Source organism: Proteiniclasticum sediminis, assembly GCF_018128025.1.
Taxonomy (GTDB): domain Bacteria; phylum Bacillota; class Clostridia; order Clostridiales; family Clostridiaceae; genus Proteiniclasticum; species Proteiniclasticum sediminis.
Genome location: NZ_JAGSCS010000016.1, coordinates 1 through 56,497, shown reverse-complemented (window position 1 = coordinate 56,497; position 56,497 = coordinate 1). Strand labels below are relative to the sequence as shown.

General features: G+C 53.5%; 53 protein-coding genes, 14 tRNA genes and 1 rRNA gene (1 of these 68 cut by a window edge). 53 read left to right on the top strand and 15 right to left on the bottom strand.

The features are described 5' to 3' along the window. The 10 genes from KCG48_RS11420 to KCG48_RS11375 all read right to left on the bottom strand — a co-directional run. A protein-coding gene (locus tag KCG48_RS11420) for a DUF7768 domain-containing protein (protein WP_211802330.1) crosses the window boundary here: on the bottom strand, positions 1-50 show its 5' end (the start). Its footprint begins 301 nt before the window's first position; only the first 50 of its 351 coding nucleotides appear in the window; it begins with the start codon at positions 48-50; its stop codon lies off the left edge, out of view. Positions 51-173: 123 nt separating this feature from the next. Next, positions 174-1,109 carry a DUF6017 domain-containing protein gene (locus tag KCG48_RS11415; protein WP_211802329.1) on the bottom strand — a complete coding sequence of 312 codons (936 nt, stop codon included), beginning with the start codon at positions 1,107-1,109 and terminating at the stop codon, positions 174-176. A 66-nt stretch (positions 1,110-1,175) separates the two neighbouring features. Next, complete coding sequence (locus KCG48_RS11410; RefSeq protein WP_211802328.1) at positions 1,176-2,114, bottom strand: ParB/RepB/Spo0J family partition protein; 939 nt, start codon at positions 2,112-2,114, stop codon at positions 1,176-1,178. Further along, positions 2,071-2,892, bottom strand: coding sequence for a ParA family protein (locus KCG48_RS11405; protein WP_211802327.1), 822 nt, complete (start codon positions 2,890-2,892; stop codon positions 2,071-2,073). The genes KCG48_RS11410 and KCG48_RS11405 overlap by 44 nt, the downstream gene beginning before the upstream one ends. Beyond that, entirely contained in the window at positions 2,877-3,221 is a 345-nt protein-coding gene (locus KCG48_RS11400) for a hypothetical protein (protein ID WP_211802326.1), read from the bottom strand. Before KCG48_RS11400 ends, KCG48_RS11405 begins: the two co-directional genes overlap by 16 nt. A 408-nt stretch (positions 3,222-3,629) precedes the next feature. Beyond that, a complete protein-coding gene (locus KCG48_RS11395) occupies positions 3,630-4,529 on the bottom strand; it encodes a nucleotidyl transferase AbiEii/AbiGii toxin family protein (RefSeq protein WP_211802325.1) in 900 nt (299 codons plus the stop codon). Continuing rightward, the gene (locus KCG48_RS11390; protein WP_211802324.1) at positions 4,522-5,127 is read right to left on the bottom strand and encodes a type IV toxin-antitoxin system AbiEi family antitoxin domain-containing protein; all 606 of its coding nucleotides are present in this window, start codon (positions 5,125-5,127) and stop codon (positions 4,522-4,524) included. Before KCG48_RS11390 ends, KCG48_RS11395 begins: the two co-directional genes overlap by 8 nt. A gap of 606 nt (positions 5,128-5,733) precedes the next feature. Continuing rightward, a complete protein-coding gene (locus KCG48_RS11385) occupies positions 5,734-7,158 on the bottom strand; it encodes a D-alanyl-D-alanine carboxypeptidase family protein (RefSeq protein ID WP_211802323.1) in 1,425 nt (474 codons plus the stop codon). A 328-nt stretch (positions 7,159-7,486) separates the two neighbouring features. Continuing rightward, positions 7,487-8,509 (bottom strand): polyamine aminopropyltransferase, encoded by a 1,023-nt coding sequence (locus tag KCG48_RS11380; RefSeq protein ID WP_211802322.1) that lies wholly within the window; start codon positions 8,507-8,509, stop codon positions 7,487-7,489. A gap of 130 nt (positions 8,510-8,639) precedes the next feature. After that, positions 8,640-9,494, bottom strand: coding sequence for an AraC family transcriptional regulator (locus KCG48_RS11375; protein ID WP_211802321.1), 855 nt, complete (start codon positions 9,492-9,494; stop codon positions 8,640-8,642). 334 nt (positions 9,495-9,828) lie between these two features. Here KCG48_RS11375 and KCG48_RS11370 point away from each other — a divergent pair, with 334 nt between their 5' ends. The 9 genes from KCG48_RS11370 to KCG48_RS11330 all read left to right on the top strand — a co-directional run bounded on the left by KCG48_RS11370 (position 9,829) and on the right by KCG48_RS11330 (position 18,973). Next, a complete protein-coding gene (locus KCG48_RS11370) occupies positions 9,829-11,034 on the top strand; it encodes an ABC transporter substrate-binding protein (RefSeq protein ID WP_211802320.1) in 1,206 nt (401 codons plus the stop codon). Between the two features lie 61 nt (positions 11,035-11,095). After that, positions 11,096-11,974 (top strand): branched-chain amino acid ABC transporter permease, encoded by an 879-nt coding sequence (locus KCG48_RS11365; protein WP_211802319.1) that lies wholly within the window; start codon positions 11,096-11,098, stop codon positions 11,972-11,974. 9 nt (positions 11,975-11,983) lie between these two features. Further along, positions 11,984-12,880: a branched-chain amino acid ABC transporter permease gene (locus KCG48_RS11360; RefSeq protein ID WP_211802318.1), complete on the top strand. Its 897-nt coding sequence runs from the start codon at positions 11,984-11,986 to the stop codon at positions 12,878-12,880. Then, complete coding sequence (locus KCG48_RS11355) at positions 12,870-13,637, top strand: ABC transporter ATP-binding protein (RefSeq protein ID WP_211802317.1); 768 nt, start codon at positions 12,870-12,872, stop codon at positions 13,635-13,637. The genes KCG48_RS11360 and KCG48_RS11355 overlap by 11 nt, the downstream gene beginning before the upstream one ends. 1 nt (position 13,638) lies before the next feature. After that, positions 13,639-14,346: an ABC transporter ATP-binding protein gene (locus tag KCG48_RS11350; protein WP_211802316.1), complete on the top strand. Its 708-nt coding sequence runs from the start codon at positions 13,639-13,641 to the stop codon at positions 14,344-14,346. A gap of 18 nt (positions 14,347-14,364) precedes the next feature. Continuing rightward, positions 14,365-15,741, top strand: coding sequence for an oxidoreductase (locus tag KCG48_RS11345; RefSeq protein WP_211802315.1), 1,377 nt, complete (start codon positions 14,365-14,367; stop codon positions 15,739-15,741). Further along, positions 15,738-16,505 (top strand): 3-ketoacyl-ACP reductase, encoded by a 768-nt coding sequence (locus KCG48_RS11340; protein WP_211802314.1) that lies wholly within the window; start codon positions 15,738-15,740, stop codon positions 16,503-16,505. Before KCG48_RS11345 ends, KCG48_RS11340 begins: the two co-directional genes overlap by 4 nt. Before the next feature lie 11 nt (positions 16,506-16,516). Then, a complete protein-coding gene (locus KCG48_RS11335) occupies positions 16,517-18,481 on the top strand; it encodes an FAD-dependent oxidoreductase (protein ID WP_211802313.1) in 1,965 nt (654 codons plus the stop codon). Between the two features lie 12 nt (positions 18,482-18,493). Then, the gene (locus KCG48_RS11330; RefSeq protein ID WP_211802312.1) at positions 18,494-18,973 is read left to right on the top strand and encodes a ferritin family protein; all 480 of its coding nucleotides are present in this window, start codon (positions 18,494-18,496) and stop codon (positions 18,971-18,973) included. An 89-nt stretch (positions 18,974-19,062) separates the two neighbouring features. On the opposite strand, the gene KCG48_RS11325 is transcribed toward KCG48_RS11330, so the two are convergent. Further along, positions 19,063-19,839 (bottom strand): HAD-IIB family hydrolase, encoded by a 777-nt coding sequence (locus KCG48_RS11325; RefSeq protein WP_211802311.1) that lies wholly within the window; start codon positions 19,837-19,839, stop codon positions 19,063-19,065. A 180-nt stretch (positions 19,840-20,019) separates the two neighbouring features. Between KCG48_RS11325 and KCG48_RS11320 the strand changes: the two genes are divergently transcribed. The 35 genes from KCG48_RS11320 to KCG48_RS11150 all read left to right on the top strand — a co-directional run bounded on the left by KCG48_RS11320 (position 20,020) and on the right by KCG48_RS11150 (position 40,989). Then, complete coding sequence (locus KCG48_RS11320) at positions 20,020-20,238, top strand: hypothetical protein (protein ID WP_211802310.1); 219 nt, start codon at positions 20,020-20,022, stop codon at positions 20,236-20,238. Positions 20,239-20,524: 286 nt separating this feature from the next. Next, the gene (aspS, locus tag KCG48_RS11315) at positions 20,525-21,937 is read left to right on the top strand and encodes an aspartate--tRNA(Asn) ligase (RefSeq protein WP_408004722.1); all 1,413 of its coding nucleotides are present in this window, start codon (positions 20,525-20,527) and stop codon (positions 21,935-21,937) included. 125 nt (positions 21,938-22,062) lie between these two features. Beyond that, positions 22,063-22,620: a GNAT family N-acetyltransferase gene (locus KCG48_RS11310; RefSeq protein WP_211802309.1), complete on the top strand. Its 558-nt coding sequence runs from the start codon at positions 22,063-22,065 to the stop codon at positions 22,618-22,620. 138 nt (positions 22,621-22,758) lie between these two features. Then, on the top strand, positions 22,759-23,052 hold the full coding sequence (locus KCG48_RS11305; protein ID WP_230977110.1) for a rhodanese-like domain-containing protein: 294 nt from the start codon (positions 22,759-22,761) through the stop codon (positions 23,050-23,052). Next, complete coding sequence (locus tag KCG48_RS11300) at positions 23,053-24,708, top strand: FAD-dependent oxidoreductase (protein ID WP_211802308.1); 1,656 nt, start codon at positions 23,053-23,055, stop codon at positions 24,706-24,708. After that, entirely contained in the window at positions 24,701-25,006 is a 306-nt protein-coding gene (locus KCG48_RS11295; protein ID WP_211802307.1) for a rhodanese-like domain-containing protein, read from the top strand. Before KCG48_RS11300 ends, KCG48_RS11295 begins: the two co-directional genes overlap by 8 nt. Then, a complete protein-coding gene (locus tag KCG48_RS11290) occupies positions 24,996-25,253 on the top strand; it encodes a metal-sensitive transcriptional regulator (RefSeq protein ID WP_211802306.1) in 258 nt (85 codons plus the stop codon). The genes KCG48_RS11295 and KCG48_RS11290 overlap by 11 nt, the downstream gene beginning before the upstream one ends. A 92-nt stretch (positions 25,254-25,345) precedes the next feature. Beyond that, a complete protein-coding gene (locus KCG48_RS11285; RefSeq protein WP_211802305.1) occupies positions 25,346-25,597 on the top strand; it encodes a metal-sensing transcriptional repressor in 252 nt (83 codons plus the stop codon). Positions 25,598-25,609: 12 nt separating this feature from the next. Next, positions 25,610-26,122 (top strand): SprT-like domain-containing protein, encoded by a 513-nt coding sequence (locus tag KCG48_RS11280; protein ID WP_211802304.1) that lies wholly within the window; start codon positions 25,610-25,612, stop codon positions 26,120-26,122. A 55-nt stretch (positions 26,123-26,177) separates the two neighbouring features. Beyond that, positions 26,178-27,518 carry a glucose-6-phosphate isomerase gene (locus KCG48_RS11275; protein WP_408004721.1) on the top strand — a complete coding sequence of 447 codons (1,341 nt, stop codon included), beginning with the start codon at positions 26,178-26,180 and terminating at the stop codon, positions 27,516-27,518. Between the two features lie 80 nt (positions 27,519-27,598). Further along, a complete protein-coding gene (locus KCG48_RS11270) occupies positions 27,599-28,321 on the top strand; it encodes a 16S rRNA pseudouridine(516) synthase (RefSeq protein WP_211802303.1) in 723 nt (240 codons plus the stop codon). Between the two features lie 361 nt (positions 28,322-28,682). Next, positions 28,683-30,917, top strand: a complete 2,235-nt coding sequence (gene pcrA, locus KCG48_RS11265; protein WP_211802302.1) for a DNA helicase PcrA — start codon at positions 28,683-28,685, stop codon at positions 30,915-30,917. A gap of 57 nt (positions 30,918-30,974) precedes the next feature. Next, positions 30,975-32,981: an NAD-dependent DNA ligase LigA gene (ligA, locus tag KCG48_RS11260; protein ID WP_211802301.1), complete on the top strand. Its 2,007-nt coding sequence runs from the start codon at positions 30,975-30,977 to the stop codon at positions 32,979-32,981. Then, positions 32,974-33,261 carry a hypothetical protein gene (locus tag KCG48_RS11255; protein WP_211802300.1) on the top strand — a complete coding sequence of 96 codons (288 nt, stop codon included), beginning with the start codon at positions 32,974-32,976 and terminating at the stop codon, positions 33,259-33,261. The genes ligA and KCG48_RS11255 overlap by 8 nt, the downstream gene beginning before the upstream one ends. A 99-nt stretch (positions 33,262-33,360) precedes the next feature. Next, positions 33,361-33,660 (top strand): Asp-tRNA(Asn)/Glu-tRNA(Gln) amidotransferase subunit GatC, encoded by a 300-nt coding sequence (gene gatC, locus KCG48_RS11250; RefSeq protein ID WP_211802299.1) that lies wholly within the window; start codon positions 33,361-33,363, stop codon positions 33,658-33,660. Further along, on the top strand, positions 33,661-35,106 hold the full coding sequence (gatA, locus tag KCG48_RS11245; RefSeq protein ID WP_211802298.1) for an Asp-tRNA(Asn)/Glu-tRNA(Gln) amidotransferase subunit GatA: 1,446 nt from the start codon (positions 33,661-33,663) through the stop codon (positions 35,104-35,106). It begins immediately after the preceding gene. Between the two features lie 13 nt (positions 35,107-35,119). Next, on the top strand, positions 35,120-36,553 hold the full coding sequence (gatB, locus tag KCG48_RS11240) for an Asp-tRNA(Asn)/Glu-tRNA(Gln) amidotransferase subunit GatB (RefSeq protein ID WP_211802297.1): 1,434 nt from the start codon (positions 35,120-35,122) through the stop codon (positions 36,551-36,553). A 65-nt stretch (positions 36,554-36,618) separates the two neighbouring features. Next, positions 36,619-37,653 (top strand): AIR synthase family protein, encoded by a 1,035-nt coding sequence (locus KCG48_RS11235; RefSeq protein WP_211802296.1) that lies wholly within the window; start codon positions 36,619-36,621, stop codon positions 37,651-37,653. Beyond that, positions 37,644-38,390, top strand: coding sequence for a ribonuclease PH (gene rph / locus KCG48_RS11230; protein ID WP_211802295.1), 747 nt, complete (start codon positions 37,644-37,646; stop codon positions 38,388-38,390). The genes KCG48_RS11235 and rph overlap by 10 nt, the downstream gene beginning before the upstream one ends. Further along, positions 38,381-39,001, top strand: a complete 621-nt coding sequence (gene rdgB, locus KCG48_RS11225) for an RdgB/HAM1 family non-canonical purine NTP pyrophosphatase (RefSeq protein ID WP_211802294.1) — start codon at positions 38,381-38,383, stop codon at positions 38,999-39,001. Before rph ends, rdgB begins: the two co-directional genes overlap by 10 nt. Beyond that, positions 38,979-39,461, top strand: coding sequence for a metallophosphoesterase family protein (locus KCG48_RS11220; protein WP_211802293.1), 483 nt, complete (start codon positions 38,979-38,981; stop codon positions 39,459-39,461). Before rdgB ends, KCG48_RS11220 begins: the two co-directional genes overlap by 23 nt. Before the next feature lie 303 nt (positions 39,462-39,764). Next, positions 39,765-39,840 (top strand) — tRNA-Pro (locus KCG48_RS11215). 29 nt (positions 39,841-39,869) lie between these two features. After that, positions 39,870-39,946, top strand: a tRNA-Arg gene (locus KCG48_RS11210). A gap of 6 nt (positions 39,947-39,952) precedes the next feature. Next, positions 39,953-40,026 (top strand) — tRNA-Gln (locus tag KCG48_RS11205). Positions 40,027-40,036: 10 nt separating this feature from the next. Further along, a tRNA-Lys gene (locus tag KCG48_RS11200) sits at positions 40,037-40,112 on the top strand. Positions 40,113-40,115: 3 nt separating this feature from the next. Further along, a tRNA-Gly gene (locus KCG48_RS11195) sits at positions 40,116-40,189 on the top strand. Positions 40,190-40,193: 4 nt separating this feature from the next. Then, positions 40,194-40,269, top strand: a tRNA-Pro gene (locus KCG48_RS11190). Positions 40,270-40,301: 32 nt separating this feature from the next. After that, positions 40,302-40,376 (top strand) — tRNA-Gly (locus tag KCG48_RS11185). A gap of 6 nt (positions 40,377-40,382) precedes the next feature. Then, positions 40,383-40,459, top strand: a tRNA-Arg gene (locus KCG48_RS11180). Positions 40,460-40,465: 6 nt separating this feature from the next. Next, positions 40,466-40,541: transfer RNA gene (locus tag KCG48_RS11175), tRNA-His, on the top strand. Between the two features lie 11 nt (positions 40,542-40,552). Beyond that, positions 40,553-40,627, top strand: a tRNA-Gln gene (locus KCG48_RS11170). A gap of 12 nt (positions 40,628-40,639) precedes the next feature. Next, positions 40,640-40,724, top strand: a tRNA-Leu gene (locus KCG48_RS11165). An 8-nt stretch (positions 40,725-40,732) separates the two neighbouring features. Continuing rightward, a tRNA-Gly gene (locus tag KCG48_RS11160) sits at positions 40,733-40,807 on the top strand. 1 nt (position 40,808) lies between these two features. Further along, positions 40,809-40,882, top strand: a tRNA-Gly gene (locus KCG48_RS11155). Positions 40,883-40,912: 30 nt separating this feature from the next. Continuing rightward, positions 40,913-40,989 (top strand) — tRNA-Arg (locus KCG48_RS11150). Positions 40,990-41,061: 72 nt separating this feature from the next. Here KCG48_RS11150 and KCG48_RS11145 read toward each other — a convergent pair. Continuing rightward, positions 41,062-43,542 (bottom strand): immunoglobulin-like domain-containing protein, encoded by a 2,481-nt coding sequence (locus KCG48_RS11145; RefSeq protein WP_211802292.1) that lies wholly within the window; start codon positions 43,540-43,542, stop codon positions 41,062-41,064. A 381-nt stretch (positions 43,543-43,923) separates the two neighbouring features. Between KCG48_RS11145 and KCG48_RS11140 the strand changes: the two genes are divergently transcribed. After that, positions 43,924-45,315 carry a sodium/glutamate symporter family protein gene (locus KCG48_RS11140; RefSeq protein WP_211802291.1) on the top strand — a complete coding sequence of 464 codons (1,392 nt, stop codon included), beginning with the start codon at positions 43,924-43,926 and terminating at the stop codon, positions 45,313-45,315. Positions 45,316-45,373: 58 nt separating this feature from the next. Here the strand turns inward: KCG48_RS11140 and KCG48_RS11135 are convergent, their stop codons facing one another. Further along, on the bottom strand, positions 45,374-46,255 hold the full coding sequence (locus KCG48_RS11135) for a DUF4846 domain-containing protein (RefSeq protein ID WP_211802290.1): 882 nt from the start codon (positions 46,253-46,255) through the stop codon (positions 45,374-45,376). Positions 46,256-46,405: 150 nt separating this feature from the next. Here KCG48_RS11135 and proB point away from each other — a divergent pair, with 150 nt between their 5' ends. The 6 genes from proB (at position 46,406) to KCG48_RS11105 (ending at position 51,600) form a co-directional block, all read left to right on the top strand. Next, entirely contained in the window at positions 46,406-47,212 is an 807-nt protein-coding gene (proB, locus tag KCG48_RS11130) for a glutamate 5-kinase (RefSeq protein WP_211802289.1), read from the top strand. Then, on the top strand, positions 47,209-48,450 hold the full coding sequence (locus KCG48_RS11125) for a glutamate-5-semialdehyde dehydrogenase (RefSeq protein WP_211802288.1): 1,242 nt from the start codon (positions 47,209-47,211) through the stop codon (positions 48,448-48,450). The genes proB and KCG48_RS11125 overlap by 4 nt, the downstream gene beginning before the upstream one ends. A gap of 206 nt (positions 48,451-48,656) precedes the next feature. Further along, positions 48,657-48,875, top strand: a complete 219-nt coding sequence (locus tag KCG48_RS11120; protein WP_211802287.1) for a DUF1858 domain-containing protein — start codon at positions 48,657-48,659, stop codon at positions 48,873-48,875. Positions 48,876-48,905: 30 nt separating this feature from the next. Further along, a complete protein-coding gene (locus KCG48_RS11115) occupies positions 48,906-50,147 on the top strand; it encodes a DUF438 domain-containing protein (RefSeq protein ID WP_211802286.1) in 1,242 nt (413 codons plus the stop codon). A gap of 176 nt (positions 50,148-50,323) precedes the next feature. After that, positions 50,324-51,112 (top strand): thymidylate synthase, encoded by a 789-nt coding sequence (locus KCG48_RS11110; protein ID WP_211802336.1) that lies wholly within the window; start codon positions 50,324-50,326, stop codon positions 51,110-51,112. Continuing rightward, on the top strand, positions 51,112-51,600 hold the full coding sequence (locus KCG48_RS11105; protein WP_211802285.1) for a dihydrofolate reductase: 489 nt from the start codon (positions 51,112-51,114) through the stop codon (positions 51,598-51,600). The genes KCG48_RS11110 and KCG48_RS11105 overlap by 1 nt, the downstream gene beginning before the upstream one ends. Positions 51,601-51,710: 110 nt before the next feature. On the opposite strand, the gene KCG48_RS11100 is transcribed toward KCG48_RS11105, so the two are convergent. Together KCG48_RS11100 and KCG48_RS11095 are read right to left on the bottom strand one after the other, a co-directional pair. Next, positions 51,711-52,943: an SLC45 family MFS transporter gene (locus KCG48_RS11100; protein ID WP_211802284.1), complete on the bottom strand. Its 1,233-nt coding sequence runs from the start codon at positions 52,941-52,943 to the stop codon at positions 51,711-51,713. Between the two features lie 4 nt (positions 52,944-52,947). Then, positions 52,948-53,667, bottom strand: a complete 720-nt coding sequence (locus KCG48_RS11095; protein ID WP_211802283.1) for a glycerophosphodiester phosphodiesterase — start codon at positions 53,665-53,667, stop codon at positions 52,948-52,950. Positions 53,668-53,930: 263 nt separating this feature from the next. Here KCG48_RS11095 and KCG48_RS11090 point away from each other — a divergent pair, with 263 nt between their 5' ends. Together KCG48_RS11090 and KCG48_RS11085 are read left to right on the top strand one after the other, a co-directional pair. After that, on the top strand, positions 53,931-55,655 hold the full coding sequence (locus tag KCG48_RS11090) for an ABC transporter ATP-binding protein (protein ID WP_211802282.1): 1,725 nt from the start codon (positions 53,931-53,933) through the stop codon (positions 55,653-55,655). Positions 55,656-56,326: 671 nt separating this feature from the next. After that, positions 56,327-56,497 (top strand): 16S ribosomal RNA (locus KCG48_RS11085); the annotation flags it as partial.

Here is a 56,497-nt window from a genome sequence, read left to right as displayed (position 1 = left end):
GTTGGATCAACGCCCCATGAAGCGGTGATATAGGCGAGAGGTCTTTTCATTTTGAGTAACTCCTTTCAGAAAAGATGAACATTTGAATCAGTTTCTTTTGGCCGGATGTAACTTTGAAATTTGATTATCGTGCTACTTTGATTTGCGAAACTTGCATGAAAATAAAACTCATCTTATTTGCCGGGCTTAATAAGGCTCCCTAGATCCTCGTAAAAGTGGGAACCTGCTCCGTAAAGATCATGTTTCACCAGCGCTGTGTAATAGCTATCGATGGTGGATGGGGCATTGAATAACGTTGTCAGCAGATATTTCTTGATATTCCGGATGAAGGTGGTGTTTTTATCCAGGCATTCAAAGACATATTCGATGTGGGTGCTGTCGATGCGCTGTAGCCGTTCCTTGACCAATGATGCAGGGTAATCATCCCCGGCAACGGTGATATAGTCTCGCTTGGAACAGAGGGTCTCCACCATCAGGTCCACGATTTCATCAAGACGATCTTTGTCATAACGCTGAACAATAAACTTGTATTCGATTTTCTCCTGGATGGACTCCTTGATGGAATGAGCATCCAATCCAATCCCATCCTTCTCGATCGTGGCTTCTCTTGATGGATCAGGGATTGATGGATGTTTACTTAATCCCTTAGTCATTAATGGATCTTTATTTGTTTTCTTAGTATTTAATTGCGTTGGATTTCCCAACGTAGGTTTCTCCAACACTGGATTATCCAAGATTGGATTTTCCAACATTGGTCTTTCCAATACTGGCTTCTCCGATATAGGCTCTATGCTTTCTGTAGAATTTGTCGCCAGGTGAGGCTTTTCATAAATCGTGTAGTCTGTACCCTTAAGGTGACCAAACTCATTTCTTTCCCTTGTCCTGACAATGTATCCTGCCCGTTCCAGTTCACGGACCGCTTCACGAATGGCATCGATGCTTTCCCGGTTGATCATGGAAAGTCCCTTGAGGGTGTAGTCCCAGTCTTCAGGGAGTGACAGCATTTGAGATAGAAGCCCTTTGGATTTCAGTGACAGATCCTTGTTCTTCAAATGATGATTCGCTATAACGGTGTAATCCCTCGTTTTCTCAACTCGAAATACAGCCATCTGCATCCCTCCTTTCGACCATTTGAATAAAAAAAGCGCTTCTCATCGAAGCACCACGGAGGGGAATTACCGTTCCTGTGATTGCTGGCGCTTCCGCGACCAGCCCTCCAGCAGCTTAAGTATGGTTTCCTCCATCTGCTGTGGGGTGTAGGATTTAGGAAAATACTTTTTGAGCTTCTCGCCGGTGAGCGTCACCTTATCCAATTCACCTTTTTTGTCCTCAGACATGATGGCGGTCATAACATCAAAGGTCAGCTTGCCATCCTGACTGTACTTCTTCAAGCGCTGAGCCTGAGACAAGGAAGGTGTAGCCTGCTCCATGTCCATGGCTTCCATCAGCTGGACCTGTTCATGAGGCATGAGGTAGGAAAGCTCAACTGCCGGATTGAAAGCGATCTTCTTGGTATCGACCATATCGAGTAGCTCAGGAACAAGCTCTGTCAGGCGGATAAAACGCTGAACTTGTTTCACACTTTCGCCAGCTTGCTCGGCTAAAATCACATTGGATCTTCGGCTATCAAAATTCGGGTCAACTTGGCCCGCATTTTCTTTCGATGGCCTCCCAGCCTGTCGCTTCAACGCTTCCAGCTTGAGTTTATAAGCAAATGCGCGCTCGCTGGGCAGGATGTTCTCACGTTGAATATTGCTGTCAACCATGATAATGGTGGCAGCGTCATCGTCGAGATTACGGACGATGCAAGGAAGAGTCTTCTTACCGGCCAGCTCACTGGCACGTTTGCGCCGATGGCCGGAGATCAGCTCATATCCGCCTTCGTCACGTGGGCGGGCAATAACTGGTACTAGAACACCATGCTTGGTGATGCTCTCGGCGGTCTCCAGCATCGATTCGTCATCTGTTACCTTGAAGGGATGATTCTTGAACGGATGCAAATCTGTCAAAGGAATATCGATGACCTTCTCTTGGGTTGCTTCGATTCTGGTTTCTTCGGTCTGAAAGATCTCATCGTAGGAGGTCAGATTTAGATTTCTGCCGCTGGGTTTCAAGTTTCAGCACCTCCTTCGTCAGATTTTTGTAGGCTTCTGCCACTTTACCCTTGGGATCATGGGCAAAGATACTTTTCCCATAGGAAGCAGTTTCTGCCGCCCGGACGGAGTGGGGGATGGACGAGTCGAACACCTTCAGCTTGGTTCCATAGGTTTCCCGCAAAAGAGTACTTATTTCCCTGGCGTCATTGGTCCGGTTATCCACCATAGTCAGCAGGATGCCATCGATCTTCAGCTTGGGATTGATTTGCTTGCGGACTTTATTGATGGTTTGAAGCAGCTGTTCCAGGCCTTTTGCAGAAAGGTACTGAGCCTGCACAGGAATGAGAACGCTATCTGCAGCGGCCAGGGTGTTGACTGTCAGCATGCCAAGAGATGGCATACAGTCTATGAGGATGTAGTCGTAGCCAGATTTGATTCCATCAAGATACTCCTTCAGAATCTTTTCCCGGCTCATCACATTGACCAGCGAGACCTCAAGTCCGGACAACTCAATGTTGGCGGGCACTAGATCCACACCTTCAGAATGATGAAGGATGCCTTCCTGGGGAGAAAGTGCCGTGTCATTCATAGTCTTTCCTAAGACAGAGGAAAGTGTCACTGGCAGTTGATCCGGCTGAGTATGACCCAAGCTGATCGTCAAGCTGCCTTGGGGATCGCAGTCCACCAGCAAAACCTTTCGACCTTCCTGGGCTAAACCAATTCCCAGATTGGCACAGGTTGTGGTTTTTCCAACACCGCCTTTCTGATTGGCGATGGCAACTACATGGCAGGGCAAGGGTGATCACCTCCAGCCTGATTAAGAATGGTTCTCAGCAATGTCGTAAGAAAGTAGCTGAAAAAGATATTGGACTCTTGATCCATGACAATATAGCAGTCCATATCATCCGGCATTTCCTGCCCGATGAATTCATACATCAGGCCAAGATAAACGGCGAACTGATCACTCTCCATAATGGAATGGTTGTAAAACAGCGAGTTTAAAAACATTTGTAGACTTTCTCGATCGGCAAAGGATTCTAATGCAGTACGAGCGAAGGCTCTTCCTTCTATATCTGCAATAGAGCAGAGTTTCAGATACTGTTGATCGTAAAATTGATTTTCCATTGTGACCCTCCTGGATTCTTACTTGATAGTTTACTTTGGAGATTTCTTTCAATAAAAAACCGCCCCAAGAGAGGCGGTGGCAGAGAGGTGAGATATTAACATAATAAAATTGATTTAGAAGTCTATGCGGGATATAATAGTTCAAAACTTAGAATAGTGAAGACAAAATTAACGCCTGAGATGCGTGAAAAAACCGTACTAAAAGCGTACTATCGACCTTAATAGACGAGAAAAAGCATCAATAAAGCTGAAAATAATGCCTTAGAACCGCGTGAAACAGCCCGCTGGAGCGCGTGAAAAAGTCAAAACAGAGAGTGGGAATAAGCATAAATAAGAAATGCAACGGAAAATTTTCCGTTGCATTTTTCGTTGCAAACTGCAACGAAAGGCCAAGATCTCTCAACTCTTTCATTCTAGCCAATTATTGTTTCTGGCCGACCATTGGTCAGCAAACTCTTTTCCTTCAACTGCCGCCGCAAAGGGTTTTGATAGAAATGCCTTTAGTGTTTTGAGTACAGTGCTAAAATCATCCGATGGAGTATCTATTTTACGGGTAAAGGCTTTCCATTTCTTTTGCATAGCTGAATCATCGGCATAACCCATGATTTGCTCAAATTGTTCAACGGTAAAGCGATGTCCACGGTTTTCAAAAGTCTTTTTGAGCGCTTCCGTAAGCACCCTACCTTCAAAATCAAACTTATTGGCAATATAGTAAATATCGAAGTAATCCTTCATCCGGCTTGAAAATTCCATAAGGATCAGAATAGCGTCAATTTTTTCTGCGATAGTAGTTTCAATAGAGTATGTATTAACCGTCGGAGCATCAAAATCGGAAAGCTGTGTAGGGATTTTTCGTTTTTCCTGTTTTGGCACGATGACATCGCCTACACCGAAGTCTATACTGAACGGTGTTTTGGTGTTTTTAATGTAAGCAACCAATGATGCGCCGATACCAGCATATTTTTTGGCAACAGCAATGGGGTAAATATCTTTACACTCAAATGTAACAAAGTCACTTCCGGTAGGTGTAGCGATAATATCTTCCAAGACAGCTTTCAATTGCTCCGGTGTGTTTGGCAGTTGGCGAAGTAGAAAATCAATATCCACGGTTACGCGGCTGTCAAAGTCGGTAAGGGAATAAATAAACAAGCCGCCTTTCAGCACAAGATTTTCTGCATATTTAGATTTCTCCAAACGGCGTAAAAATTCTTCTTGGCAAAAGAGCTGCAAACAAAGCTGATAGCTTCGGCCGCTTTCGGTGGCCTTGTTTTTCAGTCGTGCAAGCAAAGACGCAGCCATATCAGCCATTAAGAAGCACCTCCATCAACTCGGTAACCTTTTTATACACACGAAGTTTTTTTGCATAAACAGAAAGGTTCTTTAGATTTTTCTTTGAATCGTTAACATAAGCATTGAGGGCTTTATTAAAAATTTCCCTGTCAAGTTTTGAACGGTATTTGAAACAATCGCAAATGGTACGTTCGCGATCATATACGGGCAGGGTAACGCCGCCAAACTCATCTGTGGTTTTACCCAACTCATACAGTTCCGACTGGATATAGTAAGGCTTTAGAGCAAGAATATTCACATTCAGTTTTGTCCTTGACATAGAGCGTGGAATTGCGATTGACCACTTGCGTGGGGCAAAATCACTGTAGCCATAATGAAAAAGTGCGGATTCAACACACACAACTCCTTTTGGAATGAGTGTGGCGAGAAGCTGTTCCTCAGAAACGGAGCTTTTGTCTGCAAGTTCGTAATAACCATGACGCACACGGGCTAGAAATCCGGCATTACATAGTTTAACAACATCAACTGCTCTGATTCCAGAAGCGACAAAATCAGCAGATTTTGCAATGCCGCCTTTACGAATAATGACTTCTTTTACTTGTTTTCGGATGTCCATTCGTTCACCTTCGCTTGTAAAATATACACACAGATAATGCATATCTGTGTTTGAATTTTATTATACCGCCAAAAGGACCGGATCTCAATAAAAATTACACACGGATTTTGCAACCTGTGTGTAATATTAAATGTGAGTTTAAGCAATATCATCGGTAGGATTTGATCTGGAGGGCATCCAGAAAACTAAATCTAAGGAGAAACACAAATCGATGAAAATTCGATGGATATCGCCGATTACTAAAAGGTTTTGAATGGATGCCTCTGTGGATACCAGTATATTCTTTCTCATGTTGTCTCTTTTGTGAAGGAGAACTTATGATGTGGGGATACCTACGCAATGTAGAATGCAACGGTAAATTTTTCGTTGCAGTTTTCGTTGCAAACTGCAACGAAAGGCAAAGAACCCTTGGAGCAAGTGAAATCAGGGTTCTTCGCTTTTTGCAGTCCTAATATTTTCTATTTGCGTTACAAACTTTAGTAATTTTGAGTGATGGATCTTGCAACGAAATATCGTTCAGAAGCAAAATGAAAAACGCTGAGAGACCAGAAGGCTTCCTCAGCGTTAAATATTCTTAACTACTATTACTGCAAAGTTTGTAGAAGGTTATCGGTAATTGGGAGCTACAGTACCTAGATACTCATCCAGGGTTAAGCCGCTGCTCTTGACCTTAGTGGCCAGATCTACACCCACATATCGGAAGTGCCAGGGCTCATAGGAGTAGCCGGTGATGGATTCCTTTCCCTCGGGATAGGAGCGGACAAAACCATACTGATGGGCATTTTCGGCCAGCCAGATTCCACCAGGATGAGTGCCGAGGCTCTTGGAGACTGTGATTCCATCGATCCCGATGTCGAAGGCGAGACCGGTATGGTGTTCGCTGAATCCCGGTCGAGCAGAATAGGTGTCGGCCACAGCTTTACCGTCCTTTGCCACGTAACGGTTGTAGAGACCTTTCTGATAAGCGTACGTCCGAAAACCCGAGAAAACATTGGCCTTGAACCCGGCCTGTTTTGCCCCTGCGACAAAAGCGTTGAGGGAAGCCCGCGCTATGGGATTTTCCCCGGGGGCGAAGCTTGCACTCATGCCATGGCCTTTATTGGCGATAATCACCCCCTGCACCATCCAGACAGTTCCACTTCCCAGGAGGCTACCCTTGACCCATCCGGTGTTTCCCTGATAGGTGACCTTGTGCCAGGTGCCTGAAGTCTCTTCGGAACGAAGATGGATTCCTTTGGGTACCGTTCCCAAGGACTCATATCGCGCGTCTGGCCCTTTATGCAGAGTGAGTTTGGCAGTGCTGTAGTAGAGGGTGAGCTGCTGATAGGCATCGGAAAGGGGAGTGGGTACCGGATTCTCGATGGGAGGCAGCGGGGGCTCCGGCTCTGGTGCCGGGGGAGGAGTGGGAGCCGGAGTCGGCTTTGGGGCAGGTGCGGGGGTTGGTGTCGGTGCAGGAGCCGGCTTCGGGGTGGGCGCGGGTGGAGCTACAGCTATAGTAACCGGATCCGGAACAGGAAGAGGATCTGGGGTTAGGGGCAGACTGCCAGGCTGGAGGATCACGGCATAACGATTGCTGACAAATCCCGTTTGTCCATTGTACGTGACCTGATACCATCCATTGGCCTCGGTGCTCACCCATTCCGCCTGTTCTCCCTGGGGAATGGTGAGGATCAGCTCCGCAGATACCGAGGAGCCTTTACGAAGGTTGACCCGTTGGGAGACTTGAACTTTAAGGGAAGGATTGCTTTCTGCAGAAGCCGGGAAGTTGGCTAAGTCTGAAAGCTTTTTTAGGTCTCTGCCATGGACATAGCCGGGGCGATTCATGTAGGACACTAGGGACCAGCCGCTGGCTTCCATGGCCAGGGATTCCACATGGGCCCCTCGGGGAATCTCCAGAATCGGGGAAGCGGAGGAAGAGTTGGTGGTTTGAAGCTTCAGCGAGGTGGTGGTGCAGTGGGTGGCGGCCTCAGCCACGGTTCCGGAGAAAAGAAAGGCAAGAAAAAGAGAGACCAAGAACGTTTTGACTTTCATTGTTGTCCTCCTGAGGATGTATTGATCGGAAGTCATCGTCTTGCCACGTCATTTTCAACGATCACTTCAAAATCTACGGCGTCTGGTTATGTTTTTCTCTTTTTACATAGTGATATCAGAATTATTAAATATAATAACAAAATCATGTATAGATTGATAATATGATTTTTAGATACATGAAGATTATAACGAAAGTGTTGAATGCCTACAATAGGGATAATTAAAATAAATTTTGACTTTTGATGAATAAAATTGGAAAAGAAGAATAAGCCTAAGAAATCCCTGGACACCGGTGGCGGTATCCAGGGATTTCTGGGGAATTAATGCATTATCGGGTGAGGGAGAGCAGTGCTCTCAGGGTTTCCTTATCGTGGAGGAGAAAGAGGAGCTCCTCTTCTGTGGATAGGACATCCTGCCGGCTCTTGAAGAACCGGTTGGCTTTCTTGGCCACTGTCTGCATGAGACCCTCCTGACCGGCGATGAAGTCCGCGATGCGGCCGCCCCGGTAGTGGTTAAGAAGATAAAGCGCCACCACGTGCTTTACATCCTGAAGGATGGCGTCTTCAATCCAAAAGTCCACACGGGGAGCTAAGACCTTCTTTTCCTGAAGCTTGATGTAGGCCGCAAGACCGTCCTCCGTGGACTCCCAGAAGTCCACATAACTGTAGTCGAACTGGGAAAGAAAGGGTTCATTATAATAGTCCAAAGCATCGCCGCAGAGGATGGTCAGTTCCTTTTCCGGGGGAAACTGGGGCCGGATATAGGTGTTGAAAAGCTCGATGACATGGGGGTTTCGTTCCACCACGGTGACGCTTTTCACCTCATCCTTCAGGAGCCAGAGATAGGGAAGGAATCCGAGGCCCAGCCCCATGGTCATGCAGCGGCCCCAGCCTTTTTTCACCCCGTCGTCCATGCTTTGAATTTCGCTCACCACGGGGGACATCCAGACTTTGCCCTTTTCTTTTAGAACAGGAATCTCCAGGTCCTCATCAAAATAGCCCAGGGGATGCTCATGGAGGAGATAAGTCCCCACAGGACGCAAAAAATCCGTGTTCAGTACGGTGCGTTTCTTGATCACCGCTTTTTCATACCAAACAGAAGGGCTGCGCACCTGATCCAGCCGGATGTCTCGAAAATAAGGATTGTCCTTCAATATTGACGGATCCTGCCGGATGGCTGAAGGGAGCCCATGGGAAAGCAGGATACCTTTCAGCTGCTTTTCCCGGGCAGGGGTCAGGATTTCTCCGTTGAACGGCGTGATTTCTTCGAGATACTCCCGGACCTCCAGGAGAGACTCCAGGAGCTTTTTCATGGCCTCATCCAAGGCTTCACTTTTCTTCCATTCGATCATCGGTATTCTCCTTTGTCCCTGGGGTTTCCAGGCAAAAATTATTGTACCATAATTTCTTTGGGGGAGCATGGGGCTAGAAGGGTTCTGCCGGCGTGTTTTCCCTGTTTTTTAAATTCACGAAATCCCAGGTTTACCAGTCCGCTTCAGCCCCCGCGGGATCCTGATGGAACTCCTGGCGATAGGCGGAAGGTGCCTTAGATTCATATTGGGTGAAGATTCTGGTAAACTGATTCAGGGTGCTGTACCCGCATTCCTCCGCAATCTGGGAGATGCTCTTTCCGGAATAGCGAAGCTGCTCCTTGGCATAGGACAGCCGGTTGAGGATAATGTAGTGCTTTAGATTGTAGCCGGTGATGGATTTGAACTTCCGGCTGATGTAGGACGTACTGAAGAAGAACTTCTCCGCCAGGTATTCCAGGCTGATTTCCTCCTGGAAATGCTCGCTGATGTACTTCTGAATCTCCAGGATCACCGGGGTCCCCTGCTTTCTCGCCACCTCATCAAAGTAGTGGGGATTGTAGCGGTAGATGTCGATGAGCATGCCGGAGACGATGGCAGCGGATCGGGATAGCCAGAAATAGTCCTTCAGCTCGTATTCATTGATGAGGTCCGTCATAAGCCTCTTGATTTTCTTCGAGAGTTCATCGGAAAGCGAAAACACGTAAGGAAAATCCGCCGGACGGTGGGAGAGGATCGCCACCAGAGCAGGCTCTTTGATGTTAAAGAGCGCAAAGCCGGAGGTCATGGTGATGACGGTCCGCTTGTAGGGGTACTGGAGAATCCGGAGGGAGTGCCGCTCCAGGCTGCTGATAAAGATGATCTGGTTGCGGCGTACGTGGACCACCTTGTCCCCGATTTCGAATTCCGCCACCCCTTCCTCCACGAAGATCATTTCATAGAGGTGGTGGATATGGGCCCCCATGCCATCGGAAAAATGGCTGGCCTTATAGTAGATGTGGATGGGATCCTGCTGGTGAACGTTCATGGTTCCTCCTAAGTTTTGCCTCTCTGCTGTGCGTGAAAGCCTACTCAGAGCAAAAAAAGCCTAATGTCACGATGTAAATCACGAGTCGAGTGCACTTCCAAGGGAGGATGATTTAGGCTAATCCTCCGGGAAGGTGGCGTTGAGCACGTTTTCAAGATAACACGAAAAGAGCTCAAAATCAACGGGTTACAGACAAACACACCATGATATCGTTAGATTTCTATCATGAGTGCGCAAAAAAAGCATAATTCATAACAAGAAAGAAGATTAAACCGAAAACGAATGCATGGTAGGATAAGTGTTGTAAAGGATAACAAAAAAAGGGGCGTGTAAAATGAAAAAAATTTGGATGACCGTTCTGTCAGCCACACTGGTATTATCCATGGTCGGCTGTGGAAAGAAAGCTGATCCCCAGACTCCAGGAACCACCGGAGGAGAAGAGATCATCATCGGAGCCATTCAGGACTTAAGCGGCGGATCCTCCGTATCCGGCGTAGCCATGGACCGGGGGGCCAAACTGGCTGTGGATGAAATCAATGCAGCCGGCGGAATCAACGGCAAGAAGATCAAGTACATCAGCTACGACACCCAGGGGAAACCCCAGGAAGCGCTGAATGCTTACACCCGTCTCACGGACCAGGATAAGGCGGTTGCCGTGGTGGGACCCCCCATCAGCAACATCGGTCTTGCCCTCATCGACACCGCCAAGGAGAAGAAAGTGCCGGTGGTCGGCGCCTTCATCGACAGCCGTGTTACCCAGAAGGAAGACAAGACGCCCAATGACTATATGTTCCTCGTACAGCCCACCAATGAGCAGTCCGGAATCATCCAGGCTTCCTACCTCATCGATGAGCTGAAGCTGACCAAGGTAGCCCTCTTCTACGATAAGACCAATGCCTTCGGCGTATCCCAGGTGGGCGCATTCAAAGCCTATGTGGAAGCCAACGGCGGTGAAATCGTCACAGAGCAGGTCTTCAAGTCTGGCGACGTGGACTTCAAGGTCCAGCTGAACAAGATCAAGGAATCCGGAGCTCAGGCCATCTTCGCCCCCAACTACCCCAAGGACAACACCCTGTACTGCACCCAGATGAATCAGCTGGGCATGGATCAGGACATCGTCACCATGGGTGGCCTGGAATTTGCACCACCTTTCCTCACCACCCTGCCCAATCCTGAGATTGTCAACAACGTATACTTTGCGCTGAATGTAGCCTTTGATGATCCCAAGCTTCAGAAGCTGAACCAGCTCTACATTGACACTTACGAAGATGCCAAGACGGTGGACGATATCTCTGTCAAGGTATACCTGGGCTATGATGCTATCCGTCTCATCGCAGAAGCCATCAAGAATGCCGATGCCATCACCGGTGAAGGCATCAAGAACGGCCTGGAAAAGATCGAGTCCTTCGACGCTCTGCCCGGCAAGATCGGCTTCTCCACAAAGAGCCATCAGCCCATCGGCCTCTCCATGGTCATGTACAAGATCAACAAGGGCACCAATGAAAAAATCGGACCCTATGTCCCCGAAGTATTGAAATAACAAATGAGTCGGATGGTACGGTGGTGACATCGTACCATTCATTCTATAAGGAGAAATGACTATGAGTGTTCAAATGATAATCAACGGGCTTTCCCTGGGTGGAGTTTATGCCATCATCGCGGTGGGTTATGCTCTGATCTTTAACATCCTGAAGTTTTCCAACTTCTCCCACGGCGGAATCCTGGTGACTACGGCGTATATTGGATACTTCGTCGCCTCCAAGCTGGGAACGAACTTCTGGACGACCCTGCTTCTCACGGCCCTCATCGGCGGATGCCTGGCCATGCTGGTGGAATTCATCGCCTTTCGCCGGCTGAGAAAGAACAACGTCAACCCCATGCTCTACTTCGTCTCCTCCATCACCATGTCCATCCTGCTGGAGAACCTCATCACGGTGCTCTTCTCCACCTCCTATTATTCTTACCCCACCTTCTTTAAAACTACGTCCTTCAAGGTGGGGGGCTTCATGTTTGTCACCACGGACCTGCTCATGTTGGCCATTTCCGTTGTGGTGCTCGCCCTGCTCCAGTATGTGCTGAAGAAGACCCGCATCGGCGTCGCCATCCGGGCCCTGTCCACGGATTCGCGAACCACCAGCCTCATGGGAATCAATGTCACTCGTATCGTGCTGGCCACATTCTTTGTTTCGGGCTTCATGGGCGGTATCAGCGGCATGTTCCTGGGCATCAACTACACCCTCTATCCCCAGCTGGGCGGCATGATCACCAAGGGGTTCATCTCCTCCATCATCGGGGGCCTGGGCAATATCTCCGGCGCGGTCATGGGAGCCTTTATCCTGGGCATGCTGGAAGTCATCCTCATCAACATTGATTTCATCGGGTCCAGCTTTTCCCCGGTGGTCACCTTCCTCATCATGATCATCTTCCTGCTGATTCGCCCCCAGGGCATTGCAGGAACCATTACGAAAGAAAAGGTATAGGAGGAGAATATGGGATTTTTTACATCCATTGTCATCGGCATCAGCATCACCCTCATTGGAGTTCTTTCTATTTACATCATCACCGGCATGACCGGGCTCTTTTCCCTGGGACAGGCCTCCTTCATGGCGGTGGGCGCCTATGTGTCGGGAATCCTGGCGGTGCAGTATGATCTGCCCTTCCCCTTAGCGGCCCTCATCGCCATCGTGGTGGGAGCGGTAGTGGGATTTCTGGTGGGATACCCCACCACCCGTCTTCGCAAAGACTATGTGGCCCTGGTGACCTTCGCCTTCGGCGAAGCCATCATCGCCATTCTCAATAACATGACCGCCACCGGCGGGGCCATGGGGCTAAGCGGCATTCCCCGCAAAACCACGCTGCCTCTGGTTCTCGTATCGGTAGTCGTTATCGCCTTCCTCGTGTGGAACCTGAAGAAGTCCCGTTTCGGACGGCAGTGTCTGGCCATGAAGGAAGACGAGCTGGCAGCCCGGGCCATGGGCATTGACGTGAACCGGCTAAAGATCACGGCCTTTGTTCTCGCCAGCGCCATCACCGCCTATGCCGGCGTTCTCTATGCCTTCAACACCACCTATGTGGACCCTACGATCTTTAAGTGGAACACGTCTGCAGAGTGGATCATCATGGTGGTCTTCGGCGGCATGAACAGCCTTACGGGCTCCATTTTCTCGGGGGTCTTCCTGGGAATCCTTCCCGAGGTGCTCCGCTCCGCCGCAGAGCTTCGCATCATTATTTACTCCGTCATTGTGCTGTTCATCATCAACTTCCGTCCGGAGGGGCTCTTTGGCCATTATGAGCTCAACCTCAAAACCATGGCCCGGGACGTGAAAAAACTGTACCGGGTGCGCAAGGGCTCGAAACTGATTAAGGAGGCCGACCATGGACAATAGACTCGTCATCAAAAATATTGCCAAATCCTTCGGCGGCGTCAAGGCTGTCCAGGATATTTCCATCGAAGTGGGCCACCAGCAGATTGTCAGCATCATCGGACCCAACGGCGCCGGGAAAACCACCGTATTCAATCTCATCTCCGGCATCTATCCCGTGGACCAGGGCAGTGTCACCTTCCTGGGCGAGAACATCACCAACCGTCCCCAGCACCTCATCACCCGGGCAGGCATTGCCCGAACCTTCCAGAACATCCGGCTCTTCAAGGGCCTGACCGTGCTGGAGAATGTTATGACCGCCCACGACCCCATGATCCGCTATAATCTCTTGGACAGTCTTCTGGCCACCCCCAAGAAAAGGCGCATGGACAAGGAAAATCAGCAGCTGTCCGAGTACTACCTGGACCTGGTGGGCCTCAGTGCAGTGAAGGACGAAGATCCTTTCAACCTGCCCTACGGTCATCAGCGTAAGCTGGAAATCGCCCGGGCCCTGGCCACCTACCCCAAGGTTCTTCTTTTGGACGAACCGGCGGCGGGACTCAACACCGTGGAGGTGCAGGATCTCATCAAGCTCATCGAGAAGATCCACCGGACTCTGGATATCTCCATCGTCATCATCGATCACCGAATGGAACTCATCATGGATCTTTCGGAGAAGATCTATGTGCTGAATTTCGGAAAGCTCCTGGCCGAGGGCACCCCGGAAGAGATCCAGAATAACGATGACGTGACCAAAGCCTACATCGGGGAGGGATACTAATATGCTCTTGGAAATCAGAGACCTCCATGTCTCCTATGGCAAGATCAAGGCCTTGAACGGCCTCAGCCTGGATGTGGAAAAAGGAAAAATCGTCAGCATCATCGGGGCCAATGGGGCGGGAAAATCCACCCTGTTGGACGCCATCAGCGGACGGGTGAAAAAGAACAGGGGGGAGATTCTCTTTGAAGGGAACACCCTGCCCAAGGATGTCCATAAAGTGGTGCACACGGGAATTACCCAGGTGCCGGAAGGACGAAAGATCTTCGCCGGGCTCACGGTGGAGGAGAACCTCATCATGGGCGGCATTACGAAACCCAAAGCCAGCACCAAGGGCACGGAAGAAGAGATGTACAAGCTCTTCCCGGTCCTTCTGGAGCGAAAGCATCAGCAGGCGGGAACCCTCTCCGGCGGCGAGCAGCAGATGCTGGCCCTGGCCCGGGGACTCATGTCCCAGCCCAAGCTTTTGCTCCTGGATGAGCCATCCTTAGGCCTCGCCCCCATCATCATCAACCAGATGTTTGACTTTATCCGGGCGATCCGGGATATGGGTTACACGATTCTCCTGGTGGAGCAGAATGCCACCAAGGCCCTAAGCCTCTGCGACTATGCCTATGTCATCGAGAACGGACAGGTGCGAATGCAGGGAACGGCGGAAGAACTCATGTCCAGAAGCGACATTGTATCGGCTTATCTGGGTGAAAAGAAGTAAGAAGAGGAGACATAAGCAATGAGTACATTTGAGAAATTCAACTTCCGTTCCCTGGAGGAGCTGAAGGAGAAGATAAAAGAACTGGAGATTCCACTGGGCCTTTGCGAGGACCTGGACATCTTCAAAAAACCGGTGCAGATTCACCATAAGGCTTCCCCCAATGCCCTGGCGGTGCTGCCCATGGAAGGCTGTGACAGCCTCCCCGACGGCAGCCCCTCGGATCTGGTAAAACGCCGCTATCACCGATTCTATGTAGGCGGAGCTGGCCTCGTCTGGTTCGAAGCCAATGCCGTGGTCCCTGAAGGAAGGGCGAACCCCGGGCAGATGATGCTCACACCGGACAACAAGGAAGCCTTCCGGGCACTTCTGGCAGAGCTCAACGAGAAGGCCGTGGCAAGAAACGGCTACCGCCCCTTGAGCATTCTTCAGCTCACCCATTCGGGACGGTACTCCCGCCCGGTGGAGGAACCGGCGCCCATGATCGCCCAGCACGATCCTTACCTGGATCCCCGGGTGGGCATCGATGAGACCTATCCCGTGGTCACGGATGAGTACCTGGACAACCTGAAGACTTACTATGTCCGAGCTGCCCGTCTGGCTAAGGAAGTGGGCTTCGACGGTGTGGATGTCAAGGCCTGCCACCGCTACCTGGTGTCGGAGCTTCTGGCTTCCCATACCCGGGGAGGAAAGTATGGCGGCAGTTTTGAGAACCGCAGCCGGTTCCTCCTGGACACTATCCGGGAGATCCGCAAAGCTGTGGGGGAAGACTATATCATCGCCTCCCGCTTCAACGTCTTTGATGCCCATCCCTATCCCTACGGTTTCGGCGTGGACAAAAAGGATGCCTGGGTCTTCGATGAGACGGAGCCCCTGAAACTGGTGGAGCTCATGGAAGAAGCCGGAGTCAACCTTTTGTCCAACTCTGCAGGCAATCCCTACTTCAGTCATCCGGAAGTAACCCGTCCCTTCGACATGCCTACACTGGGTGGATCTGTGCCCGATGAGCACCCCTTGGTCAGCATAGACCGCCTCTTCCGCTTCTCGGAGAAGATTCATCACCGGGTGAAGAAGGCTGTGGTCATCGGCAACGGCTATTCCTGGCTGCGTCAGTACGCTCCCTATGCAGGGGCCTACAACCTGAAGGAAGGCCGCATCCATATGGTGGGCATGGGCAGAAGCTCCTTTGCCTATCCGGACGCCCCCCGGGATATTCTCCTGAAGGGTGCCATGGATCCCAAGGCCTGCTGCATCGCCTGCAGCAAGTGCACCCAAATCATGCGGGATTACGGCCAGACTGGCTGCGTCATCAAGGACTCCGCTATTTATGTGCCCAAATACACCGAGGCCCGGGAGCGTGCCAAAGCCCGCGCCGCAGCTAAGGAGGGAAGAGCATGAAGAAAGTCGCCATCGTCACCGGGGGAACCCGGGGCATCGGACTGGGGATTGTGAAAGAACTGGCCAAGGAAGGCTACGCCCTGGTTGTCCTGGGTACCCGTCCCCCGGATACCTACCAGGAGTTTCAGGCCTTTTTGCAGGAAGTGAAGCCAGAGCTTCTCTATGTGGAGGGAAACCTCAGCCTTGAGGCGGACCGGGAGAAACTGGTGGATAAGGTTCTGGAAAAATACGGCCGCATTGATCTTCTCGTGAACAACGCCGGCATGGCGCCGGTGAAGCGCAGCGATATCCTGGAGGTCACGGAGGAGAACTTTGACGCCCTTTATGCGGTAAACACCAAGGGAACCTTCTTCCTCAGTCAGCGGGTGGCCCGGGCCATGGTAGCCCAGGAGCCCCGGGAGGGAAGACGGGGTATCCTCATCAACATGAGCTCCGTCTCCGCCACCGTGTCTTCGGTGAATCGAGCCGAGTACTGCATTTCCAAAGCCGGTGTGTCCATGATGACGACGCTCTTCGCTGACCGGCTGGCCGACGAAGGGGTCCTAGTCTATGAGATCCGTCCGGGCATCATCAGGAGCGACATGACGAGCACCGTCACAGAAAAATATGACCGTCTCATCGCCTCTGGGCTTACGCCCATCCGGCGCTGGGGCACCCCGGAGGACATCGGCCGTGCCGTTTCCGTCCTAGCTTCCGGAAGTCTTAGCTACACCACCGGTCAAGTCATCCACGTGGATGGAGGCATGACCATACAGCGGCTCTAAGGAGGAAATCCATGGAACAGGTCATCCGAATCAAGGACCGGGAAATTCCGGTTAACTGGCACAGCACTCTCGTGGTGGGCAGCGGCTGCGCAGGCTATAATGCCGCCAACCGCCTCCTGGAGTATGGGGAGAAGGATGTGGTGCTGCTCACGGAAAACCGGCGGGCGGGAACTTCCCGAAACACCGGTTCCGACAAGCAGACCTACTATAAGCTCACCCTCTCCGGCAAAGAACCAGACTCGGTGCTGGAAATGGGAAAAACCCTCTACGCCGGCATGGCGGTGGATGGCCCCATCGCCTTGGCAGAGGCGGCCTCCTCGGTCCAGTGTTTCCTGAATCTGGTGGAGCTGGGCGTACCCTTTCCCCGGAACCGCTATGGGGGATTCATCGGCTACAAGACCGATCATGATCCCCGGGAGCGGGGAACCTCCGTGGGCCCCCTCACTTCCCGGAAGATGACGGAGCGTCTGGAGGAAAAGGCGCTGAGTCTTGGCCTTCAGATCCGCGACCATCACCTGGTGGTGGCCATCCTGGCGGACAAGGATACTTATAAAGGCGTACTGGTTCTGGACACCGCCGAAGGCGATCCGCAGCGGATGCTGAAGCTTTATCTCAGCCACAGCATCGTCTACGCCACAGGAGGACCTGCCAACATCTACAAGGACTCTGTCTATCCCCACGGCCATTACGGCATGTCCGGCATCGCCCTGGAGGCCGGGGTCAAGGGCCGAAACCTCACGGAGTGGCAGTATGGCCTGGCTTCCCTTCGGCCCCGGTGGAATGTCTCCGGCACCTACATGCAGGTGCTGCCACGGCTTATCTCCACCGACAAGGAGGGGGAAAATGGACGGGAGTTTCTCCTGGACTATTTTCAGGACCAATATGAGGCCCTCAGCCAGGTGTTCCTGAAAGGCTACCAGTGGCCCTTCGACATCCGCAAGGCCCAGGGAGGATCCTCCCTCATCGATCTTCTGGTCTACACGGAGACTAAGCTCAAGGGACGGCGGGTTTTCCTGGACTACCGCGAAAACCCTTTTACCGAGGAGCTGGATTTTGAAAAGCTCCATCCCGAAGCCCGGGATTACCTGAAAAAAGCCGGCGCTGCCTTTGGCACGCCCCTGGAGCGCCTTTTGCAGATGAATCCTCCGGCGTACCAGTTCTACCTGGACCGGGGGGTGGATCTCAAGGTCCGGCCTCTGGAAATTGCCTTGTCTGCCCAGCACAATAATGGTGGCCTAGCCATGAATGAGTGGTGGCAGACAAACCTGGAGGGCTTCTTCGCCGCTGGCGAAGTGGCGGGAAGCCATGGGATCTACCGTCCCGGCGGCAGCGCCTTAAATGCCGGACAGGTGGGCTCCCTTCGGGCGGCAAAATACATATCCGCCCATCGGGCCCAGAAAAGCTGCCCTTTAGTAAGCGTTCAGGAATACCTGGGCGACGCCTTCGACCGGATTCTTCAGCGCATGGACATGATGGACGAATGCACCGGGGAGGTTTCCAATGTGAAGGACCTGCTGACGGCAGCCCAGGAAAGAATGTCCGCCGTGGGAGCGCCCATTCGGGACAGCCAAAAAATCCGAAGCTACCTGGAGGAACTAACCCAAACGCTTCAGAATTTCAGAAGCCAGGTGAGCATCGCCTCGGAAAAGGAACTGCCGGAGCTCTATCGGCTCTATGATGTGTATCTTTCCCAGCTCTTCTACCTCACCGCCATGACGGACTATGCCGACCAGGGCGGAAAAAGCCGGGGATCCAGTCTCTACTTCGCCGAAGACGGGGAAAAACCGCTGGACGCCCTGGAGAATCTTTTCCGGTTCCATCTGGATCCGGGCACCCGGGATGAGGAGATTCAGGAAATCCAGACTGTACAGGGAAAACTTCAGGTCACCTGGCGCAGGCGGGAGCCTTTGCCGGTGGAGGAGGAATTCTTTGAAAATGTCTGGCGGGACTATCGGGAACATGAAAATATCGTGTAAGGAGTGAATTCCATGACTTTAGGAACCGACGCCCTGCGTCTTTTGGACACTATTATCCTCAATGAGGAAAAATCCGCGGCCCTCTACCGGCATATCGTAAAGCGGCTGGATAATTCCGCTGACCAGACTTTCTTTGAAGAGCTGGCCGCCGATGAGGACCGCCATGCCAAGATTTATGAAGCCATCCGTAGCAAATTCCGGGGCACCCTCTTGGAGGATGTGGAAGAAGGGGACGAAGGCTATGTGCACCTCCTCATCCGCACTAATCTCTTCAGCCGAAACCGGGATGGCGAAGAGGAGATGGACAGTCTCCTCGCCAGGATGGATCTCTATGACCTGGCGGAAAAAATGGAACGGGATGCCATCTTCTATGTCCTGGAGCTCCAGGACCTCTATCCCAGCATCGCCTCGGAAGAGATCCGCCTCATCTTAAAGGAAGAGCGGAAACATCTCCAAAAGGTGTTCGCCAAGAAAATCGACCAGCAGCGTTAATCTCTTCCCCTCCATAAATCGGCGGAAACGCCAAAAAAAGGATGGCCCCTTGAAGAGGTCATCCTTTTCTCGTTCACTTGTAAAGAAGGCTAGAGAAACCAGCCATAGGTTTCGCAGGCATGGTAAATGCCGTCATCGGCGGCATCCCGGGTCACATAGGTGGCCCGTTCCTTCAGGGCATCGATGGCGTTGCCCATGGCGATGCTGGTCCATTCGGGCAGGAACATGGACAGGTCGTTCTTTTCATCGCCAAAGACCACCACATCGCTGTAGCTTCCCTGGAAGTGGTCCACGATTCTTTTGATGCCCACGGATTTGTCAGCGGGCTCCACAAAGATGTAGGTATCGTGGAAGCGGCACCAGGGAAGCTCACGAAGGGTTTCCAGGTGCTCCTCCTCCGGGGAGGGTACTGCCACATAGACCTTGTAGATTTTCTCGTAGTCCCGGGGGTTCAGGTTCTCCATGACCCGGGTCTCCATGTACTCGTCGGCGGTGATATCCCGGAATCGGTTATCCGGTGCCAGACGGAAGGGAACATTCTCCGGGGAGAAGGCCCAGAGGATGTCCTTTGCGCGGCACTCCTCAATGAGCTTTACCGCCAGTTCGTAGTTCAAAGGCTCCAGGTGGACGAGTTTTCGATCGATGGTGATGCCGTAGCCCCCATCGCTGACCATATGGTCAAAGCCCAGCTCCTCCATGACCTTCCGGGCCATGGCCTGGCTTCGTCCCGTGGCGATGGCCACAAAGTGTCCGGCTTCCCGAAGCTTTTTCAGGGCCAGGGTAGTGGACTCGGGAATGTACTGCCGTCCTGGGGTGCCCACGGCTAAAGTGCCGTCAATATCAAAAAATATAAATTTACGTTTCATGTTCTCTCCATTTTTCAAACTGATGTGTTTCCGTCATGGGGAATTATACCCCAGAAATGTTAATTTTTGAAGAGTAATCTCGAAGGTAAAACCAGGATTACCCATTGGGCGCCATTTCTTTTTCCAGGGTGGAATTATTCCAGGCGTAGGGCTATGATAAGGAAAAGAGGAGGGGAAGCCATGGACGGGATCGAACTTCTGCTGGTGAAGCTGGCGCGAGAAAATACGAAGGAGTCGTCCAAAAGGCGGCCGGTGTACCGGTATGTCCACCTAGAGTATGACGAAAGGATTCGGAAATATGACGTGAAGGCATGGGTGAACGGAAGGGAAGAGCTTCTTCTCACCGTGGCGGATCTTCGGCTCGCCCAGTGGTATGCTGAGAAGATCATTGCCCTGTAGCGAAGAAAAGAGAAGAAAATCCCCTGAAGGCAACGGGTTTGGGGTTGACGCCCCGATGCTTTCGGTGCTACACTGAATAAAATTTAGAGTTGAGGTGACCCGCCATGCTGTACAGGATCTTCCCCAAAATGGATGACGATCCCCGGCGCTTGTAGCTATGATGACATAGGTACAAGCGCTCTTTGTGCTGTACCTGTGACGGTTTCCTCAGCGGACCCCATGGGTGATTTTATTAATTGCCCATGGGGTTTTTTATCTTTATAGAGCAGAGAAAGGGGGTGATGGCATGGGACAGAAGGACAGTGTCCTCAAGGATTCTTCCGAGGATGGCGATGATGAAAACGAAATGGAGGAGGAAAAGAACATGATGATTAAACTGAACTGGATCAACGGAGAAACCCCCGAAGGGTTTCTGGAAGCCAAAACCTTGGGGGAACATCTCGGGGAGATCGTGAAGATCCGCGGCAGCGTCCATAAGATTCGGCGCATGACGGGATTTGCCTTTGTGCTGATTCGTCAGCGGAAGGGCATTGTTCAGGGGATCCTGAGCCCCGAATACACGCCCTTTCCCCTGGAGGAACTGGAGGAGGAGCTCTGCGGGAACTTCACTGTAGAAGTGGTGCCCGAAGAGCGATCCAAGACCGGCTTCGACCTGCGGATCCTGGCTGTAGAGATTCTCTCCCGGCCCAAGGCCCTATCCCCCGTAGTGCTGAACCAGAAAAATCTGGACGTGAACCTGGAGACAGCCCTAAATTATCGTCCCCTGACCCTTCGCCACGAAAAGGAGCGGGCGGTCTTTAAGATCCAGGCGGAGATGACCCGGAGCTTCCGGGAATTTTTCCACCAGGAGGGCTTCACGGAAATCCATACCCCGAAAATCGTCTATGCGGGAGCGGAAGGGGGGGCCAATATTTTCGCCCTGCCCTATTTCGGAAAGGAGGCCTTCTTAGCCCAGAGTCCCCAGTTCTACAAGCAGATGATGGTGGGGGTCTTCGAACGGGTTTTCGAAATCGGCCCCGTGTTCCGGGCGGAAAAGCATGACACATCCCGGCATCTCAACGAGTACACCAGCGTGGACCTGGAGATGGGCTATATCGCTTCCTTCCAGGAAATCATGGAGGTGGAGACCCGGATGATGCGTCACCTCATGGCCCATCTGGAAGAAAATGCCCAGGAGGAGCTAAGGTTACTGGGGGTAACGCTCCCCTCGGTGGAGGCCATCCCAGCGCTGAAATTTTCCGAGGCCAAGGCCCTCCTTTGGGGCGAGGAGGCAGGGGCAGAGTTTTCCCCGGATCTGGAACCGGAAGAGGAAAAACGGCTCTGCGCCCTGATTTACGAAGAAATCGGCAGCGAGTTTGTCTTTGTCACCCATTATCCCACGACGAAGCGTCCCTTCTACGCCATGGAGGACCCTCAAAATCCCGAGGAAACCTTGAGTTTCGACCTCCTGTTCCGCGGGGTGGAGATCACCACCGGGGGCCAGCGGATCCATGAGTATGGGGAACAGGTGGCCAAGATGAACCGGCGGGGAATGACGATGGAAGACTTTGAGAGCTACCTGATGATCCATAAACACGGCATGCCGCCCCATGGCGGGTTAGGCTTGGGCATGGAGCGCCTCACCAGCCGGCTTCTTCAGCAGGACAATGTGCGCCGGGCCACCCTCTTTCCCCGGGACACTCAGCGGCTCATCCCCTAAAGAGAAAGGTTAAATTTTCTTAACTTCTGCCTCAGCGGGAAAATCCCCTCCCGCTGAGGTATAATAGGAGATAGATGTGGGGAGGCAGCACCCCAAAACGGCACGAGGAAAAGGAGATTCGGTCCATGAATGAGAAGGAACTGATGGAGCAGGGATACAAGAAATATCGAGGTGAGGAGATGGACATCTATTTCAGCCTGGCCCTTTGCGAGCATGCGGGCATCTGCATCCGGGGCGACCGGGAGGTATTTAACCTCAGGCGAAAACCCTGGATCCTCCCCGATCTGGGACCCCAGGAAGAAGTGCAGCGTCTCATCGCCCAGTGCCCCTCCAAGGCCCTGAAATACAGGATGAAAGACAGTGAGGAAATTTTCCCCCAGCCCCATCCGGAAGAAACCCGCTACCAGAAAGAGGAAAGCGGACTGAAGATCTTGGCCTGCAAAGGCAGTCTTTCGGTGGGGTTCATCGAATTTCACCGGGAAGGAGAAGACCTCCTCGTCATCACCCGCACCGAAGTGGATCCGGCCTACAGCGGCCAGTTCATCGGCAATGGCCTGGTGAAGCAGGTGGTCAATGTGGCGGAGGAAGAGAACCGGAAAATACTTCCCCTTTGTTCCTTTGCCCGGAAGGTCATCACCCGAATTCCCGCCTATCGCCATTTGGAGCATAAACTACCCGACTAAACCGGAGCTGGCTTGAAGAAGCCAGTTCTTTTTTTACAAAGTCTATTTACAAGGATACCCCCCTATGGTATGATTCAAGTATACCAGGAGGGGGTATGATCCTCCTCCGCAATTTTGTGAATAAAAGGGGTAAATATTATGTTTTTTAATCGAATGAAATCTGTTTCCACCACCGAGCTTCAGGGGATGCTGAGCGAAAAGCCGCAGATCCTGGATGTCCGTGAACCCTATGAGTTTAAGAATGGCCATATCCCTGGCGCCAAGAATCTGCCGCTGGCGAAAGTAGGAACCTTCACTGGCCAGGGACCGGTTTACGTTATCTGTCAGTCCGGCATGCGCAGTTCCTCCGCTACCAAGCAGCTCACGAAAATGGGCGTGGAAGCCATCAACGTCAATGGGGGCATGAACCAGTGGAGAGGAGCGGTGAAGTAAATGAAAATTGTCATTGTCGGCGGAGTCGCCGGCGGCATGTCTGCAGCCACAAGATTACGAAGACTTCAGGAAGAGGCAGAGATCATCATCTTTGAAAAGGGACCCTACGTGTCCTTTGCCAACTGCGGTCTGCCTTACTACATTTCCGGGGAGATCCGAAAGCGCCAGAACCTTCTGGTCCAAACCCCCGAAAGCCTCCGGGCCCGTTTTGGCCTGGATGTCCGTCCCGAAACGGAAGTCCTTTCCGTGGACGGCGCCAAAAAGGAAGTCCTGGTCCGGGGACCCCAGGGAGAGTACCGGGAAACCTATGACAAGCTGATTCTCTCTCCGGGCGCTAAGCCCTTTATTCCGCCCACCCCGGGCCTGGCAGAGGCAAAGAATCTTTTCACCCTGCGCAATGTCCCCGATGTGGATGCCATTACGGCTTTCCTGGAGGAGAAATCCCCGAAAAAGGCTGTGGTCATTGGCGCTGGCTTCATCGGTCTGGAAATGGCCGAAAGCCTGAAGCATCGAGGACTGGACGTCACCGTGGTGGAAATGGCTCCCCAGGTACTTCCGCCCTTTGATCCCGAAATGGCGGCCTTCGTGGAAGAAGAGCTTACCGCCAACGGCATCCGGGTCATCACCGGCACGGCGGCCAGCGCTTTCCATGAAGAGGGACGCCAGGTGGAGCTGAAAAATGGCGAGCGTCTGGAAAGTGAACTCACCATCTTGTCCGTGGGCGTCCTGCCCGAAAACACCCTGGCCCAAAGCGCTGGCGTAGAGCTGGGCATGCGGGGCGGAATTCTCGTGGATGAGAACTACGAGACCAGTGTGAAAGATATCTATGCCGTGGGTGATGCCATCATCGTGAAGAATACGATTCTCGAGGACAATGCCATGATCGCCCTGGCCAGCCCCGCCAACCGCCAGGGACGCCAGGTGGCGGATATCTTAAGTGGCGTGGCCCGCAAGAACAAGGGCAGCATCGGTACGGCCATTGTCCGAGTCTTCGGGAAAGCCGCCGCATCCGTGGGGCTTAACGAGCGTCAGCTCCAGGCCGCGAAGCTTCCCTTCAAGGCCGTGCACATCACGGCCAACAGCCATGCGGGGTACTTCCCCGGCGCTTCCTCCATCTTCCTGAAGATGCTCTTCAGTCCTGTGGACGGCCGCATTTATGGTGCCCAGGCCGTGGGGGCTGACGGGGTGGACAAGCGCATCGACATCTTGGCCACAGCCATAAAGGGCGATCTTCGGGTGGAGGACCTCATGGAGCTGGAATTCACCTATGCGCCGCCCTTTGGCTCCGCCAAGGATCCGGTGAACATGGTGGGCTATGCCGCCACCAACATCCTGGAAGGGTTCAGCGACAATATCCAGTGGTACGAGCTGGAGGAGAAGCGTGAGGAAGGCTGGTTCCTTCTGGACGTCCGGGAGCCGGGCGAAGTGGCCCGGGGACGGATCGACGGGTTTGTCAACATCCCCCTGAATGACCTACGGGAGCGCTTACATGAAATTCCCGCCGGGAAAAATGTGGTGGTCAGCTGCCAGAGCGGTCAGCGAAGCTACATGGCCGAACGGATTCTCAAGCAGCACGGGTACCAGGCGGTGAACCTGGACGGTGCCTTTAATATTTACAGCAGAGCAAAGAAAGAGGAGATTCGATACGATGTATAATTCAATCATGATGGCAGAGTTTGAGCAAAAATTGAGACAGGGCAGCCTCAACGTGGTGGATGTCCGTGAAGATGACGAGTTTGAGTCAGGTCATGTGCCTGGCGCTGTGCATATCGCCTTGGGCACCATTCCGGAGAATCTTCACCTGCTGGACAAGAATACGGAGTACCATATCCTGTGCTTCTCCGGAAGCCGTTCGGCCATGGCCTCTAAATTCCTGGGTCAGCAGGGCTTCCGCGTGGTCAACGTCATGGGAGGCATGTCCGCTTATCGAGGAGAGATGGAGTATGGCCGATAAAAAAGCCTACCTCAACCGGCTCAGCCGGATGGAAGGGCAGCTCCGGGGCATCGGGAAAATGGTGGAAGAGGACCGGGCCTGTCCCGATGTGGTGACCCAGCTCATGGCGGTGCGCGCCGCCATGGACAAGGTGATCCACCTCATGGTGACGGAAAATCTTTTAAGCTGTGTCCAGGACCAGGAGGCCCAGGATCCTAGTGTCAGTCTGGATGAAGCCCTGAAGCTTCTATTTAAAAGCAAATCCTGAAGAAAGGAGGAGCACCTTTGCGGGTGCTCCTCCTTGGCATATTCTGGTATAATGGGGGTAATGAACAGGAAAAAGGAAGAGGAGAACAAGGCATGGAAAACAAGAAAGTTATCAATCGGCTGAACCGCATCGAAGGGCAGATCCGCGGGATCACCCGGATGATCGAGGAAGATCGGGCCTGCAAGGATGTGGTGGTGCAGCTCTCCGCGGTGAAAGCCGGCGTGGACAAGATTCTCAATATCCTCGTGTCGGAAAATCTTCTCAGCTGCATTGCCGGCGAAGAGGAAGCTGTGCAGCGGGAAAAGATTGAGGAAGCCCTGGAGCTCATCTACAAGATCAAGTAAAGGAGGCGGACCATGGGGAAAATCTGGACCCAGGAGGATGTGCGCCAGCTTCTGGTGGATACGGGTAAACGGGCGGGTCTCGACTGCAGCCATGTGCCCGTGGAGATCAGCAGCAAAATGGAAAAAACCATGGGCTCCTTCCTGTTTCGGGAAAAGAGCGGGATGATTACCCCCCACGCCTTTCGCTTTGCGGAAGTGCTGCTATCGGGAATCTACGCCGAGTCCGTGGTGCGGAATGTGATTATTCATGAATATGCGCATTTTTATGCCAATGTTCGGGATCAGGAGAACCATATGCATGATGAGGTCTTTAAAAGCACCTGCGTCATGCTGGGCATCCCGGACCACACCTATTTCAAAGAGCTGATTCCGCCGGTGAAGAAAAAAGGCTATATCCTGGTGTGCAGCCAGTGCGGCGGCAAGGTGGCGGTGCGGCGAAAAATCGATGCCGTGGAGAAGATTCTCAGGATGAAGGTTTCCCGCTGCTGCCATGCGAAAATCGGCTACCGGGAAGGTGTCTACTAACCAAGCTATGGTATAATAAAAAACGAATCTGAATATACAAAGGATGGTGTCAATTATGATTAAATTGGATCTGAGCAAACTGGACGGATTCCTCCGCCCCCATGAAATTGGTTATCTGGATCCCCTGATCAAGGAAGCCCACCGGCTTCTCCAGGAGAAGACCGGCCCAGGCAATGATTTTCTTGGATGGGTGGATCTGCCCGTGAATTATGACCGGGAAGAGTTCCAGCGGGTAAAAGAGGCAGCGAAGAAAATTCAGGCGAATTCCGATGTCCTCATCGTCATCGGTATCGGCGGATCTTATCTGGGAGCCAAAGCGGCCCTGGAGATGATGACACCCACCTTCTACAACAGCCTGTCCAAGGAGAAGCGCAAGACGCCGGAAATCTATTTCCTGGGACAGAATATTTCTGGGGATTATCTCCATGACCTCTTCAACATGATCGAGGGCAAGGACATCTCCGTCAATGTGATCTCCAAATCCGGAACCACCACGGAGCCCGCAGTGGCCTTCCGCATCATGAAAGATTACCTGGAAAAGAAGTACGGACGCGAAGAAACCGCCAAGCGTATCTACGCCACCACGGACAAAGCCCGGGGCGCCCTGAAGAGCCTGTCCAATACGGAAGGCTATGAGACCTTCGTGGTTCCCGATGATGTGGGCGGACGCTTCACCGTGCTGACCCCTGTGGGCCTTCTGCCCATCGCCGTGGCGGGCCTGGACATCGACCTCATCATGGAAGGGGCTAGAAAAGCCCGGGAAGCCTACAGCGTCCCCAGCGTGAAGGAAAATGACTGCTATGCCTATGCCGCTGCCCGTACTGCGCTCCATCTGCGGGGCAAGGACATTGAAATCCTCGTGAACTACGAGCCCGCCCTGACCTACTTCTCCGAATGGTGGAAGCAGCTCTTCGGCGAGAGCCACGGCAAGGACGGCAAGGGGCTTTTCCCGGCCAGCGTAAACTTCTCCACGGATCTTCACTCCATGGGTCAGTACATCCAGGACGGACGACGCAATATCTTCGAAACCGTCATTAATGTGGAGCAGCCCAACACCAGCTTCACCATCGAAGCCAACGAAGACAATCTGGACGGCCTGAACTTCCTGGCTGGCAAGACCATGGACGAAGTGAACAAGAATGCCTTCAAGGGAACCCTCCTGGCCCACGTGGACGGCGGAGTCCCCAACATCGTGCTCAGCCTCCGGGACAAGAAGGAGGAGAGCTTCGGCTACCTCGTGTACTTCTTTGAACTGGCCAACGCCATCAGCGGCTATCTTTTGGGAATCAACCCCTTTGATCAGCCTGGCGTGGAGGACTACAAGAAGAATATGTTCGCCCTCTTAGGCAAACCAGGCTATGAGGCGCTGAAAGAAGAACTGGAAAAACGTCTGTAAGCCTCTCGCTGTTTCTGGCGAGAGAAAGAAAAGGTCCGGAAGCAGCTTCCGGACCTTTGTCATCAAAAGGAGGAATGGACATGGCCACAGAGCGGATCGATAAAATCCTGTCCAATATGGGCTATGGAAGCCGCAAGGAAATCAAAGAAAAAATCAAAGCGAAGAGCGTCACCGTGGACGGAGACCTGGTGAAGGATCCGGGCCTCAAGGTGGACACTGAAACCCAGACCCTCGTCATCGAGGGAGAAGAGGTGGTGTACCGCAAGTACATTTATCTCCTCATGAACAAACCCAAAGGGGTGGTATCGGCCACCTTCGACAACCACGATCAAACGGTCATCGATCTTCTGCCTTTTGACTATCAGGCCTTTTCGCCGGCTCCCGTAGGAAGGCTGGACAAGGACACCGTGGGGCTGCTCCTCCTCACCAATGACGGCGAGCTCAACCACAAGCTCCTTTCCCCCAAAAACCATGTGGACAAGGTCTACTATGCCTATCTTCGGGATGAGGCCAAGGAAGAGGATGTGGAAGCTTTCCGCCGGGGTGTCCTCCTGGCGGACGGCTACAAATGCCTTCCTGCGGGGCTCGTCATCGGGGAAGAGGATCGGCGGGAAGTTTGGGTGACCCTCCGGGAGGGAAAGTTCCACCAGGTGAAGCGCATGTTCCATGCCCGGGACAACGATGTGACCTATCTGCAGCGGATTTCCTTCGGCTCCCTGAAGCTGGATGAAAACCTGGATGAGGGTGAGTTCCGGGAGCTCACGGAGGCAGAGCTGGAGGGGCTCAGAACCGATAAAATATAAATGTTTACATTGGGCTTTGAAAAAATGAAAAGGTTTCAAATCGCTATTCTCTGAAAGATGGCCAAAAGCGTTGAAATGGAACGAAAAAATCCGATATAATGCTTGCTGTAAGGACAATAAAAAGACGAATAGCCCCTTTTTATGGGGATAACCACCCCCCCAATCGGTTATCCCGAGCTGCCTTCTACGCTCTTTCCGGATCCCCCCAATTTTCGGAAGGGGCAGAATGAAAAACCTGAACGCTGGTCGTTCAGGTTTTTGTTTTGCCCAAAAATATGAGGAAACATCCGTTCATTTTTTGATTGTCTGGGAACGGGAGTTCTATGGTATAATTTAAGGTGAACGATAAGGAGTGAGGAACTTGGATTTGAAAAAACTGCTCAATGAGGAGCAATACGAAGCGGCCACCACGGTGGAAGGACCCCTGTTAATTCTTGCCGGCGCCGGATCCGGAAAGACCCGGGTGCTAACCCATCGCATCGCCTACATGCTGAATGAGAAAGGGATCAATCCCTACGAAATTCTGGCCATTACCTTTACCAACAAGGCGGCGGGAGAGATGCGGGACCGCGTGATTTCCCTGGTGGGAGACACGGCCCTGAACATGTGGATTTCCACCTTCCATTCCAGCTGTGCGAAGATTTTGCGCCGGGAAATTGAAGCCCTGGGCTACAAGAAGGATTTCACCATCTATGACAGCTATGATCAGAAATCCCTGGTGAAACAGGTGATGAAGGAACTGTCCATGGATGAAAAAGATATCTCCGACAAGGAAATTGCCGGGGAAATTTCCAATGCCAAGAACCTCCTCATCGATCCTCTGACTTTTAAGAAAAACAATGAGTATCATTACCGGAGAAACAAGATTGCCGATGCCTATGTGCTCTACCAGAAAAAGCTGAAGCAGAACAATGCCCTGGATTTTGATGACCTCATCATGAAAACCGTGGAGCTCTATGAGAAGTTCCCGGAGATCCTGGACAAGTACCGCCGAAAGTTCCGCTATGTGCTGGTCGATGAGTATCAGGATACCAACCACGCCCAGTACAAGCTGATTCTCCTCCTGACGAAGGAGCACAAGAATATCTGCGTGGTGGGCGATGACGACCAGAGCATTTACCAGTTCCGAGGTGCGGATATCCGCAACATCCTGGACTTCGAGAAGGACTTTCCCGAGGCCAAGGTGGTGAAACTGGAGAAGAACTATCGCAGCATGGGGAATATCTTAAGTGCCGCCAACTCCGTCATCAAGTACAACGTGGAGCGCAAGGAGAAAACCCTGAAGAAGACCAAGGATGAAGGGGCGAAGATCAAGGTGTACCGAGCCTACAATGAAGGCGAGGAAGCCAGCTTCGTGGTCCGGGAGATGGAGCGGCAATACCGGGAGGGAAGACGCTACAAGGAGATGGCCGTGCTTTACCGCACCAACGCCCAGTCCCGTAAGTTTGAGGAAGCTCTCATCCGGGAAGGCGTGCCCTACAAGATCATCGGCGGCCTTCGGTTCTATGACCGCAAAGAAATCAAGGACATTTTGGCTTACCTTCGGGTGATCAACAATCCCTTCGACGAGGTGAGTCTGCGCCGAATCATCAATGTGCCGAAGCGCAGCATTGGAAATACCACCCTGGACAAGCTCCAGGAGCTGTCCCTGGAACACGAGGAAAGCCTCTTTGACACGCTCCTGAACCTGGAGGAGTACAATCCCTTTACGGCCCGCACCATGGGGGCAGTCATGGGATTCCGTGATCTGATCCTGGACTTCAACGACAAACAGCTGGACATGAAGGTGTCGGATCTCGTGGATCATATTCTGAAGACCACGGGCTACCTGCAGGAGCTTCGCGCGTCTAAGAGTCCCGAGGACATCTCCCGGGTGGAGAACCTGGAGGAGTTTGTCAACGTGGCCATGGAGTACGAAATGACCTCGGAAAACCCTTCGCTCCAGGAGTTCCTGGAAACGGTGGTTCTCGTGTCCGACATCGACAGCTATGAGGAAGAAAGTGACAATGTGACCCTCATGACTCTCCACAGCGCCAAGGGGCTGGAATTCCCCGTGGTCTTCATGGTGGGCATGGAGAACGGTCTCTTCCCCGGCACCACCTCCCTCAATGATCCCAAGGAGATGGAAGAGTCCCGAAGACTGGCCTATGTGGGGATCACCCGGGCCATGGAGGAGCTCTACATGACCTATGCCGAGAACCGCATGGTATACGGCCGGACCATGTCCTATCCCGTGTCAGATTTCCTCCTGGACATCCCGTCGAACCTCAAGGAACACCTGAACGACGAAAAGAAGTCCTTCCGAAAAGAGGTCAATCCCCACACCATCAAGTATACGGACCGCAACATGAAGTACACCAACTACAGTGTGGAGAAAGCCCTGGAGGATGCGGCCCGAATTCTGGATATTCCTGAGAAGACCGCGCTGACGGCGGAGGATCTCACCCTGGGCATCAAGGTGAAGCATCCGAAGTTCGGCGTGGGCACCGTGGTGGGTCTTTTGGAGGAGAGCGGTGACTACAAGGTCACCATCGCCTTTGACGGCAAAGGCGTGAAGACCCTGATCCTCAGTCTGGCCCCACTGGAGCTGGCATAACGAAGTAAAAGAAAAGGAGAAAACTGCAGAGCCTAGGCTCTGCAGTCAAGGCCAACGATGGAAGAGAAGAAACAGCGGATTGAAACCCTGGTGGAGGTGCTGAACCGTCATGCCCGGGAATACTATGTCCTGGACAGTCCCACCATCAGTGACCAAGACTATGATGCCCTCTACGACGAGCTGAAGGCGCTGGAAGAGGAAACGGGCCATGTGCTATCCTATTCGCCCACCCAGCGGGTGGGGGATGAGGTGCTGCCCGGTTTTTCCAAGCACCGTCATAAGGCCCGCCTTTGGAGTCTGGACAAAGCCCAGTCTCTGACGGAGCTCCTCGCCTGGCATGAGCGGAACCTGGCCTTTGTGGCCGATTATAACGCGAGCCATGAGGATTCTCTGCCCCCCGTATCCTATGTGGTGACCCGAAAGTTCGACGGCCTCACGGTGAATCTCACCTATGGCGAGGACGGCGTCTTGCAGACGGCGGCCACCCGAGGCAACGGTGCGGAGGGTGAATTGGTCACGGCCCAGGTGAAGACCATCGGCTCGGTCCCCCTGAAGATCGCCTCCGGCGATGTCCTGGAGATTCACGGCGAAGCCCTGATGACCAAGGAAGCCTTTCGCCGCTACAACGAAGAGGCACAGGTGCCCCTGAAGAACACCCGAAATGGAGCTGCGGGAGCCCTGCGAAACCTGAATCTGGCAGAGACCCGCCGGCGAAGCCTCACGGCGTTCTTCTATGATGTGGGCTACAAGGAGGGGAAACCCTTCGAAACTTACCAGGAGATGATCACCTTCATTGAGGAGAAGGGGTTTCTCACTGACGGCTTCTTTAAACAAGCGTCCACCTTCCCGGAGATCGAAGCCATCATCAGGGGCATTGAAGCCGAGCGGGAATCCCTGGATTTCGACATCGACGGGGTGGTCATCGCCCTTAACGACATGCGCACCCGGGATCTCATGGGGTACACGGTGAAGTTCCCCCGCTGGGCCATCGCCTACAAGTTTGAGGCGGAGGAAGCCACCACTACCCTTCTTTCTGTGGAGTGGAACGTGGGCCGCAGCGGCCGGGTCAATCCCACGGCCATCCTGGAGCCGGTGGAACTCTCCGGCGTCACGGTGAAACGGGCCACCCTGAACAATATGGACGACATCCGCCGCAAAGGCGTTCGGCTGGGGGCTACAGTACTGGTTCGCCGGTCCAATGATGTCATCCCCGAAATCATGGGCGTGGTGGAAGGTGGCAAAGGTTTCACGGAGGAAATTCTGCCTCCGGAAGTTTGTCCTTCCTGCGGCACCCCGCTGATTCTGGACGGCGCTCATCTTTTCTGTGAAAATACCCTGTCCTGCAAACCGCAGCTCATCAAGAGCATCGTCCATTATTCCGGACGAAACGCCATGAATATCGATGGCCTCAGTGAAAAGACCGTGGAACAGCTCTTTGAAAAGCGGGATCTGCGGGACGTGTCGGCCCTCTACCACCTCACCCTGGAGGACTTCCTCCAGCTGGACAAGGTGAAGGAGAAAAAGGCCACAAAGTTTCTCCAGGCCATTGCCGATTCCCGGCACCGAGAGCTCCATGCCTTCCTCTATGCCTTGGGTATTCCCAATGTGGGTATCTCCACGGCGAGGGATCTGGAAAAGACTTTCGGAACCCTGGAAAAAATCCGCCATGCCACCAAGGAAGAGCTCCTCAGCGTCAATGAAGTGGGCGAAGTGGTGGCGGACAGCATTCTGGCTTTCTTCCGCTCCCCGCTCATTCAGGCTGAGGTGGACCGCCTCCTGGAGGTCGTGGAGCTGAAAGCCCCTGTGGAGGCTGTGGTAACATTGAATCCCTTCCTGGGGAAGACCGTGGTCCTCACGGGAAGCCTCACCATGTTCACCCGCAAGGAAGCGGAGGAGAAGCTTCTGGCCCTGGGCGCCAAGGTGTCCTCGTCCGTCTCCAAGAAGACGGACTATGTGGTCTACGGCGAAGAAGCCGGTTCCAAGCTCACCAAGGCCCAGGAACTGGGCGTAGCCACCCTCACGGAGGAGGAATTCCTCCAACTGGCAGGTGAGCAGCATGGGTGAGGATAAGGGGGAGAAGCTCCTGGGAACCCTCAGCTGGATGAGTCTCTTTGCCACTTTGTGCGTCGTGGTGCTTACGGTGCTGCAGATGAACGGCATTATCCGGATCCCGGGTTTTGGTGAATATCTGTGGCTGGAGCTCATGATTTTTATGGGGCTGGTGCTCTGGGGCTGGCGCTTTGCCGTGAACAGCCGGCGTTATCCCGATTACCGGAAATACAGCATGGCGGCCTTTCTCTTTGCCGCTGTGCAGTTAATTTTCCTCTTGTCTGCTGTATATTAGGGGCAGTTATGCTAAAATGAATACAGGTTTTTACGAAGAAGTTATGACGCAAGTTGTAACTTCTTCTCGTAATGCAATAAGAAATTACGGAGGTGCGATATGGCAGTATCCAAGCGGGATGTGGACTATATCAAGGAGCTGGCGAGGCTCCGCGTCAATGAGGACGAAACAGACGGTCTGGTAAAGGACCTGAATATGATTTTAGGGTATGTGGACAAGCTCCAGGAGCTGGACACGGAGTCCGTGGAGATTTTGGTGAACCCCCTCTATCTGGAAAATGTGTTCCGGGAAGATGTGGTGGAGGAATCCCTGACCACGGAGGATTTCCTGCAGAATGCACCGGATCAGGTGGATAATTATCTGAAAGTGCCCAGCGTCATCGGCGGGGAGGAGGAATAAATGGAACTGTATAAACTGAAAGCCCATGAACTCCGCACCTTGCTGGACCAGGGTGAAGTCAAAAGTGAAGAAATCGTGGAAAGTCTCCTGTCCCGTATCGACGCGGTGGAGCCTAAAGTGGGTGCCTTCCTCCATGTGGAGCGGGAAAAGAGCATAGCTGCGGCAAAAGCCTATGATGCGAAGAAAGGCCCCCAGGGCCTTCTGGGCGGAATCCCCGTGGGCATCAAGGACAATATTTCCGTGAAGGGGATGCAGAATACCTGCGCCTCCAAGTTCCTGGAGGGCTATGTGGCTCCCTATGACGCCACGGTGGTGGAAAAAATCCAGAACGAGGGCGCTATTATCCTGGGCAAACTCAACATGGATGAGTTCGCCATGGGCTCCTCCACGGAAAACAGCGCCTTCAAAATTACCCGGAACCCCCATGATCTGGAACGGGTTCCCGGCGGTTCCTCCGGCGGCTCCGCGGCAGCGGTGGCAGCCCAGGAAGTGCCCCTTAGCCTGGGTACGGACACGGGCGGTTCCGTCCGTCAGCCGGCCAGCTTCTGCGGCATCGTGGGCCTGAAGCCCACCTATGGCAATATTTCCCGCTACGGCGTCACGGCCTTTGGTTCCACGCTGGACCAGGTGGGCCCCATGGCGCGGGATGTGAAGGACCTGGCGCTCTTGACCAGCGTCATCACGGGGAAGGATTCCCGGGACTTCACCACCAATCCCCTGGAAACACCGGGATACCATACCCACTTGTCCAAGGATCTGCGGGGCAAGAAAGTGGCCATCGCCCGGGAATTCCTGGGAGAAGGCCTCCAGGAAGGGGTTCGGAAGAACCTCATGGAGGTCATCGCTGTCCTGAAGGAGCAGGGGGCCACCGTGGACATCATCGACCTGAAACTATCGGATTACTCCTTAGCCGCATACTACATCATCTCCTCGGCGGAGGCTTCCTCCAACCTGGCCCGTTTTGATGGCGTCCGGTACGGAAAGCGCGCCGATGAAGTGAAGGATATTCTGGATCTCTACAGCCGGTCCCGCAGCGAAGGCTTCGGACCGGAGGTTAAGCGCCGGATCATGCTGGGAACCTATGTCCTTTCCGCCGGCTACTATGACGCCTACTACGCCAAGGCGCTGAAGGTGCGCAAGCTCATTCAGGACGAGTACCGCGCCATCTTCAGCCAGTACGAGGCCATCATCTCCCCCACAACCCCGACCCCGGCCTTCAAGGTGGGAGAAAACACCGAGGACATTCTGGCCATGTATCTCAACGATGTCTACACCGTTCCGGTGAACATCGCCGGGATTCCCGCCGTGTCCATCCCCTCCGGGAAACTGGGCAATCTTCCCCTGGGTCTCCAGATCATGGGCAAGCACTTCGACGAGCAGGGCATTCTTAACTTTGCCTATGCCGTGGAAAGCGCACTGAACCTGGACATGACCCCGGGATTATAGGAGGATGGAGAAGATGAAATACGAAGCGGTTATCGGACTGGAAGTCCATGTGGAACTGTCCACAAAAACCAAAGCCTTTTGCGGATGCACCACGGAGTACGGCGGAAAGCCCAACTCCCATGTGTGCCCCGTTTGCCTGGGTCTGCCTGGTGCCCTTCCCCGGATCAACCTGGAAGTGGTGAACAAAGCCCTGAAGACCGGCCTGGCCTTAAACTGCAGCATCAACCGATTCAACCGGTTTGACCGGAAGAACTATTTTTACCCCGATGCCCCGAAGAACTATCAGATCACCCAGAACGACTACCCCATCTGCTACGACGGGTTCATCGAAATTGACGGGGCCGACGGCACCCGTAAAAAGGTGGGCATTGAGCGGATCCATATGGAAGAGGATGCGGGCAAGCAGCTCCATTCCTCCAAGGGAACCCTGGTGGACTTTAACCGATCCGGGGTCCCCCTCATTGAGATTGTCTCCAAGCCCGATCTTCGGACTCCCGAGGAGGCCAGCCAGTATCTGACGAAGCTGCGCAGCATTCTCCTTTCCCTGGGCGTTTCCGATGTGAAGATGGAAGAAGGTTCCCTTCGCTGTGATGCCAACATTTCCCTTCGGGAAGTGGGCGCCACGGCCTTCGGCGTCAAGGCCGAAGTAAAGAACATGAATTCCTTCAAGTCCCTGGAAAAAGCCCTGCGTTATGAGTTCCTCCGCCAGGAGGAAGCCCTGGAAAAGGGCGAAAAGCTCTCCGTGGAAACCCGGCGCTGGGATGAAGCCCAGGAGAAGACCATCCTCATGCGGTCCAAGGAAATGGCCAACGATTACCGCTATTTCCCGGAAGGGGACCTGGTTTCCCTTTCCATCAGCGAGGAATGGATCGAAGGCATCCGCTCCACCATTCAGGAGCTGCCCCATGAAAAAGAGGAGCGTTTTGTCCGGGATTACGGCATTCCGCCCTATGACGCCATGGTGCTGACCCTCACGGAGGACATGGCCAACTACTTTGATGAAACCGTGAAGATCTGCGGGGACGGCAAAGCCGCCTCCAACTGGCTCATGGGGGATATTTCCCGACTTATGAACGAGGCGGGCACCTGGGTGAAGGAGCTGAAGTTCAGCCCAGCCCAGCTGGCGGGGCTTTTGGCGCTCATTGAAAAGGGCACCATTTCCACGGCCATCGCCAAGACCGTCCTCACCCATATGTTTGCAGAAGGCAAGGACCCCCAGGTCATCGTGGAAGAGCACGGCCTCGTGCAGAACAACGATGAGGACTTCATCCGGGAAGCGGTGAACCAGGTTCTGGACAGCGCCCCCCATGTGGTGGAGGATTATCGAAACGGAAAGACCAAAATCATGGGCTTTGTGGTGGGACAGACCATGAAGGCCACCAAGGGAAAAGCCAATCCCGGCATCATCAACAAACTGGTTCAGGAAGAGCTGGAACGGCGAAAATAGGGAAGGGAGCCCAGGAATTATCCTGGGCTGTCTTCGTTGAAACGGCAGGAAGGAGAAAGCAAGACATGATCACGGGAAAACTCAATTGGGATGTGCTGGCGAAGCTTCTGAAGAACAACCAGGGAGCCCTGCGGCCGGAAGTGGAGCGGGGAGGATCCGTGGGCGAAGACTGCGCGGTGGTGAACCTTTCCGGGACGAAGCTCGTGCTTTCCACGGATCCCGTCACGGCGGCGGCAAACCATACGGGCCGCATCGCCTACCACATTAACCTCAATGATATTGCCACCACCGGGGCAAAGCCCCTGGGCATCCTGGTCACCGTGCTGGCACCTCCTCAAGGGGAGATCTCCGACATCGAAACGGTCATGGCGGAGATTTCTGAGGAAGCCAAGGTCCATGGGGTCATGATCTTGGGCGGCCATACGGAGGTCACCGATGCGGTGAACCGCATGGTGGTATCCATCACGGCTCTGGGGGTAATGGATCCCGGGGAAAAGGTCCTCTGGACCGCCGGAGCGGAAGAAGGCAACGGCCTCCTGGTCACCAAGGCGCTGGCCCTGGAAGGCACGGCCATCCTGGCCCAGGACTTTCCGGAACGCTGCCGGGAGGTGCTCACGGAAAAAGAGCTGGATGAGGCGAAGGCCTTTGCCCGGGAACTCAGCGTGCTGCCCGAGGGCCGGCTCATGCGCAGCTTTGCCACGGCCATGCACGACATCACCGAAGGCGGGATCTTAGGCGCCCTCTGGGAAATGAAGACCGCTTCCGGCCTGGGCTTTGAGATCGAGGCGGCGAAGCTTCCTCTGCGGCCTGTGACCCGAAAGCTCTGCGCCCACTTTCAGCTGGATCCCCTGCGCCTCATCTCCTCCGGGAGCATGCTCATGGCGGTGAAGGATCCGGAGAAAGCCTTGGCCGAGCTCACGGCAGCGGGCATTGAAGCCCATCTCATCGGCAGAATGGTGAAGGAAGGCGGCGTCCTCCTGGAGGAGGGAAGGCGCATTCTTGTGGATCCGCCGGCCCGGGATGAAATCTACAAACTCTACGATGTGGAGGAAGGATCAGCAAGTATCCTTCCAGAAAAGAAGGAGAAACCATGCGAATAGATCAGCGACAACCCCAAGAACTGCGGCCCATGAAGATCACCCGGGCCTTTACGAAATATGCCAAGGGCTCGGTGCTTATTGAAGTGGGCGAGACCAAGGTCATCTGCACCGCCAGCGTGGAGGAAAAGGTTCCGCCCTTCCTCAAGGGCAGCGGCAAGGGCTGGGTGACGGCGGAGTACGGCATGCTGCCCGGCTCCACCCATACCCGAAAAAACCGGGATATTGCCAAGCTTCGTCTCGATGGGCGAAGCTCGGAGATTCAGCGGCTCATCGGCCGTTCCCTGCGCTCCATCGTGAATCTGGAGGCCCTGGGCGAACGCACCATCTGGATTGACTGTGATGTCATCCAGGCGGACGGCGGCACCCGCTGCGCCTCCATCACGGGAGCCTTTGTGGCCCTGGTGGATGCGGTGAATGCCCTGGACCGTGAACAGCGCTTCGCCGTCTATCCCCTCCAGGGGATGGTATCAGCGGTGAGCGTAGGCATCCGGGAGAACACGGTGCTCCTGGATCTTTGCTATGAGGAAGATTCCACCGCCGATGTGGACATGAATGTGGTCATGAATGACAAGGGAGAATTCATCGAACTCCAGGGCACAGGGGAAGAACGCCCCTTCACCGCCCAGGAGCTCACGAGCCTCTTGGCCGTGGGAGAAGCGGGGAACCGCGGAATTCTTGAAAACCTCCGGGAGCTTCTCGGAAATGATCTGGAAAGGGTGGGCGAAGCATGCGAATAATCATTGCCAGCAACAATGCACATAAAATTGGAGAAATCAAAACCATGCTGAAGGAGTTTGATCTGGAAGTCCTGGGCCTCCAGGATGCCGGTATCGACCTGGACGTGGAGGAGGATCAGGACACCTTCATGGGCAACGCCTACAAGAAGGCCAAGGAGATCTATGATCATCTGACGCCGGAAGCCCAAGAAAACACCTGGGTTCTTTCCGATGACACGGGGCTGGCCGTGGAGGCTCTCCACGGGGCTCCCGGGGTCTATTCCGCCCGCTACAGCGGCGTTGCCCATGACGATGCGGGAAATAACCGAAAGCTCCTTAAAGAGCTTCAGGGGATCCCGGAGGAGGGGCGGGGCGCCAAGTTTGTCACGGCCATGGTTCTCCTCGGAAAAAAACTGGACATCCGAGTCTTCGGCGAAGTCCAGGGACGGATCCTGGAGTCCTTGAATGGCCAGGGAGGCTTTGGCTATGATCCGCTGTTCTTCTCCTTTGATCTGGGGAAGTCCTTTGGGGAAGCCACAGAAGCGGAGAAAAACAGCGTGTCCCACCGGGGACGGGCTTTGGAGGCGCTCCTTCGGGAGCTGAAGCACGATGAAAATCGCGGTGGTTTCTGATACCCACCGGCAATACGGAAAGATCGAAAAGGTCTGCAGCGTCATCGTCAGGGAGAATCCTGACCGTATCCTCCACCTGGGGGATCTGGCGGAGGATGCCGATGTCATGGAGGCGCTCCTGGACCGTTCGGTGCTCCGTGTCGCCGGCAACTGTGACGGCGGGAGCGGGGAACCTTTGGAGCTTCTTCTCCAGCTGGAGGGGCAGACGATCTTTGCCACCCATGGACATCTCTACCGGGTGAAGCTCACCACGGAAGGGCTCCTTCAGGCGGCTCGGGACAAGGGTGCCAGCATTGCCCTTTACGGGCATACGCATCTGGCCCGGGAGGAATCCCGCCTGGGAGTGACCCTGGTCAATCCCGGCAGCGCGGCGCTGCCCCATGGGGGTCAGGCACCCACCATGGCCTTTCTGGAGCTGGCTCCTCAGGGGGTGAAGGTCCGGTTTGTGCCCATCGGATAAGGAATAAAGCAGGAGGAGGGGTTTCCTTCCGTTTTTTCTTTTCCCCCTTTTAAACCCTGAGGAATTAGGTTATAATCGTAATTGACCTCAAGTCCCAGGTCCTTTGGGCGGGATTTCTCCTTCCTTGACGAAACGGCAGCCTCCATGGAGACGGGTTTTTAAAAAACTGCGTCGCCAGAACGGTTTGAGCGTTAAGCGGTTTAGCCTGCCCCAGGAATGCGTTCACAAAATCTTGCAGGTTTTCTCTTGACGGGTTCGGCATTTTAGTATAGAATTATTTTTGTCGTTGAAAAGAGATGACTGCGGGGTGTAGCGCAGATGGGAGCGCGCGTGCTTTGGGAGCATGAGGTCGCAGGTTCAATCCCTGTCACCCCGACCATTTGAAACTAAGTTTCGGAATGGGTATGCGCGTCTTTAGCTCAGCTGGATAGAGCAACGCCCTTCTAAGGCGTGGGCCAGGAGTTCGAATCTCTTAAGACGCACCAGAATATTGGGATATCGCCAAGTGGTAAGGCTCCAGACTCTGACTCTGGCATCGTTGGTTCGAATCCAGCTATCCCAGCCATTTTCCCTTAGATCCACTAGCTCAGTCGGTAGAGCACATGACTTTTAATCATGGTGTCCGGGGTTCGATTCCCCGGTGGGTCACCATTTGCGGGTGTAGTTCAATGGTAGAATTCCAGCCTTCCAAGCTGGCCGTGAGGGTTCGATTCCCTTCACCCGCTCCATTTCCGGGGTGTAGCGCAGATGGGAGCGCGCGTGCTTTGGGAGCATGAGGTCGCAGGTTCAATCCCTGTCACCCCGACCATTTTCCCAAAGTTATTTATCCCATCCTAATATGCGGGAGTGGCTCAGTGGTAGAGCGTCACCTTGCCAAGGTGAATGTCGCGAGTTCGAATCTCGTCTTCCGCTCCATATTATGCGTCTTTAGCTCAGCTGGATAGAGCAACGCCCTTCTAAGGCGTGGGCCAGGAGTTCGAATCTCTTAAGACGCACCATTCATGGTGGACGTAGTTCAGTTGGTAGAGCGCCAGATTGTGATTCTGGTTGTCGTGGGTTCGAGTCCCATCGTTCACCCCATTTTTTCCCATTGGGATATCGCCAAGCGGTAAGGCACCAGACTTTGACTCTGGCATTCGTTGGTTCGAATCCAGCTATCCCAGCCAATAAGTAAATAAGCAGATGTGGCGAAATTGGCAGACGCACTAGATTTAGGTTCTAGCGCCGAGAGGCGTGGGGGTTCGACTCCCTTCATCTGCACCAATTGTCATGCGGGAGTGGCTCAGTGGTAGAGCGTCACCTTGCCAAGGTGAATGTCGCGAGTTCGAATCTCGTCTTCCGCTCCATGCGGGTGTAGTTCAATGGTAGAATTCCAGCCTTCCAAGCTGGCCGTGAGGGTTCGATTCCCTTCACCCGCTCCATAGAACCCCATTAGGAGTTCTCGAAAACCGGCCCCGTTAGCTCAGATGGATAGAGTAGTGGTCTTCGAAACCAATGGTCAGGCGTTCGAGTCGCCTACGGGGTACCAAAAAAGGATGCAGTTATGCATCCTTTTTTACGTTGTGCTGAAATTCGTGTTGTTGTAGAAAAGACGGAATTCTTATGGAGCCGGGGTCTCCACGGGCGGTTCGGCAGGAGTCTCCACAGGAGGTTCAGCCGGGGTCTCCACAGGCGGTTCGGCAGGAGTCTCCACGAGAGGTTCAGCCGGGGTCTCCACCACAGGGGGAACTTCCGGATTCTTCTTGTCGTTATTGGGGGCATTCTTGCCAAAGTTATTGGGGATGTTCGGCTCCCGAGGAATCTCCACTCGAAGCACCTCACTGAAGTTACCCAAGGCATCCTTCAGGATCAGCTCCACATAGAAGGGGGTCTTTCCCACAGAAAGGGTGTTAAGGGCCAGTTCCTGATCTCCTGTTTCGATCAATAGTCCAGGGATGCTGAAATCCCAGGGATCATCCCAGGTGTCTTCGGTGACAACTCTGTAGTAGAGCTCGCCTTCCGTGTTGCTGACAAACTTCACGGAACCGTCTTTGGCCGTGTAGTGGAAGGCCAGGCCATCCCGGAGGACCGGTACGATGCTACCGGAGACTTCCATCTTGTCGTTGACGATGAGCAGATAACGCTCACCAGGCAGGAAATTGTGGAGGAGCGTAAAGCCCGGTACTTCAAAAACCAGTTCCCCATCCACAAAGATGGCGATGGAAACGGTAGCCCCGGCTGGAAGCAGTTCAGGGACGTCGAACCAGAGCATCTGCTGGCTTTCATCCATTTGGAGGAGGAAGGATTTGCCTTCCCAGAGGAGGAAGTACTCCACCACAGGCTTTGGCACGACCTCGACGTTTGCCGTCACTTCCGTGGTTTTGCCCTGGGAGTTGGTGAGACTGTAAGTGGTGGTGTAGGTTCCCAGGGTGTGGATGTCCACGGTAGTCTCCTTGACGATGACCTGATCGTAGAGCTCACCGTCCATTTCATCATAAGCATAGTGCACATAGTTCAGCGGTTCATAGGGCTCATCCAGGTAGATGGTGTGATCGGAGACATCCAGCTGGGGATAGGAATAATCCACCATTTCCACCTGGATTTCGATTTGGGCGGTATTCCCATCGGAGTCCGTCACGGACAAGAGGACGGGGTAAACACCCGCGGTATGGATATCCACCTGTGAAGCATCCATAACTACGGCATCCCGAAGATCTCCATCCTCCAAGTCATAAGCTTCGACGTAGAAGGACTTTTCCGTCAGCTCTTCATGAAGTCTTGCCGTGGTGTTCTCGGCTAAAATCATCGGAGTAGAGGAGGCAAAAACCAGGACCCGGCGAGAGCCATAGCCGGTGATGCCCAAGGAGTTGGTGACCATGTATTCCACGTTGTAGATGCCCTGCTGGGTCATATCCACGGAAGACCAGGCCACTTCCACTTTCGCCGTCAGATCGCCATCCGTGGGATCCGTGGCCGTGACGCCTAATAGAGGATCAAAGTCGGCATTCACGGGGAGGTAGAGATCCTCGGCATAAATCTGCGGATACTTCTCATAGGACCAGTCCACCAGGACGAAAATGGTGAGTGTGGCCTCATGGCCGTCAGCATCAAAGACCTGGTAGGTGATGAAGTATTCGCCGGCTTTGTCGATGTCCACATTGCTTTCTTTTACGGTAATCTTACTGGTGAGATCCCCGTCTTCCAGATCATAGGCAAAGGCACCGAGAAGGGGATCAAAGGGGTAGCCCGTTTCCAGCTTCATGTCATTGGCCATGATTACGGGAGACGACGTGGACACATCAAAGACCACCACATAGCGCTGGGCAAACCGGCGAAGCATCAGGGAGTTGTCCACATAGTACGAGGTGCTGTAGATTCCCGGGTAATCCATATTGACTTCACTGTATTCCAGCATGACTTTGTCGGTAATGTCGCCGTCGGTTTTGTCCGTGGCAGTGATGTTCATGAGGGGATCAAAGGGATCGCCCACCTTGAGCATGAGGTTTTTCGCGGTGAGCAGGGGATAGTAATCCTCGGTCCAGTACACGCTGACGCCAATGGTGAGCTCCGTGTAGTTGGCATCGCTGTCCGTGACGCCATAGGTGACGTGGTATTCCCCCACGGCACTGGTGTCCACATTGTCGGCGAGGACCTTCAGGGAGGAGGTGATGAACCCATCCTCTTTGTCGTAGGCATAAACCTGGGCCAGGGGATCAAAGACAGAGCCCAGATCAATGCCTTTGTCAAAGGCCAGAATCACGGGGAGGCTGTCCGCCACCACGGCCACAGGCCGGTCGAAAGAACCGGAATTTTGCTGACTGTCCAGCACGACATAGGTCACGAGGTAGATGCCCGGGGTTTTCGGGTCCAGATTGTAATCATAGATTTCCAGCCTGGCCAGAAGATCGGCTTCGGAATCCAGATCGTCGGTGATATGGACACCTTCTCGAAGATCGTAGGGTACGCCCGGGGTGATGATGAGCGGGTCGGCGGTGATCACCGGAGCTTCGGGGGACGCGGCAAATACCGGGGTGAAGAAGGACCCGGCGAACGTCAGAAGAAGAAACAGCGCAAGATGGAATTTTGCTTTTTTTCGTTTCATGGCTGAACTTCCTTTCATCTTTCAAGGAGATGGCCGGACACGGCGAAAAGGGCAGCGATCACGAAATAGAAACAATATCTTCAACTCTTGTCATTTAATTCACAAAGTACGGCGAAATAACCAATAGAAACCAAAACATATCTCTCTATCTCTATTTAAACACGGAGGATAGGAAAAACAACGGAGTTTCTCGGACCGTTCCGTGAATGTTATATGAATCTTTCCGGAATCCCCAAGAGATCAGGGAGCGGAAGAAATAATTCCCCAAATTAACCTGGGGGCTGTTTCCAGAGACAGAATAATTCGGCATAATGAAAGAAAGAGGTGGCGTCAGCTTCCCCCACGCAGTACAGACCATTTGGCGCCAGAAAGGAATCGTCTATGGATTTTTCAGCACAGAACACCAGTCTCTGGAATTTTATCATTCAAATGGGCATCATCTCCGGTTCGATTCTCTTTTCCAACATTTTGCGCCAAAAGGTTCGCTGGGTGCGCAGCACCCTCATGCCCACGGCGGTCATCGCCGGATTTCTCCTGCTCTTTCTTCGGGGATCCGGCCTCCTCGACATCGATCTTCCCACGTTGGAAATGGTCACCTACCACGGCATCGCCCTGGGCTTCATCGCCATGTCCCTGAAAATCGAGCCGAAAAGCGCGGACAGCTATCGCCGGAATCTGGATATGCCCAAGACCGGAGCCCTCATCGTCAGCAGCTATCTGGTCCAGGGAATCCTGGGGCTGCTCATTTCCCTGGGGCTGGCCTATACCGTCATGCCAGACATGTTCAAGGCAGCGGGGATTCTGCTCCCCATGGGCTATGGCCAGGGACCGGGTCAAGCCAACAATATCGGCAGTATGTATGAGTCCTTCGGTTTTGTGGGCGGCCGTTCCTTCGGCCTCTCCATCGCTGCTGCCGGCTACCTATCCGCCTGTGTGGTGGGCATCGCCTATATTCGGTATCTGTCGGCCAAGGGGAAAATCCGTCCGGTGGAGCACGAGGAACTCTCCGGGTCTGTCACCGTGGAGATCTTCCAGGAAAACAATGAAATTCCCATTTCCGAATCCATTGACCGATTTTCCGTCCAGATCGCCCTGGTGTTTTTGGTGTATCTCTTGACCTACCTGGTCACCCGAGGGATCACGGGTCTGGTGGATACCTATGCCCCAGGCCTTTCGGCCACCATTTCCAATCTCCTCTGGGGATTCAACTTCATTCTGGGTTCCGTCATCGCTCTTTTGGTGAAGAGCGTCCTGGGGATCTGGCGCAGGCGGGGAATCATGAGCCGCCAGTACCAAAACGGCTATCTTCTCAGCCGAATCTCCAGCATGGCCTTCGACATCATGATCGTGGCGGGGATTGCCTCCATCAACATGGAAGATCTCACGGGACTTTGGCTTCCCTTCCTCCTCATGTCCATTTCGGCAGCGCTGGTGACCCTGGTCTTCCTCATCTGGATGAGCCGAAAGATCTATCCCCAGTATGAGCACGAGGGAATGCTGGGCATGTACGGGATGATGACGGGAACCATCAGCTCGGGCATTCTTCTCCTCCGGGAAGTGGATCCGGAGTTCAAGACCCCTTCCGCCGGCAATCTGGTGGGCGGAAGCAGCTTCGCCATCATCTTCGGGGCACCTATGCTTATTCTCATTGGGCTTGCGCCGAAGTCCGCCGCCATGACGTTTATCGTCCTGGGACTATTGGTTATCTACCTGATCCTCCTTTTGGCCTTCATGCTTTTTGCCGGAAAGCCCAAACCTTCGGAAGAAGTCTAGAATGAGAAACAGCAGCCAGGCATTTACTGCCGAGGCTGCTGTTTTAACGAGCAGGGGTTTAGGGGAACCGCCGGAGGGCTTCCTCCGGGAAGGTCCAGTAGGGCGTCACGAAAGCGCCGGGCTTAACTTGATACCAGGGACTGAGGGTTGAGTTGCCTAGGTTCGCTAGAATATGGGTTTCCTGGGCGGGCATGTTGCTTTCCGCCAGGAGAACGTAGGTTTCCCCGGAAGAGTCCTTGGCCAGGTCCACCACGATGATGGCATGGCCAGGGGAACCGCCCTCGATGAATACATCGCCCACGGCGATGGTCGATAAGGAAACGGGAACCAGTTCCTGTTCCAGGCTCAGGGTGCTGGCGTAGGTGTGGACCATGTCCATGTAGCGGCGAAAACTCTCGTACCCTTCATTATTGGCCCGCTGATTGATCCAGGTGACCTTTTGTCCATCCACCCGGACGGAATGGCCCGAAGACCAGGTGGTGAAATCACAGAGGAAGCCGCTGACAAAGTGAAAGGCAATCTGGTCGTATTCTCCCCGGGCATAGTGGTACTCGGCCTTCAGCCGCATGATGGCATCGGCACACTGCTGAAGATTTTTAGGGGAGATGGGCTGGTCGATGACCGCCGCATAGGCCCGATCCCCTTTCTCCGTACCATCATAATACAAAATGGGGGCACCATGGACTTTCAGCGGCAGGCGCTGAAGGTACTCCCCAAAAGATCCTTCGGGGGCCAGTTCCCGCTGGGTTCCTTCCGGGGGATCAAACCGCTGGGAAAGAACCATAGCCTCGGGGTTTATGTTCACCGAAGGGGCTGGGGCTTCCTCCACGGGAGGTTTCTCCATGCCCTGGCCGATGGCGGGGGAATTGCGAATCACCGTAGGGGTGCAGCCCGAAAGGAGCAGGGCCAGGATCACAAGAGACAGGGAAGTCTTTTTCATGGCGGTCCTCCTTGGAAGGATAAAATCGGTTTTCTTCAGTATAGCGCAGACAAATAATCTTGCGGTTTCAGAAAAGTGACAGCCTTGGGGGGTTGCGTTTTCGCCTGTGAGCCCCTAGAATAATTTCAATGAGAAAAGGGAGCGAATGCCATGGGAAACGAAAGAAAAGAACTGCAGTCCGTGAAACGGATCGTCATTAAAGTCGGAACCTCCACCATTGCCCATTCCAACGGATTAATCAACATCTACCGCATGGAGCATCTGGCCAGAATGCTGTCGGACATCAAGAACCGGGGGTATGAGGTGGTCCTGGTGTCCTCCGGCGCCATCGGCGTGGGAGCCCAGCGGATGAACCTAAAGGAACGTCCCCGGGACATCAAGGGAAAGCAGGCGGCTGCTGCCGTGGGCCAAGTGGTCCTCATGAACATGTATCAAAAGTTTTTCCAGGAATATAACTATCAGGTGGCCCAGATCCTCGTCACCAAGCAGGTGGAGACGGATAAGTTCATGAAGCAGAACGCCCGGAACACCTTTGACGCGCTTCTGAAGCACCACATTATTCCCATCGTCAATGAAAATGATACCATCGCCACCGATGAAATCATCTTCGGGGACAATGATACCTTGTCGGCGGTGGTGGCCACCTTGGTCAAAGCGGACCTGTTGGTTCTCCTCTCCGATATCGACGGGCTCTATTCCGATGACCCGAAGCTCAATCCGGAAGCGGTGCTTCTTAGCCGGGTGGAAAAAATTGATGCCAATGTGCAGTCCATCGCCAAGGACTCTTCCACGAAGCTGGGCACCGGCGGTATGATCACGAAGATCAAGGCTGCGGAGATCGCCACCGCCAAGGGCATCCATGTGGTCCTGGCCAACGGTAGCCGCAATGAAGCCCTGGAGGAGATTCTGGAAGGGAAAAATCTGGGCACGCTGTTTGTGGGGAGGAAGGACGCATGATGAAAGCCATGGGAATGGCCGCAAAACAAGCGGCCAAAAAACTAGCGCTCCTGGGGACAGGGGAAAAGAATGCTCTCCTGGACGCCATTTCCGCAAACCTTTTGGCAAGAACCCCGGAAATTCTGGAAGCCAATGCCAATGACCGTAAAAATGCTGAAGAGGCGGGGCTTTCCCCGGCCCTCATCGATCGGCTGCTGCTGAACGAAGGCCGCATCGCTTCCATGGTGGAAGGGCTGAAGACCGTGCGGGATCTGGAGGATCCCGTGGGAATCGTCAAAGAAATGCGCACCCTGCCCAATGGGCTCCAGGTGGGGAAAAAGTCCGTACCCCTGGGAGTCGTGGGCATCATCTACGAGTCCCGCCCCAATGTCACCATTGATACGGCAGCCCTTTGCCTGAAGTCGGGCAATGCGCTCATCCTTCGGGGGGGCAAGGAAGCCATTTTCTCCAACAAAATTCTCGTGTCCATTGTCCAGGACTCCCTGGAGGCCCTGGGCTATGACCGAACTTTCGTGCAGCTCATCGAGGATCTTTCCTATGAGACGGCAGGAGAATTCATGCGGCTCCACGAGTATGTGGATGTCCTCATTCCCCGGGGCAGCGCCAAGCTCATCAGCCGCGTGGTTCGGGAAGCCACGGTGCCGGTCATCGAGACGGGAGTGGGAAACTGCCATGTCTATGTGGATGACAGTGCCGACTTCGATATGGCTCTGTCGATCATTCTCAATGCCAAGACCCAGCGCACCGGCGTATGCAACGCCATGGAGTCTCTCCTGGTCCATGGGGCCGTGGCGGAAAGCTTCCTCCCTCTCTTGGAATCTGCGTTGACTGCCCATGGGGTGACGGTTTATGCCGATGAGGAAGCCCGGGCCATCGTCCCGGTCTTTGAGGCCGCCACGGAAGAGGACTACGCCACGGAGTATCTGGATCTCAAGATGTCGTTGAAGGTGGTGAAGGATCTCCCGGAAGCCATGGCCCATATTGAGCGCTACGGCACGGGGCATTCCGAAGCCATCCTCACCGCCAACTACGCCCACGCCATGACGTTTTTGCAGGAAGTGGACGCGGCGGCCGTCTATGTCAATGCCTCCACGCGCTTCACGGACGGTTCGGAGCTGGGCATGGGCATGGAAATGGGTATTTCCACCCAGAAGCTCCACGCTCGGGGTCCCGTGGGCCTGAAGGAGCTCACCACCTCGAAATACATTATCTTTGGCAGCGGACAGATTCGAAAATAGGAATGACGGACAGGAGCAGCAGAATAATGCAGGCTTCCTGTCCCTTTTCCTTGTTGTAAACTTTTTGCGTTCCGCTATCGGAATTCTCCAAAAAATCGTATGATTTTCTCAAGGAATGAAAAACATTCTCAGCTTTTGATTTGGGTCAAAGTTTTTTTGCCGAAGTTGCGCTACACTGACGAAGTAGAATAAAAGGAGGTGCAGGGATGATCCGAAAAGAAGACAGTGTACACACCATCATCCATGCACACCCGGAAGTGGCCAAAGCGCTTCAGGAGCTGGGATTTGTCAATATCCTGAATCCCGCCATGCTGAATACCGTGGGGAAAATCATGACGCTGCCCAAGGCCTCGGTGATGATGGGCATCTCCATGGAAGTCATTGAAGAAACCTTGGCCAGGCACGGCCTGTCCTTTACGGAATAAATCTGTCCGAATCAAGAAATGGAGGGAACTATGAGTAACGTCATCAACAACCGAGAATTAAACGAAACCAATCGAAGCAAGCGGCAGGAGCTGCTGAAGGAAATGATCCTGAAACTTCACGACGGTGTGGATCCGGCGGAGGTGAAGAAGGAGTTCCATGCGAACTTCAATGGGGTCTCCTCCTATGAGATCTCCCAGATGGAGCAGAGCCTCATGGTGGAAGGCATGGCGGCGGAAGAGATTCAGCGTCTCTGCGACATCCATGCGGATATCTTCAAGGGATCGGTGGAGGAAGTCCACACCCGGTCCAAAGAAGAAGAAAGCATTGGTCATCCCGTTCGCGTGATCCGGGAAGAAAATTATGCCCTGAAGACTCTTCTGGAGGAGGAAATCAAACCGAAACTGGAAGGCTACTTCGCCACGGATGTGGAAATGCTGAAAATTAAGCTTCTGGAAGACTTCAATCTTCTCTGGGACATCGACAAGCACTATTCCCGCAAAGAAAACATCATCTTCCCCTATATGGAAAAGTATGGAATCTCCGCACCCCCCAAGGTCATGTGGGGCGTGGATGATGAGATCCGTGCAGAAATCAAAGCCGTGAAGGCCCTCATCGCCGAGGATCAGAAGGCTTTGGTGAAGGAAAGAATCTATCCGCTCCTGGAGCGCATCCATGAAATGATCTTCAAGGAAGAGCAGATCCTCATCCCCATGCTCCTGGAGCGTTTCACCGAGGATGAGTGGCTGGAGATTGCTGACGACAGCGAGGAAATCGGCTACTGCCTGGTTTCCCCCGAAGGAAAGTGGGCCCCCAACCGCGTAGCCTTCATCGGCGGAAAAACCAAGAAGGAAGAGCTTCCCTCCAACGGAAACATCCGATTTGGCGTGGGCTTCCTTACCCTCCAGGAACTGGAGAAGGTCCTGAATACCCTCCCCGTGGACATCACCTTCATCGATGACAAGGATACGGTGAAGTACTTCAACCTGGCCAAGGAGCGAATTTTTGCCCGCACCAAGTCCGTCATCGGAAGAACCGTGCAGAACTGTCATCCGCCCCAGAGCGTGAAGACTGTGGAAAAGCTTCTTCAGGATTTCAAGAGCGGCGCCAAGGATCAGGAAAGCTTCTGGATCAATTCCCGGGGCATGTTCATCCTCATCACTTACTACGCCATCCGTGATGACCAGAACCGCTACCTGGGTACCCTGGAAGTCACCCAGAACGTGAAGTCCATTCGGGAACTGGAAGGCGAAAAGCGCATTCTGGCGGATTAAACCCCATGGGCTCCATGGGCTCAAAATAATCAATCCTCTTAGACATCACGAAGGATCCGGAAGTTTTCCGGGTCCTATTTTTCATCGTCGTATATTCCCTCTTTGGGGTCTGGGTTAACTTCCGCCAGGAGATCGGGTATAATAAAACCAGTTTAGGAATGCAAGGAGGACACATGATGAACAATGCCGACCGCCAGTATCTGAAAATCGTCCAGGAGATCCTGGATCACGGCTATTATGATAATAACCGCACGGGGGTCAGCACCTATAAGCTTCCCCATCAGATCATGCAGTTCGACCTGGCCCGGGAGTTCCCCATTCTCACCTCGAAGTTTGTGGGGTTCAAGACGGCGGTGAAGGAAATGCTTTGGATTTACCGGGATCAGTCCAACTCCGTGCTGAAGCTCCAGGAGGAAAATGTGCACATCTGGGATGAGTGGATGAAGCCTGACGGCACCATCGGCACCGCCTATGGCTGGGTGGTTCGGGAGTATCAGCAGGTGGACAAGCTCATCGCAGCTTTGAAAAACAATCCCCAGGATCGACGCATGATCCTCAATCTCTGGCAGATTCCCCATCTGGATGGGGGATCCCTTTACCCCTGTGCCTTCATGACTCTTTGGGATGTCACCGACGGAAGGCTTAACTGCATGCTGGTGCAGCGAAGCGGAGACATGCCCCTGGGCGTGCCCTTCAACATGACCCAGTATGCGGTGCTGGTCCACCTCATCGCCCAGGTGACGGACCTTGCGCCCGGACTCTTCACCCACGTCATCAACAATGCCCACATCTATGAGAATCAGGTGGAAGGGATGCGGGAGCAGCTGTCCCGGGGCGAAGCGCCGGAAGCCCCCACACTTTGGATCAATCCCGAGATCAAGAATTTCTACGATTTCACCATGGACGACATCAAGCTGGAGAACTACCAGCATCTGGGTAAAATTAAAATGGAGGTGTCAGTCTGATGCTCAGTCTCATTGTTGCCACCACCTATGAGGGGATCATCGGCCATGAGGGAAAGCTTCTCTGGCGGATTCCCACGGATCTAAAGTTCTTCAAGGAAAAAACCCTGGGCCATAAAATCCTCATGGGCCGAAAAACCTTTGAAAGCCTGGGAAAACCCCTTCCCGGTCGGGAACACATCGTCCTCACCCGGGATGAGCACTATGCTGCCCCGGAAGGCGTCACCCTCATTCACCGTCTGGAGGAGGTTCTGCCCTATGCCCAAGGGGAAGAAGAAGTTTTTCTCATTGGCGGAGGAGAACTTTTCCGTCAGTTCATGCCCCTTTGTCAGCGGCTCTACATCACCTGGGTGGACCAGGTGTTTGAAGGGGATACCCAGTTCCCCCTGGAGAAACTGGCGGACTTTACGGAAGTGACCTCCTGGCAGGAAGTGGATGAACTTTCTGGTATCCCCCTGACCTTTTCGGAGTATGTGCCGCTGAACGTCTAAAGCCGGAAACAAGATTTCAGGATTTGCCAAAAATGAAGAAGACCGTTTCACTCCCCCTTGGGGGGGAAGGAAATGGTCTTCTTTCGTCGTTGGTGCATGGAAACAGCCTGTTAGGATTCCTTGGCGTTTCCGTTTAGCTCCGCCCGATGGTCATGGACCAGGTTGATAAAGAGGAAAGCCAGGGCGAACCAGCCGGCCCCATAAAGGAAAGTGATCTTGTAGCCCAGAAGGTCGATGAGCTTGCCCAGCAGCGGGGGAGAGATGATGTTGGCCAAGGAGGAGAAGAGGTAATACACGCCGGTGAAGGTGCCTAAAAGGCCCACGGGACTCATGTCAGCCACCAAAGGGTAGGAGTTGATGTTGATGGAGGCCCAGGCAAAACCCACACCCAGGAAAAGGACCCGGATGAGGAGCAGCATGCTGGGAGAGCCCGGCTGCACGAGGAATACGCCGAAGAGAAGCAGGATGGCGGCGGAGACACCGATGCGAATGGTGTTCTTTTTGCCGATGCGTGTGCCGATCATGCCGGCGGGGATGGCGAAGAGGAGGAAGCTCAAAGAGATGAAGGACAGGGTCAAGGTGGCGTCGGAGGCCTTAATCCCCAGATACTGGGTGGCATAGAGGGTGAAGAAGGTCTCCACGCCATTGAAGCCGATGAACCAGCTGCAGATGGCTAAAAGCAGGAAGGCGGTGCTTCGGTTGGACAGGGCGATTTTCAGTCCTTGGAGGAGATTTCGCTCTTCCTCCGCTTTTTCGTAGGCCAGGACATCTCGTTCCTCTTTAATCTTCGTGAAGAGCACCAGGAAGGAGAAGACGATGAGAGCGCCGGAGAGAAGGAAGGGGTAACCCTTGTTGAGATCGTAGAGCTTTCCGCCGATGAAGTAGGCGATGAGGGAGCCGATGCCGCCCATGAAGTTGATGATGGAGTTGGCTTTGGAGCGCTGCTCCATGGGGGTGATGTCAGGCATAAGGGCGATGACCGGCGAGCGGTAGAGGCTCATGGAGAGATTCATGAGGACCAGGGCAAAAATCAGGGCCCACATGGAATGGGTATTGGGAATGAGAAACATAAAGACGGCGGCCAGGGGCATGCCGATCATGATGAAGGGCATGCGTCGTCCGAAGCGGGTTTTAATTTTGTCGGAGTAAAATCCCACCGTGGGCTGAATAAAAAGGGCCAGATAGTTATCAATGGTCATGATAAAGCCGATGAGCGCCTTGTCCACGATGTAGGTGCCCAGAAGAAGGGGCATGAAGGCATTGTAGACGCTCCAGGTAATGCTGATGGCAAAAAAGCCGAAGCCCAGGATAAAGGTCTTTTTGTAGTCCAGTCTGTTTTCCATAAAATCAGCTCCTCAATGCGGTGATCAGTTCCAGGGGGCAATCGGTGATAATGGCATCCACGCCGAGATCTTGGGCTTTCAGGGCATCTTCGGTGCGGTTCACGGTCCAGAGATTCACGGCGATGTTCTTTTCGTGACAGGCGTCCACAATGCTTTTTTCCACGAGGCCCGCCTGGGGATGGATGGCGCCGGCACCGAAGGTTTCCGCATAGTGATAAGGTTCGTAGAGGGCTTCCATATAGAGGGGAGCCACCAGGGCCGCAGGTTCCAGGGCTTTGATTTTGGCGACGCTGTAATGGTTGAAGCTGGAGAAGATGATTCGGGAGAGAAAGTTTCGCGCCCTGATTTTTTCCAGGAGCTTTTCTTCAATCCCGGGGTAGTAGGGAAAGCCCATTTTTACCTCCAGGTTAAGGATTAGGGAGGTGTCCTCCAAGAGGTCCAGAAGCTGGTCCAGGGTAGGGATACGTTCCCCCGTAAAGCGAGGATCCTTCCAGGAGCCAAAGTCTAAAGCGAGGAGCTCCTCGTAGGTCATGTCCTTACAGAGTCCGTGGCCGCTGGATACCCGGGAGATCTCCTCGTCATGGGTGAGAACCAGCACCCCGTCCCGGGTGAGATGGACATCGGTTTCGATGCCATCGGCGCCGGCATCCACAGCGGCCTGAAAGGAAACCAGGGTATTTTCCGGATAGCGCAGGGCGTATCCGCGGTGTCCAAAGATTTTCATCTGCATGCCTCCTATCTGCAATTTGCGGTCTGTTGTGCGAATTTTCATGCTTTGTCTCTATTATACGACACCGGGACCCGATTCGGATGAGGTTTTTCCTCTTCTTCCGGTTTTGTTTGCGTTAATTTCCATGGAGAAGCCACCATCATAGAATCTTTATCCCTTCAATACAGTTCTTCCTCGAGAGAAGCCCCAGGAGGTTTTTCCTTTGCTATAATGGGTTTATTGGATTGAAATCTGAAATATGAAGTGCAGGTGATGGAATGATTAAAGAATTTGCGCAATACTACAAGCCCCACAAGTGGCTGTTTCTTTTGGATATGGTGGCCGCTACCCTGGTGGCCCTGACGGATCTGGTGTTTCCTCAGATTACGCGTTGGTTTGTCAATGACATTATCCCCAACCGCAATCTGGATCTTCTGTGGAAAGTTCCCGTGGCGATGTTTGGACTCTACCTGATCCGCTTTGTGCTGGATTACATTGTGGGCTTTTACGGCCATTTGCTCGGGGTCCGCATGGAGTACGACATGCGCAAGAGCATGTTTGCCCATCTCCAGAAGCTTTCCTTCAAGTACTATGACGAGACGAAAACCGGCCACATCATGTCCCGGCTGGTCAATGACCTCAATGAGATCTCGGAGCTGGCCCACCATGGGCCGGAGGATCTCTTCATCTCCTCCCTCATGCTCCTGGGTTCCTTCGTGCTCCTTCTGGGCATCAATGTGCAGCTCACCCTCATTGTCTTCACCGTGGTCCCCATGCTGGTGATCTTCGCGGTGTACTACAATAATAAGATGCGCAGAACCTTCCGGCAGATGCGGGAAAAGCTTTCGGACATCAATGCAGGGCTGGAGGACAGTATTTCCGGTGTTCGGGTGGTGAAGTCCTTTACCAACGAAGCCTATGAAGAAAAGAAGTTCGACAGGGGCAATGACAACTTCAAGTCCCTCCGGACCAAGAGCGTCCGTTACCTGGGAATCTTCGGGGGAGGAATCAGCTTCTTCTCCAATATTCTGAACCTCACGGCCCTGGCCTTTGGCGGATACTTCCTCTATCAGGGGAAGATTAATACGGGCGATCTTTTCGCCTACATCATCTATATGGGGCTGATTCTTCAGCCCGTGAAGCGTCTGGCCAACTTTGTGGAGATGTTCCAGCGCGGGATGGCGGGCTTTCGCCGATTCACGGAAGTCATGGCGATCAAGCCGGAAATCGTGGACAAACCAGAGGCCCTTCCCCTGGCGAATGTCCGAGGTGCAGTGGAGTTTCAGGATGTGGGCTTTTCCTACGGGGACCGGGAAGCGGTGCTCAGCCATATCAATCTGACGGTTCCCCAGGGACAGAATGTGGCCATCGTGGGCCCCAGCGGGGTGGGCAAGACCACGCTGTGCAACCTGATTCCCCGGTTTTACGAGCTCAGCGAAGGAACCATTGCCATTGACGGACACAGCATCCAGGATGTCACCATGGAGAGTCTTCGCGGAAATATCGGCATCGTGCAGCAGGATGTCTTCCTCTTTTCCGGAACGGTCTATGAGAATATTCTCTACGGACGCCTGGATGCGGGAAGGGATGAGGTGGTGGAAGCGGCGAAGAAAGCCAATGCCTATGACTTTATCCTGGAGATGCCCGAAGGCTTTGACACCTACATCGGCGAGCGGGGCGTAAAACTCTCCGGCGGCCAGAAACAGCGGCTCTCCATCGCTCGGATGTTCCTGAAGAATCCTCCGGTGCTGATTCTGGATGAAGCCACCTCCTCCCTGGACAATCAGAGTGAAGCCGTGATTCAGGCTTCGATTAATGAACTGGCCAAGGACCGCACCACCTTTATCATTGCCCATCGCATGGGAACCATAAAAAATGCGGAGCGGATCATCGTGCTGACGGAGAAGGGCATCGAAGAAGACGGCACCCACCAGGAGCTCATGAAGAAGCGGGGCGAGTACTTCAAGCTCTACAATTCTCAGTTTACGTCCCTGGAAGGGTAGGTTTCCGTCTGGAGAAGCTGTTCATGAATGGGGCTGAAATGTGGAGAAAACCGTGAACGGGCTGCTGGGAGTATTTTGGCAATCAAAAGAACAAGAGGGTGAATCCTGTTCACTCCGGGAACGGAGAAAAGCTGGAAGATGAGCTCAAAAACAGCGGTTTCCCATGAGTTAACTCCTCCAGAGAGCCATAAACGGGGCAGAGCGAAAAGCCGAACGATTTGAAAAGAGAACCTGCGGGTTCTCTTTTCTTGTGGGCTAAATGGGCGTGAATAAAGGATGAACGATCTTTCAAACCCTTGAAATCTCTGTAAAGCACATTGATTTAACCTGGAATTTACGTTAAGATGATTGAGCAGTCGAAGATATCGGCGAGGAATCAAAGGGGATCCACCGGGAAAGAAACTGAACGGCAGGGGATCTGAGAATTGTAGTTAATTTACAAATTCTTTTGATAAAAAACTACAAAAAACTTGTTGACATGCTTTCGACCATCATGCTATTATAGACAAGTCGCTTGACGAGAGCGGCAAACCAAACAAACCAAAGCTCTTTGAAAATTAAACAGAATATAGGTAAAAAACCAAAGTAATTCTTTTGAGAAATCAAAAACAATCGTTTCTGTCGCAAGACGGAAACAAAAGCTAGTGTAATCAACAGCTAGTTCAAACTTTTAATTTGAGAGTTTGATCCTGGCTCAGGACGAACGCTGGCGGCGTGCCTAACACATGCAAGTCGAGCGGAGGATTTAAGATGTTTACATCGCGGATCCTTAGCGGCGGACGGGTGAGTAACACGTGGGTAACCTGCCTCAAAGTGGGGGATAGCCTTTCGAAAGGAAGATT

Bases quoted from the DNA above. Each gene is read 5' to 3' on its own strand.
- KCG48_RS11415 (WP_211802329.1), bottom strand. From the start codon at position 1,109: ATGGCTGTATTTCGAGTTGAGAAAACGAGGGATTACACCGTTATAGCG.
- KCG48_RS11400 (WP_211802326.1), bottom strand. From the start codon at position 3,221: ATGGAAAATCAATTTTACGATCAACAGTATCTGAAACTCTGCTCTATT.
- KCG48_RS11395 (WP_211802325.1), bottom strand. From the start codon at position 4,529: ATGGCTGATATGGCTGCGTCTTTGCTTGCACGACTGAAAAACAAGGCC.
- KCG48_RS11390 (WP_211802324.1), bottom strand. From the start codon at position 5,127: ATGGACATCCGAAAACAAGTAAAAGAAGTCATTATTCGTAAAGGCGGC.
- KCG48_RS11385 (WP_211802323.1), bottom strand. From the start codon at position 7,158: ATGAAAGTCAAAACGTTCTTGGTCTCTCTTTTTCTTGCCTTTCTTTTC.
- KCG48_RS11380 (WP_211802322.1), bottom strand. From the start codon at position 8,509: ATGATCGAATGGAAGAAAAGTGAAGCCTTGGATGAGGCCATGAAAAAG.
- KCG48_RS11375 (WP_211802321.1), bottom strand. From the start codon at position 9,494: ATGAACGTTCACCAGCAGGATCCCATCCACATCTACTATAAGGCCAGC.
- KCG48_RS11370 (WP_211802320.1), top strand. From the start codon at position 9,829: ATGAAAAAAATTTGGATGACCGTTCTGTCAGCCACACTGGTATTATCC.
- KCG48_RS11365 (WP_211802319.1), top strand. From the start codon at position 11,096: ATGAGTGTTCAAATGATAATCAACGGGCTTTCCCTGGGTGGAGTTTAT.
- KCG48_RS11360 (WP_211802318.1), top strand. From the start codon at position 11,984: ATGGGATTTTTTACATCCATTGTCATCGGCATCAGCATCACCCTCATT.
- KCG48_RS11355 (WP_211802317.1), top strand. From the start codon at position 12,870: ATGGACAATAGACTCGTCATCAAAAATATTGCCAAATCCTTCGGCGGC.
- KCG48_RS11350 (WP_211802316.1), top strand. From the start codon at position 13,639: ATGCTCTTGGAAATCAGAGACCTCCATGTCTCCTATGGCAAGATCAAG.
- KCG48_RS11345 (WP_211802315.1), top strand. From the start codon at position 14,365: ATGAGTACATTTGAGAAATTCAACTTCCGTTCCCTGGAGGAGCTGAAG.
- KCG48_RS11340 (WP_211802314.1), top strand. From the start codon at position 15,738: ATGAAGAAAGTCGCCATCGTCACCGGGGGAACCCGGGGCATCGGACTG.
- KCG48_RS11335 (WP_211802313.1), top strand. From the start codon at position 16,517: ATGGAACAGGTCATCCGAATCAAGGACCGGGAAATTCCGGTTAACTGG.
- KCG48_RS11330 (WP_211802312.1), top strand. From the start codon at position 18,494: ATGACTTTAGGAACCGACGCCCTGCGTCTTTTGGACACTATTATCCTC.
- KCG48_RS11325 (WP_211802311.1), bottom strand. From the start codon at position 19,839: ATGAAACGTAAATTTATATTTTTTGATATTGACGGCACTTTAGCCGTG.
- KCG48_RS11320 (WP_211802310.1), top strand. From the start codon at position 20,020: ATGGACGGGATCGAACTTCTGCTGGTGAAGCTGGCGCGAGAAAATACG.
- aspS (WP_408004722.1), top strand. From the start codon at position 20,525: ATGGGACAGAAGGACAGTGTCCTCAAGGATTCTTCCGAGGATGGCGAT.
- KCG48_RS11310 (WP_211802309.1), top strand. From the start codon at position 22,063: ATGAATGAGAAGGAACTGATGGAGCAGGGATACAAGAAATATCGAGGT.
- KCG48_RS11305 (WP_230977110.1), top strand. From the start codon at position 22,759: ATGTTTTTTAATCGAATGAAATCTGTTTCCACCACCGAGCTTCAGGGG.
- KCG48_RS11300 (WP_211802308.1), top strand. From the start codon at position 23,053: ATGAAAATTGTCATTGTCGGCGGAGTCGCCGGCGGCATGTCTGCAGCC.
- KCG48_RS11295 (WP_211802307.1), top strand. From the start codon at position 24,701: ATGTATAATTCAATCATGATGGCAGAGTTTGAGCAAAAATTGAGACAG.
- KCG48_RS11290 (WP_211802306.1), top strand. From the start codon at position 24,996: ATGGCCGATAAAAAAGCCTACCTCAACCGGCTCAGCCGGATGGAAGGG.
- KCG48_RS11285 (WP_211802305.1), top strand. From the start codon at position 25,346: ATGGAAAACAAGAAAGTTATCAATCGGCTGAACCGCATCGAAGGGCAG.
- KCG48_RS11280 (WP_211802304.1), top strand. From the start codon at position 25,610: ATGGGGAAAATCTGGACCCAGGAGGATGTGCGCCAGCTTCTGGTGGAT.
- KCG48_RS11275 (WP_408004721.1), top strand. From the start codon at position 26,178: ATGATTAAATTGGATCTGAGCAAACTGGACGGATTCCTCCGCCCCCAT.
- KCG48_RS11270 (WP_211802303.1), top strand. From the start codon at position 27,599: ATGGCCACAGAGCGGATCGATAAAATCCTGTCCAATATGGGCTATGGA.
- ligA (WP_211802301.1), top strand. From the start codon at position 30,975: ATGGAAGAGAAGAAACAGCGGATTGAAACCCTGGTGGAGGTGCTGAAC.
- KCG48_RS11255 (WP_211802300.1), top strand. From the start codon at position 32,974: ATGGGTGAGGATAAGGGGGAGAAGCTCCTGGGAACCCTCAGCTGGATG.
- gatC (WP_211802299.1), top strand. From the start codon at position 33,361: ATGGCAGTATCCAAGCGGGATGTGGACTATATCAAGGAGCTGGCGAGG.
- gatA (WP_211802298.1), top strand. From the start codon at position 33,661: ATGGAACTGTATAAACTGAAAGCCCATGAACTCCGCACCTTGCTGGAC.
- gatB (WP_211802297.1), top strand. From the start codon at position 35,120: ATGAAATACGAAGCGGTTATCGGACTGGAAGTCCATGTGGAACTGTCC.
- KCG48_RS11235 (WP_211802296.1), top strand. From the start codon at position 36,619: ATGATCACGGGAAAACTCAATTGGGATGTGCTGGCGAAGCTTCTGAAG.
- rph (WP_211802295.1), top strand. From the start codon at position 37,644: ATGCGAATAGATCAGCGACAACCCCAAGAACTGCGGCCCATGAAGATC.
- rdgB (WP_211802294.1), top strand. From the start codon at position 38,381: ATGCGAATAATCATTGCCAGCAACAATGCACATAAAATTGGAGAAATC.
- KCG48_RS11220 (WP_211802293.1), top strand. From the start codon at position 38,979: ATGAAAATCGCGGTGGTTTCTGATACCCACCGGCAATACGGAAAGATC.
- KCG48_RS11145 (WP_211802292.1), bottom strand. From the start codon at position 43,542: ATGAAACGAAAAAAAGCAAAATTCCATCTTGCGCTGTTTCTTCTTCTG.
- KCG48_RS11140 (WP_211802291.1), top strand. From the start codon at position 43,924: ATGGATTTTTCAGCACAGAACACCAGTCTCTGGAATTTTATCATTCAA.
- KCG48_RS11135 (WP_211802290.1), bottom strand. From the start codon at position 46,255: ATGAAAAAGACTTCCCTGTCTCTTGTGATCCTGGCCCTGCTCCTTTCG.
- proB (WP_211802289.1), top strand. From the start codon at position 46,406: ATGGGAAACGAAAGAAAAGAACTGCAGTCCGTGAAACGGATCGTCATT.
- KCG48_RS11125 (WP_211802288.1), top strand. From the start codon at position 47,209: ATGATGAAAGCCATGGGAATGGCCGCAAAACAAGCGGCCAAAAAACTA.
- KCG48_RS11120 (WP_211802287.1), top strand. From the start codon at position 48,657: ATGATCCGAAAAGAAGACAGTGTACACACCATCATCCATGCACACCCG.
- KCG48_RS11115 (WP_211802286.1), top strand. From the start codon at position 48,906: ATGAGTAACGTCATCAACAACCGAGAATTAAACGAAACCAATCGAAGC.
- KCG48_RS11110 (WP_211802336.1), top strand. From the start codon at position 50,324: ATGAACAATGCCGACCGCCAGTATCTGAAAATCGTCCAGGAGATCCTG.
- KCG48_RS11105 (WP_211802285.1), top strand. From the start codon at position 51,112: ATGCTCAGTCTCATTGTTGCCACCACCTATGAGGGGATCATCGGCCAT.
- KCG48_RS11100 (WP_211802284.1), bottom strand. From the start codon at position 52,943: ATGGAAAACAGACTGGACTACAAAAAGACCTTTATCCTGGGCTTCGGC.
- KCG48_RS11095 (WP_211802283.1), bottom strand. From the start codon at position 53,667: ATGAAAATCTTTGGACACCGCGGATACGCCCTGCGCTATCCGGAAAAT.
- KCG48_RS11090 (WP_211802282.1), top strand. From the start codon at position 53,931: ATGATTAAAGAATTTGCGCAATACTACAAGCCCCACAAGTGGCTGTTT.